The sequence below is a fragment of the Brevundimonas sp. RM1 genome (assembly GCF_052907225.1).
The window spans coordinates 1-55975 of record NZ_JBRERY010000006.1 but is presented as its reverse complement, the minus strand read 5'-3'; the positions used below and the strand labels follow the sequence as shown (position 1 = coordinate 55975).

Here is a 55975-nt window from a genome sequence, read left to right as displayed (position 1 = left end):
GGGCGCTCTGGTGCTGAGGGACGGCGTTTCAGCCGTGCGCATCTTGCATGGCTCTGGACAGGAGCGGGGCCTCCGCGCCGGAACCGAGAACGTGCCAGGGATTGCCGGCTTCGGCGTCGCCGCCGACTGCGCCGCGCGTGATCTGGACGCCGCCATGGCTCATGTCGCCTGGCGCGACGCGGCCGAGGCCAAGGTCAAGGCGGCGGGTGCGACCGTCATCGGCGGCGCGGTCGAGCGCCTGCCCAACACCCTGTTCATGGCGGTTGAGGGCTGGGACAGCCCGCAGCAGCTGATCACCCTCGATCTGGTCGGGGTCATGGTCTCGGCCGGTTCGGCCTGTTCGTCGGGCAAGGTCAAGCCATCCAAGGCGATCAGCGCCATGGGGCTGCATCATCTGGCGACCGGGGGCGTGCGCGTCTCCGGGGGCTGGGGCACGACCGAGGCTGACTGGGCCCGGTTCGCCGATGCCTGGGTCATGGCCTGGGACAAGCACAAGGCACGCTTGCAAGAGCGCGCAAAGGAAATCGCGTAACTTATGGCTATCGTTCAGGAAACAATCGATACGGTCGCGGAGCTGGAGCGATACAAGTACGGCTTCACCACTGACGTCGAGCAAGAGTTCGCCCCCAAGGGCCTGAACCCCGACATCATCCGCTTCATCTCCGACAAGAAGGGCGAGCCGGAGTGGATGCTAGAATGGCGTCTGGCCGCCTATGAGCGCTGGCTGGCGATGGAAGAGCCGACCTGGGCGGCGGTGAAGTACGAGCCTGTCGACTATCAGGATCTCTACTACTACGCCGCGCCGGTGAAGAAGGAGGGGCCGAAGTCTCTGGACGAGGTCGATCCCGAACTGCTGGAAGTTTACGCCAAGCTAGGCATCCCGCTGAAGGAGCAGGAAGTCCTGGCCGGCGTCCAGGGCGCGCCCAAGGTCGCGGTCGACGCCGTGTTCGACAGCGTCTCGGTCGTCACCACCTTCAAGGAGGAACTGGCCAAGGTGGGTGTGATTTTCATGCCGATTTCCGAGGCCTTGCGTGAATATCCTGATCTGGTGCGTCAGTACCTCGGCACCGTCGTGCCGGTCAGCGACAACTATTTTGCGGCCCTGAACAGTGCGGTCTTTTCCGACGGCAGCTTCGTCTACATCCCGCCGGGCGTGCGCTGCCCGATGGAGCTGTCGACCTATTTCCGCATCAACGCCAGCCAGACGGGCCAGTTCGAGCGCACCCTGATCATCGCCGACAAGGGCAGCTACGTCTCCTATCTGGAAGGCTGCACCGCGCCGATGCGCGACGAGAACCAGTTGCACGCGGCGGTCGTGGAGATCGTCGCACTGGATGACGCCGAGGTGAAATACTCGACCGTTCAGAACTGGTATCCCGGCGACGCCGAGGGCAAGGGCGGCATCTACAACTTCGTTACCAAGCGCGCCGACTGCCGTGGCGATCGCTCCAAGGTCAGCTGGACGCAGGTTGAAACGGGCTCGGCCGTCACCTGGAAGTACCCGTCCTGTATCCTGAAGGGTGCGGAAAGCTCGGGCGAATTCTACTCCATCGCCATCACCAACGGCCATCAACAGGCCGACACCGGCACTAAGATGCTGCACCTGGGCAAGAACAGCCGCAGCCGCATTATCGCCAAGACGGTCTCGGCGGGTAAATCGGACTCGACCTATCGCGGCCTGGTGTCGATCCACCCGAAGGCGACCGGCGTGCGCAACTTCACCCAGTGCGACAGCCTGCTGATCGGCAAGGAGTGCGGCGCCCACACCATTCCCTATATCGAGGTCCGCAACGGCTCGGCCCAGCTTGAGCACGAAGCGACCACGACCCGCCTGTCCGAGGACCAGCTCTTCTACGCCCAGCAGCGCGGTTTGTCGGAAGAGGAGGCCGTGGCCCTGCTGGTCAACGGCTTCGTCCGCGACGTCCTGCAGGAACTGCCGATGGAGTTCGCCGTCGAGGCCCAGAAGCTGGTGGCGATCAGCCTCGAAGGCTCGGTCGGCTGAGTGAGTTGAAGAAGAAAAACAATGCTTAAGATCAATAACCTCCACGTCTCCGTCGCCGACAAGCCGATCCTCAAGGGTCTGACGCTGGACGTGCCTGCGGGCGAAGTTCATGCAGTCATGGGGCCGAACGGGGCGGGCAAGTCGACGCTGGGCTACAGCCTGTCGGGCCGTCCCGGTTATGAGGTGACGGATGGTTCCGCCTCGTGGAACGGCGTGGATCTGCTGGACATCGAACCGGCCGAGCGCGCGGCGGCGGGTCTGTTCCTGTCGTTCCAGTATCCGATCGAGATTCCCGGCGTTCCGGCTATGACCTTCATCCGCACGGCGCTGAACGCCCAGAAGCGCGCGCGCGGCGAGGAAGAGGTTTCGGCCCCGGCCTTCCTGAAGCTGGTCAAGGCGGCGTCGCAGTCGCTGAAGATGGACTTCGACATGCTGAAGCGGCCGCTGAACGTCGGCTTCTCCGGCGGTGAGAAGAAGCGGATGGAGATCCTGCAGATGGCCCTGCTGGAGCCGTCGCTGCTGATCCTCGACGAGACGGACTCCGGCCTCGACATCGACGCCCTACGCATCGTCGCCGACGGCGTGAACGCCATGCGCAGCCAAGAACGGTCGATGCTGGTGATCACCCACTATCAGCGCCTGCTGGACTACATCAAACCGGACCGCGTGCACGTTCTGGCGGGCGGCCGCATCGTCGCCTCGGGCGGGCCGGAACTGGCGCATGAGTTGGAGGCGGAAGGCTACGACAAGTTCCTGCCGGAGGCGGCATGAAGGCGCTGGCCCGGCTGGACCTCACTGACGCGGCGACCTTCCCTTCGCGGCGGGTTGAGGAATGGAAATACAGTGATCTGAAGCGCTTTCTTCGTGAAGCGCCTGAACCGTCCGGCACCGCCGTCGTGGGCGCCCCGGGGCCGTTCTATGATCTGGGCGGCGACGCCGTCGTCTTCGCCAACGGCCGCCCGGTCGGGGTGAAGGATTACATCGCCTCGGGCGAGCAGACGCTGCGCCTGCGCTTCATTTCGGATGCGACCAGCACGGGCCATACGGCGGCGGCGCGCATCGTCGCCCGTCCCGGCGCGCGCCTGCTGCTGTTGGAGACGCATGAGGGCAAGGGCTCGGCCTATGTCGCCCACAACAAGGTCGAGATCGACGTCGCCGCCGACGCCGAAGTCATCCGGATCGTCCTGACCGACGAGCCCGCCGACGCCATTTCTGTGGCCGAGGCCGAGGTGCGGCTGGAGGCGGGCGGGCGCTATCGTCAGACCATCGTCGCCACCGGCGCCAAACTGCAACGTCTTGAGACCCGCCTGCGCCACGGAGCGGAAGGCGCTGACGCGCGCATGGACGGCCTCTATCTGCTGAACGGCGCGCGCCATTCGGATCAGACCTCGGTGATCGACCACGTCGCGGCCAACGGCACGACCAGCCAACTGATCAAGGGCGTGGTCCGCGACGAGGCGCGCGGCGTTTTCCAGGGCAAGATCCTGGTTCAGAAGGGCGCCGACGACACTGACGCCCGGATGGGCCACCACGGCCTGATCGCTTCGGATCGCGGCGAGATCGACGTGAAGCCCGAGCTGATCATCTACGCCGACGAGGTGCAGTGCGCCCACGGCGCGACCGTCGGGACGCTGGACGAAAGCGCCCTGTTCTACATGCAGCAGCGCGGCATTTCGGCCGATGAGGCCCGCGCCCTGTTGACCCATGCCTTCCTGATCGAGGTCGTCGACCGGATCGAGCACGAAGGCGCCAGAGAGGTGGTGCGGGAATGGCTGACGGCTCGCCTGTGACCAACGCTTCCGTGACGGGGTTCGACCCCTATGCCGCACGCGCGCAGTTCCCGATCCTGTCGCGACAGGTGAATGGAAAGCCGCTGATCTATCTGGACACCGCCGCCTCGGCGCAGAAGCCGCGCGCCGTCATCGACGCCCTGGTCGCGTCGATGACGGGCAGCTACGCCAACGTCCACCGGGGTCTGCACACCCTGTCGAACGAGGCGACGGAGGCCTATGAGCGTGCGCGCGAGATCGTGGCTCGCTTTTTGAATGCGCCCTCGGCCGACAATATCGTCTGGACCAAGGGCGGGACCGAAGCGATCAATCTGGTCGCCAACGGCGTCGGCCTGTCGATCCAGCCGGGCGATGAGATCATCGTCACCGAGATGGAGCACCACTCCAACATCGTGCCGTGGCACTTCCTGCGCGAACGGCGCGGGGCGGTGCTGAAATGGGCGCCGATCAAGGACGACGGTTCGCTGGACATGGAAGCCTTCGCCGCCCTGCTGGGGCCGAAGACGAAGCTGGTCGCCGTCACCCACATGTCGAACGTGCTGGGCACCATCAATCCGGTCGCCGAGATCACCCGTCTTGCCCATGCGGTCGGGGCGCGGGTGCTGGTCGACGGCTGCCAGGGCGCGGTCCACGCGGCGCCGGACGTTCAGGCCATCGGCTGCGACTACTATGTCCTGACGGGGCACAAGCTTTTCGCGCCCACGGGCATCGGCGTCCTTTGCGGCTCGACTGAGGCGCTGGAGGCACTGCCACCGTATCAGGGCGGCGGTGAGATGATCGTCACGGTCGAGAAGGAAGGCGTGACCTACGCCAAGCCGCCGCACCGTTTCGAAGCGGGCACGCCGCCGATCCTGGAAGCCATCGGCATGGGCGCGGCGGTCGAGTGGCTGTCGCAATATGATCCGGCGGCGATTCAGGCGCATGAAATGGCCCTGTATCACCATGCCGTCGAGCGCCTGCGGGGGCACAACTGGCTGCGGATTCTGGGCGAGGCGGAAGGGAAGGGCGCGATCCTGACCTTCACCGTCGAGGGCGCGCACGCCCATGACGTGGCCCAGATCATGGACCGTTACGGCGTCGCCGTGCGGGCCGGGCTGCACTGCGCCGAGCCTCTGGCGAAAAGACTGGGCGTCAGCGCAAGCGCACGCGCCTCCTTCGCCCTATATAACACCATGGAGGATACAGACGCCTTCGTGGACGCGCTGATCAAGGCGCGGAACTTCTTCGTGTGACGAGTATGGACGCCAAGACCGACAACGCGATCAGCGACAGCGACGCCTTCGCCGCCAGCTGGGACGAGCCGCAAAAGAGCGCCTTGTCCCAGGCTGAGCTGGACAAGCTGACGGACGACCTGATCGAGGCGCTGAAGACGGTGTACGACCCGGAAATCCCGGTCGACATCTATGAACTGGGCCTGATCTACAAGGTCGACGTGTCTGACGACCGCGACGTGCTGGTCGAGATGACGCTGACGGCGCCGGGTTGCCCCGTGGCGGGCGAGATGCCTGGCTGGGTCGAGACGGCGGTGGCCAAGGTCGAGGGCGTGCGCAGCGCCAAGGCCAACCTGGTGTTCGATCCGCCGTGGGACTCCTCCAAGATGAGCGATGAGGCCAAGCTGGCCCTGAACATGTTCTGAGGAGGCCCTGATGACCGAACTTCAGACTGCAACGACCCGGCCCCGGCGGCCCCGGCCCAAGGCGGTGACCCTGACGGACGCCGCCGCCGCGCGCGTGCGCGAAATCATGGACAACGCCGAGAAGGATTACGTCGGCCTCCGCGTCGGCGTGAAGAACAGCGGCTGCGCCGGGCAGGAATACACCTTCGCCTATGCGAAAGAAGCCCTGCCGCTGGACGAGGTGGTCGAGGACAAGGGCGTCACCATCCTGATCGAGCCCAAGGCCGTCCTGTTCCTGATCGGCACCGAAATCGACTATGAGGTGACGAAGCTGGCCTCGAAATTCGTCTTCCGCAATCCGAACGAGACGGACGCCTGCGGTTGCGGCGAGAGCGTCACCATCATCCCCGCCGCTGCTCTGGACGCCGACTGACATGATCCGATTGGAGGGGGTGACCCGGCGCTATCGCAGCGCGGCGGGCGACCGCACGGCGCTGGACGCCGTCGATCTGCATGTCGCGCGCGGCGAGGTGTTCGGCGTGGTGGGCCGTTCGGGGGCGGGCAAGTCTACCCTGATCCGCGCCATCAACCGGCTGGAGACGCCTGATGCGGGCAAGGTCTTCGTTGATGGGCAGGAAATTACCGCCCTGTACGCCGCCGAACTGCGCGCCGCGCGGCGCGGCATCGGCATGATCTTCCAGCACTTCAATCTGCTGAACGCCAAGACGATTGAGGACAACGTCGCCTTCCCCTTGCGGCTGGAAGGGCGGCCTGAGGCTGAGGTGAAGGCGCGCGTGAGGGAGCTTCTGGCCCAGCTGGGATTGGCCGATCATGCCAAGAAGCATCCGTCCCAGTTGTCGGGCGGCCAGAAGCAGCGCGTCGGCATCGCCCGCGCCCTGGCCTGCGGACCCAGCGTCCTGCTGTGCGACGAAGCGACCAGCGCCCTCGACCCCGAGACGACCGAAGACATCCTGACCCTTCTGGACGGGCTGAACCGCGACCTCGGTCTGACCATCGTGCTGATCACCCACCAGATGGAGGTGGTGCGCCGCGTCTGCGACCGGGTGGCGGTGCTGAAGGACGGCCGGATCGTGGAGCAGGGCGCGACGGCCGACGTCTTCCTGCACCCCCAACATGCCGTGACCCGCGCCATGCTGGCCGAGGGCGAGGAGACGGTCGACGCCTCGGTCGCGCCCGCCGGGGCGCGCATGGCCCGTCTGACCTTCCGCGGACCCTCGACCTATGAGCCGGAACTGAGCCGCGTCGCACGCACGGCGGGCGTGGATTACTCAATCCTGTCGGGCCGGATCAGCCGCATCCGGGGCGAGCCCTATGGCCAGATGACGGTCGCCTTCACCGGCGGCGACGCCGAGGCGGCTCTGGCGCAACTGGCCGCGCGCGGCGTCGTGGTGGAGGCGGTCTGATGTTCGCCAATGTGGACTGGGCCGATATCGGCAAGGCGACGATCGACACCCTGCTGATGCTAGGAGGGTCGATGGTGCTGACGGTGATCTTGGGCGTGCCGCTGGGCGTGCTGCTGTATCTGTCGGGCAAGGGGCGGCTGGCGGCCAATCCGGTGCTGAACGCCTTGCTGTCCTTTGTGGTCAATGTGCTGCGTTCGGTGCCCTTCATCATCCTGCTGATCGTCATGCTGCCGGTGACGGTGCTGCTGGTCGGCACCTCGCTGGGCGTGGCGGGCGCCATTCCGCCGCTGGTCGTCGGGGCCGCGCCCTTCTATGCGCGTCTGGTCGAGACGGCCCTGCGCGAGGTAGACAAGGGCGTGGTCGAGGCGACCCAGGCCATGGGCGGCTCGACCCTCCAGATCGTGACGCGGGCTCTGTTGCCCGAGGCCATGCCGGGCATCATCGCCGGCGCGACCGTCACCGCCATCGCCCTGGTCAGCTACACCGCCATGGCGGGCGTGGTGGGGGCGGGCGGTCTGGGCGACCTGGCCATCCGCTTCGGCTATCAGCGGTTCCAGACCGACGTCATGGCCGTGACCGTAGTTCTGCTGCTGATCCTCGTACAAATTCTGCAGATGATCGGCGACCGTCTGGTCGCTAAGGTCTCGCACCGCTGATTTTACGAAAGCCTGCCCTATGATCCGCCGTTCGCTGCTGCTGTCCGCCGCCGCTGTCCTGACGCTCGCCGCCTGCAGCCAGGGCGCGGACAAGAAGGCGGGGGCCGAGGGCGCGCCCCTGCTGGTCGGCGCCACCGCCGTGCCGCATGCCGAAATCCTCGAGCAGGTGAAGCCGATCCTGGCCGCCGAAGGCGTGCCGATCGAGATCAAGGTCTTCAACGACTACGTTCAGCCGAACGTGCAACTGGCTGAAAAGCGGCTGGATGTGAACTATTTCCAGACCAAGCCCTATCTGGACGAGTTCAACACGGCGCGCGGCACGAACCTGATCACCGTGGCAGGCATCCACGTCGAGCCGCTGGGCCTGTATTCGCGCAAGCACAAGGCGCTGGCCGATCTGCCGAACGGCGCCCAGGTGGTTCTGCCCAACGATGCGTCGAACACCGGTCGCGCCCTGCTGCTGCTGCAGGCGGCGGGCCTGATCACCTTGGCGGATCCGCAAAACCCGCTGCAAACGGTGCGCGACATCGCGACCAATCCCAAGGGGCTGAAGTTCCAGGAGGTCGAGGCCGCGACCATCCCGCGGATCCTGCCCCAGGTGGACGGCGCGGTGATCAACACCAACTACGCCCTCGACGCCGGGCTGAAGCCCAAGACCGACGCGCTTCAACTGGAAGGCGCCGACAGCCCCTATGTGAACTATCTGGTCGCCCGCCCGGACAATCAGAACGACCCGCGCATCCAGGCCCTGGCCAAGGCCCTGCGCGGTCAGGCGATCAAGGACTTCATCGCTTCGAAGTATGAAGGCGCTGTGATCCCAGCGGCCTAGGCTGCGGCGTTGACCGCCTCGGCCGCTGCGGCGGCCTTGGCGGCCTCGTCCGGGGTGGAGACCAGAACGGCGGGCGTGACCGGCTGACCCGTCGCCTCGGCGATCAGTTCCGCCGTCTTGCCTTCCACGGCCGCCTCCAGTCGTTCCAGGAACTCGGCCTTGGGCAATCCGGTCGGGATCGGTTCGAGGAATTCCAGCGTCGCCGTGCCGGGGTTCTTCCGGTACTCTTCCAGCGGCCAGAATAGGCCCAGGTTGGTCGCCAGCGGCACGACCGGCATGTCGAAGTCGCGATACATGTGCCAGACGCCCGAGCGGTAACGGTACTTCTCGCCGACCTTGGCCAGATTCCCTTCCGGATAGATCAGGATCTTGCGCCCCTCGCGATTGGCGTCGGCGGCGCGTTCCTTGAGCGCGGCGCGGGCGGCGTGACCGCCACAGTTGTTGACGACGATGGCGCCCAGCTTCCTCAGCACGGTTCCCAACAGGGGGAACTTCTCCAGATGGTCGCCGGTGACGAAGGCCACGTCGTCGAACTGATCATAGGTGGCGAAGCCGTCGCCCCAGCTCTGGTGCTTCGAGGCGATGATGAAGGCGCCGGTCGGGATTCGTTCCTTGCCGCGCGTCTCGATGCGGATGCCCGCGAACAGGCTCATGGCCTGCACCATACGCCGGACATAGCGGCGGATGATCCAGCTTGTGGCCTTGCGGCCCGGCGCCAGGGCCGCAAAGGCGGCGGCCAGGCCGTAGGTGATGGAAAGCGCCCAATAGGCGATGTTGAACAGCAGGCTTCGCATCTGGCGACTATGCCAGCCTGCCGTTCAGAGGCGAGCGTAAAGTGAAGCCTGTCAGATCAACGCACTGGTTGACCCGCACGGATACGGGCGATGACGGCTTCCAGTTGCGCCTGAGGCATGCCGCCGGGGATCAGGTTGCCGTTGATGATGAAGGCGGGGGTTCCGCTCAGGGCCAATGCCGAGGCTTCGCGCGTATTGCGCAGGATCACCGCGTCGATCTCTTCGCGATGCGTGGCCAGGTCACGATCCAGCTGGTTCATGTCGACCCCGGCCGCGCGTGCGAGGCTGCGCGCCTGCTGATCGGTCTCGATACGCCCCTTGGCGCCCATGAAGGCCTTGTGCACCTCATGATACTTGCCCTGGTAGTTGGCGGCCATCGCCAGGCGGGCCACGTTCTCGGACACGGCGCCGAAGATGGGCCATTCCTTGTAGAGGATGCGCACCTTGGGATCGGCCTTCATCAGGCCTTCCAACTCTGGGATCATCATTTTGCAGTAGGGGCAGTTGTAGTCCATGAAGCCGATGATGATGATGTCTGCGTTCTCGGCGCCGATGAACGGCGTCGCCGGATCGCGCAGCAGGTCGCTGAAGCCGACTTCCGCCACCATGGGCAGATCCTGAGCGCCCGACGCCCCAGCCGCCGCGACGGTCGCCGGAGCGTTGCCGGCGTCGGCCGGACCGCACGCGGCCAGGGTCAGGGCGACGGCGAGCTTCATTGCGAGGGCGGGGTTCTTCATCGGGTCAGGCTTTCCTGCTTCGTTCGACGCGCGGATGCACGATCAGGTCGGGGAGGGACCGCGCCAGAGCGACGGTTGATGCTTCTTGGTCGAGGCGTCCGCTTAAGTCACGCTTAAGGCGGCGGGCGGCGCCTTGTTCAGGCGGGCGATTTCGGCGGCGACCTGTTCGGGCGCTATCTCGCCCATGTGCGCTTTCGCCAGCGTGCCGTCCGCATGAAGGAAGAGCGTTACCGGAATGCCGACCGTGCGATAGTGACGCGGCAGGGCCATGCCGGTGTCGAACAGGACGTGGCGTAGGGATAGGCCCTCGCGCGCCAGGTATTCGCCGACCGTCTCCCGGCTCTCGCCCTGATTGATGAACAGGAAACGGATGTCGGGGTGAGAGCGCTCGGCCTGCGCCAGGGCCGGCATCTCTCGGCGGCACGGCGGGCACCAGGTCGCCCAGATGTTGATGACGCTGGGTTGATTGACGGACTGGGCCAGATCGATCGGCGGGCCTTCCAGCTGGACCAGAGTCAGTTCGGCGGGAGGCAAGGGCTCGGTCGCCGAGGCCAGTTGATGCGTCGTGACCCAGACCAGCGCGGCCGCCGCCACAGGGGCGATGGCCCAGGCGCGTTCCTGCCGGGTCTTCAGAATCAGGAAGGTGGCCAGCGCGACGAAGGGCAGAACCCACAACCAGGTGAATCCGCCCTGCCACACGGCGAAGGCGCGCAGGGGGTCGCCGCTGAAATACGCCCAGTTGGCGACGACATGGGCCAGTCGGGCGACGGCGACCCCACCGATGGCGACGACCGTGCTCCACAGGTTGAAGCGGCCGCTGATCCGGCTGACCAGGATGCTGGAGCCGATCATGAAGACGACGACGCCGGCGATGATGGCGAAACGCTCGCCGGACAGGACCAGGGGGCCGAGCGACAGGCTGTTCATTCGGCCGCCCCCGCTCGTTCCAGCGAGGTCAGGACGGCGCGGGCCGAGGCCTCGCCGATCAGGCGGCTTTCGGCGGCTTCCTTCGAGGTTCTGGACAGGAAGATCATGGTCGGCGGCCCGACGACGCCATAGCGGTCGAGCAGATCGCGCACTTCCGGCGTGCTCTGGGTCACATCGACCTTGATCAGGTCGACAGCGCCGAGTTCGGCGAGGACTTCATCGTTCTGGAAAACCTCGCGCTCCATGACGCGGCAACTGACGCACCATTCCGCGGTGAAATAGACCAGAGCGGGGCGAGATTTGGCGGAGGCCTGGGCGACAGCGGTCTCAAGCGCAGCATTGTCGGCAACCACGACCGCCGGAACGGCTGTGAGAGAAGAGGCGCTGTCTGCCGCGAGCGCGGGGCGAGCCAGCGGGGCCAGGGGCCGCCAGGGACTGACGGCGTCGAGGCTGACGCCTATCAACAGCAGTACGCCCCAGACGGCGGCGATCAGGCCAGCCGCGCGAGCGACGCTGTTTAGGGCGCCCGACGCCGCCGGGCGGAACAGGCCCAGGGCGGCGGCGGCCGCGAAGCATAGGGCCGCGCCCAGAGATAGGGTCGCGACTGGCGGCAGGATGCGGCTGGCCAGCCACCAGGCCATGCCCAGGAAGATGAAGCCGAAAACGATCTTCACGCGGTTCATCCACGCTCCAGCCTTGGGCAGGAAGCGCGCGCCCGCGGCTCCGAAGACGATCAGCGGCACGCCCTTGCCCAGCCCCAGGAAGAACAGGGCGGCGGCGCCGAGAAGCACATCCCCAGTCTGGGCGATATAGAGCAGGGCTCCAGCCAAAGGAGCGGTGACGCAGGGGCCGGCGATAAGCGCCGACAGGAAACCCAGCCCAGACGCCGAGACCACGGAACGCCGTCCCGTCCCGGTGTCGCGCGACAGGCGGCTGGTCCAGGCTGAGGGCAGTTGAAGCTCGAAGGCGCCGAACATGGAAACTGCGAGGACTGTGAAAACGACGGCCAGGCCGCCTACGGCCCAGGGCGATTGCAACACCATCTGCAGGTTCTGACCCGACCAGGCGGCGGCGACGCCCAGCAGGCCGAAAGCCACAGCCAGACCCAGGACATAGGCGACCGACAGCAGCAGGCCGCGTCGCGTGCCTTGCCCGTCCACGCCCCGTCCGATGACGCCCGCCAGGATGGGGTACATGGGAAAGACGCAGGGCGTGAACGCCAGCAACACGCCGAATCCGAAAAAGGCCAGCAGCACCCAGACCGTTCCTCCCTGGCGCGACAGCCGGTCAACGAAGCCCTGATCCTGTTGCAACTGGATGGCGGCTGCGGGGAGAACGACATCCGGCTCAGATGAATCGATGAGCACAGGTTCCGCCTCGGCGCTTTCGGCGGCGTCGGACGTCGGAGCCGCCGGTGTCTTCTGCAAGGCGAGTACGGCTGCGGTCTGGGCCGTTCCGGCTTCTGCCTCGCGCGAGGCGATGCGGGCGCTCGGCAGGGCGGGGACGTCAACCGTTCGCGTGGTCGGCGGATAACAGATCGAGTTTTCCAGACACCCCTGATAGGTGATGTTGATCGACGCGGGATCGTTTGCGCGCTTCAGCGCGTCCGCCGACAGAACCGCGCGCCCAGCATCGCGCCAGATGTCGACGACGCCGAATCCGGGGTCGTCCTTCTTTTCTCCGGCTCGAAGGCGAAGGGGAAGCGCAGTCTTGCCGTCCGGCGCCGTGGCGGCCGTATGGTCCTTGTAGAGGTAGTGCCCTGGCGCGATCTTCCAGGCGAAGACTAGGTCGCCGTCGGCTTCACGCGAAATCTGAAGGGTGAACGCCTCTTCTGGGGAAAGCAGCGGCTGGCCGAAGCCCTGCCCCAGCCCTTGGGCCAGGCTCGGCGCTGGAGCCGACAGCATGAGGACGGCCAGGGCCGCGAGGAGGCGTGCGAGAATGATCTTCATACCTGTTTGGGTCGGAGAATGAGCTTAAGTCAGGCTTAAGCCGAGGTTCGCATCAATAGCCAATGAGATTGCTCACTGTAGAAGACGATCCGGTTCTGGCGGACGGATTGCGTGTCGGCCTTGGGGCCTGCGGCTGGACCGTCGAGCCGGTCGCTAGGGTCGAAGAAGCCCTGGCTGCGCTCGAAAGCTCGACCTTTGACGCGGTCGTGCTGGATCTGGGCCTGCCGGATGGCGACGGCCTGGAGATCCTGCGCTTCGTACGGCGCCGAGACATGGACGTCGGCGTGGTGATCCTTTCAGCGCGCGACGATAGCCGCGATCGCATCGCGGGGCTGGACGCCGGGGCCGACGACTATGTGGGCAAGCCGTTCGATCTGGATGAACTGGCGGCGCGCCTAAGGGCGGTCCGTCGCCGTCTGTTGGGGCGTTCGCAACCGGCGCTGTCGCACGAGGGGGTGACGCTGGACCCGAAGTCGCGTCTGGCCTGGCGGGGCGAGGGCGACCTGCACCTGTCGCGGCGCGAGTTCGCCATCCTTGAAGCCCTGATGGAGCGCCCGTCGCAGGTGCTGTCGCGCAGCCAGTTGGAGGAACGCCTCTACGGTTGGCAGGAGGATATCGGCTCCAACGCCGTCGAGGTCCACATCCATTACCTGCGCGCCAAGCTGGGCGCCGACTTCATCCGCACGGTGCGCGGTCTGGGGTACAAGCTCCAATGATGTCCATCCGAACGCGGCTGTTCGCCATTCTGGCGCTGGTGACCGCCTTGGTCTGGGGCGGGGCGGTCATCTGGGTCGAAGTTCAGACACGCAATGAGGTGCAGCGCGTGCTGGACCGACGTCTGATGGAGTCGGCCCGGATGGTGTCGTCCATGATGCAGCCGGGCAGTCTGTCGCCTGTCGTCAATGAAGAAGAGGGCGGCCGTCTGGCGGCGTATGACCAGCAACTGGCCTGCCAGATATGGTCGATGCAGGGCGAGTTGATCGCACGGTCGCGAAGCGCGCCATCCGCCATGTTGGCCAGCGGCGCGGATGGATTCTCCGAACGCGTCATCAATGGCGAGCGTTGGCGCGTCTACACCGTCCATGTGCCCGAAGGCGGCTATCGTGTCATGGTCGGCGACAATCTCGCGGTCCGTGAACATCTGGTGGGCAGCGTCGTCACCGGCCTGCTGGGGCCGGCTGTTCTGGGCCTGCTGGCGCTTGGCGTTCTGATCTGGTGGTCGGTGGGGGCAGGCCTGCGGCCCATTCAGCAGATGACCCAGGCGCTCGCTAGTCGCCGAGCGGACGACCTGACGCCGGTTGATGTGGCGCCGGGCGGCAAGGACTTGCAGCCTTTCGTCTCGGCGCTGAACGACCTGATCGCCCGCGTCAGCGAAGCGCGTCGCCGAGAGACCGAGTTCACCGCCGCCGCAGCTCATGAACTGCGGACGCCGCTGGCGGGCCTGCGGGTTCAAGCGCAGATCGCGGCCAATGCGACGGATGAGGGCGTGCGCAAACACGCGCTGGAGCAGATACAGACCTCGGTCGACCGCACTGCGCGCCTTGTGACGGGGCTTCTGGCGTTGGCGCGTGAAGACGAGGCGGCTATCGAAGCCGACGATAGGCGCTGGATCGACCTGCGCGCCCTGTTCGCCAATGACGCGGATGCGCGTTTGGAAGTCCTAGATCAGGCCTTCCGGGTTTACGTTCAGCCGGATCGTTTCGAGACGGCGGCCGCCAATCTGCTGGCCAATGCTCAAGCCATGGCCAGCAGCCGTATCCGTGTCGCGGTCGAAGGTCAGGAGAACGACGCCATTCTGGTGGTCGAGGACGACGGTCCCGGCGTTTCAACGGCCGATCTGGAGCGTCTGGGCCGCCGCTTCTTCCGCACCTCCGATGCGCCGGTCGGCGGCAGCGGCCTGGGCCTGTCCATCGTCCTGTCGACGATGAAGGCGCATGGCGGGGCTGTGCGCTTTACGCCCTCGGCGCTGGGCGGCTTGCGGGTCGAACTGCACGGCCTGCCGATCCGGCCGGCCTGATCGAAGGCTCAGGCGGGCATTTCGATGGCGGCCACAGCCTGCGCCGCCAGGCCTTCATTGCGTCCGACGAAGCCCATTTCCTCGCTGGTCGTCGCCTTCACGCTCACGGCGTCCAGCGGCAGCTTCAGCAGGTCCGCCAGCCGCTCGCGCATGGCCAGCCGGTGCGGCTTCACCTTGGGCTGCTCGCAGATCAGGGTCACATCGACATTGATGATGCGCCCGCCGCGCAGGGCCACACGCTCCGCGGCGTAGACCAGAAAGCGATCAGACGAGGCGCCCTTCCACTTGGGATCGCTGGGCGGGAAGTGGTCGCCGATGTCGCCGTCGGCGATGGCGCCCAGAATGGCGTCCGTCAGGGCGTGCAGACCCGCATCGGCGTCGGAGTGGCCGATCAGGGTCCGATCGTGCGGAATCTCAACCCCGCACAGCCAGACGGAGGCGCCCGGCCCCCAGCGGTGGACGTCATAGCCCTGGCCTATGCGGGTGACGGTGCGGGCGGCGGACAGGGCCTCGGCCATGGCGAAATCCTCTGGATAGGTCAGTTTCATCAGGCGCGGATCGCCCGGGATCAGTCGGACGCGGCCGCCCGCGCGCTCGACCACGGAGGCTTCATCGGTGGCGGCTTCATCGGCGGGCCAGACGGCATAGGCGTCGCGGATGGTCTTGATGCGGAAGGCCTGCGGGGTCTGCGCGCGCCACAGGTTCTCGCGATCTACGGCGCCGACGACCATGTCCTGATCGCCTCGGCGCAGGCTGTCCGCGACAGGCAGGGCGGGCAGGGCCCCGTCGGCGCTTTCCAAACCGACCAGCAGGCCCGCGATCACCTCAGGGCTCAAAAAGGGACGGGCGGCGTCGTGGATCAACACCGGCTCTTCATCGGCGCCAGTCAGGGCTGACAGGCCTGCGCAGACGGATTTGGCCCGCGTGTCGCCGCCCGTGACGGCCCGCCACCCAGTCAGGCCCGCAAGGGCGGATTGAAGTTCCGATGCAGCGTCAGCGGCGATCACGATGACGACTTCGCGCGCGCCCGCCTCCAGCAAGGCCTGGACCGGCCAGCGCACGACGGGCTTGCCGGCGACGATGCGCCACTGTTTGCCGCCGCCCGCTCTAGAGCCTGAACCGGCGGCCACGACGATCGCTGAGAATCCCATGCCGGTCTTCTAGGCGTCCCGGTTCCGCTTGACGAGAGGGGCCTTCTTCGGCGCTAAGGAGCCTCATGACGACCGGGTTGCAGATTGGCGATGTGAAGATCGCAGGGCGGGTGCTGATGGCGCCCATGACCGGGATCACGGACCTGCCGTTCCGTGTGCTGGCGTCAAAGCTCGGCGCCGCCTATGTGGCGACGGAGATGGTGGCCGCGGCCGAACTGGCGCGGGCCCGTCCCGACGTTGTGCGTCGCGCCGCCGTGGGCGGGGGCCTGCCCCTGACCGTGATTCAGCTGGTCGGCGGCGATCCGGTCGCCATGGCCGAAGGCGCGCGCATGGCCGAGGCGGCGGGCGCCGACCTCATCGACCTGAATTTCGGCTGTCCGGCCAAGGAAGTCACCGGCGCCGCCTGCGGCTCGGCCCTGATGCGCACGCCGGATCAAGCCGCGCGGATCATGGCGGCGGTCGTCGGCGCCGTCAGCCGCCCGGTCAGCGTCAAGATGCGGCTGGGCTGGGACGAGAACAGCCACAACGCCGCCGATCTGGCGCGCCGGGCCGAGACTCTGGGCGTCGCCGCCGTCACGGTGCACGGCCGCACGCGCAAGCAGTTCTACACCGGCGTCGCCGACTGGGACGCCGTGGCCGAGGTCAAGCAGGCGGTCGCCATCCCGGTCATCGTCAACGGCGACATCATCACGGCCGAACAGGCGCGTGAGGCGTTGGAGCGTTCGGGCGCCGACGCCCTGATGCTGGGACGCGGGGTCTATGGACGGCCTTGGTTGGCGGCGCATCTGGAGCGCGCTCTGATTGACGGGACACAGCTTCAGGAGCCGTATCGCGAAGAGCGTCTGGCCATCGTCATCGAGCATCTGCGGGCGTCCGCCGCCTTCTATGGCCTGCCGCTGGGGCTGAAAATGTTCCGCAAACACCTGGGCTGGTACATCGAACAGGCGCCCTGGCCTGCCGATCCGGCGGAGCGTCGCGCCGCCAAGGCCCGCCTATGTCGCCTGGAGACCCCCGAAGAGGTCGAGACTGCCCTGACCGACTTATGGCTAGGCGTGACGCATTTGAGCAACTTCGATGTTGAAAACAGGACACAGGTGTTCGAAGCTGTGGCCTGATGTCGGACGCGCCCGTTTACACGGTTGAGCCACAGACCCCAGAACGCTCGTTCTGGGGCCGTCTCGCCGATGGTCGCGCCCGGGCCCTGTTCGGAACCGCCTACGCCATCGCCTTTCTGATCACCGCCGCCGCCATCTGGCTGGTGGCGATCGCGCCGGGCGCTACGGCGGGCGGCGATGCGCGCACGGCGGCCAGCCAGGTCGTGCTGTTCATTCTTCTGGCCAATCTGATCCTGATCGCGGGCCTGGCGGCGGTGATCGGCGGACGAGTGCTGCGCCTGACGCGCAATCGGAATGATCCGGGCGCGCGCCTGCACCTGCGCTTCGTCACGCTTTTCTCGCTCGTCTCCGTCGTGCCGGCCGTGCTGATCGCCCTGGTGTTCGGCCTGCTGGTCAACCGAGGAGTGGATCAGTGGTTCAGCACCAATGTCCGTTCGGCGGTCGAGAACGGCGCCGAGATCGGCCGCGCCTATGTCGCCGACGTAGGCGCCGGGCTGGAGGTCGATCTGGAGACGATGGCGACTGAACTGGGCGGAGTACGCGACCTGTTCGACAATCGGATCCAGTTCTCGCGCGCCCTGTCTCAGATCGGCGATTTCTTCGGCTATCCGGCGCTCTACATTCTGGATGACGAGGGGCGCGTTCTCGCCAGCGGCGAACAGCCGGGCGCGCCGCCCTATGTCGCGCCGCCGCGTGAGGCTTTCGAAACCGTGGCCGGCGGCGAGGTGGCCCCGACGACGGTGACGGAAAACCCCGACATGGTTCGGGCGCTATATCCCTTGCCGGATTACGGCCACGCCTATCTCTATGTCGTGAGACCGCTGGCGCCGGGCCTGATCCAGCGCATGCGCAACGGCGAGGAATCCATCACCGCCTATCGCGCCGCCGAGGAAAGCCGTGCGCGCATCCAGGCGGCCTTTGCGCTTAGCTATCTGGAGACGGCCCTGCTGGTGCTAGTGGGCGCGGTCTGGTTGGCCATGTCGGCGGCCAGTTCGATCTCGGCGCCGATCGGGCGCCTGGTGAAGGCGGCGGACCAGGTGGCTGGGGGCGATCTGGACGCGCGGGTCGACAACGCCGGAGCGCCGTCCGAAATCATCGTCCTGTCCGAGGCCTTCAATCGGATGACCGAGGACATCAAGACCCAGCAGGCTGCGTTGAAGACCGCCTCGGACGAGGCGCAGGGCCGCAGTTTGTTCATCGAAACCGTTCTGTCAGGCGTTAGCGCGGGCGTGATCGGTCTGGACCGGATGCGTCGCATCTCGGCAATCAACGACAGCGCCAGTCAGTTGCTGGGTCTCGACCCCGAACAGGTGCAGGGCCTTCGTCTGGCCGATGTGGCGCCGGAACTGGGCGAACTGTCCGAGCGTGGCGAGGCCCATATCGAAGAAGACATCGACGTCAGCCGCGACGGCGAGGCCCTGCGTTTGCGGGTCCGCATCGAGGGCGGGCAGGGCGGCGAGATGGTGCTGACCTTCGACGACATCACCCGTCTGGTCACGGCTCAGCGCAACGCTGCCTGGCGCGACGTGGCGCGCCGCATCGCCCATGAGATCAAGAACCCTCTGACGCCGATCCAGTTGTCGGCCGAACGCCTGCGTCGTCGCTATCGCGAACGCGTGGGCGATGACGTCGAGGTGTTCGATCGCTGCACGGAGACCATCATTCGTCAGGTAGGCGACATCGGTCGAATGGTGGACGAGTTCTCTTCCTTCGCCCGTATGCCCGCCCCACGCTTCTCGATGGAGAACCCGGCTGAAATGCTGCGCGAGGCGGTGTTCGCCCAGCGTGTGGCCGTGCCTGATATCGGGGTGGATCTGGTGGAGCCGCTGCCCAGCGTGGTACTGCAATGCGACGGCCGCATGGTGGGCCAGGCCCTGGCCAATATCCTGAAGAATGCGGGCGAGGCCGTCGGCGCCAAGCGGGCGCGCGATCCCGTCGCTGAAGAGGCGCTGGGCATCATCGCCAGGCTCGACATTGAGGATGAGCGCGCCGTCTTCACCATAGAGGACGACGGCGTCGGCCTGCCCGCCAAGGATCGCGACCGGCTGACTGAGCCCTATGTCACCACGCGTGAGAAGGGCACAGGCCTGGGCTTGGCCATCGTCAAGCGCATCTGCGAGGACCACGGCGGCGAGTTGCGGCTGGCTGACGCAGAAACACTATCGGGCGCGCGCGTATGCCTGATCTTCCCACTGACCCAGAACCATAAGTCCGCTCATCGCGCTTCCGGCGCGGCGAGCGTGGCGAGTTAAGCGAGGCGTCATGCGTAATACTGGTGCTGATATTCTGGTCGTTGACGACGAAGCGGACATCCGCGAACTGGTCTCGGGCCTGCTTGAGGACGAAGGCCATTCGGTCCGCACGGCGGCCAATTCGGACGAGGCGCTGGCCGCCATCCGGGCGCGCAAGCCCTCCCTGGCGGTGCTCGACATCTGGATGCAGGGCGGCGGCCTGGACGGGTTGGAACTGCTCGATGTCGTGCGCGAGCTGGATCAAGACCTGCCGGTCGTCATGATCTCGGGGCACGGCAACATCGAAACCGCCGTCAGCGCCCTGAAGCGCGGCGCCTATGACTTCATCGAAAAGCCGTTCAAGTCCGACCGGCTGGTCGTGGTGGTGGAGCGCGCCCTGGAGGCGGCCGCCCTGAAGCGTGAAAACCGGCGCCTGCGCGCCCAGACGCTGACGCCCAGCGGATTGATCGGCAAGTCCGTCGCCGCTCAGACTCTGCGCAGCACCATTTCCAAGGTCGCGCCGGCCAACAGCCGCATCCTGATCTCAGGCCCGCCGGGTTCCGGCAAGGAACTGGCGGCGCGCCAAATTCATGAGGCGAGCCCGCGCGCTAAAGCCGAGTTCGTCGCCATTTCCGCCGCCGGGATGGCGCCCGAACGCCTGGATGTCGAACTGTTCGGGGAGGAAGGCGTCGATGGTCGGCCGCGCAAGATCGGCGTTTTCGAGCAAGCTCATAACGGCACCCTGTTCCTGGATGACGTCGCTGACATGCCGCGCGAAAGTCAGAGTCGCATCCTGCGCGTCCTGGTCGAGCAACGCTTCCGTCGGGTCGGCGGCGAACAGGACGTTCAGGTCGATGTGCGGGTCATCAGCTCGACCTCGCGCGATCTGCGCATCGAGATCGGCGAGGGGCGCTTCCGCGAAGATCTCTTCCACCGCCTGAACGTGGTGCCGATCCGGGTGCCGCCGCTGTCGGAGCGTCGCGAGGATATCGCCGAGTTGGTAGAGTATTTCGTGGAGAGTCTTTCGGCCTCACAAGGGTTGCCGCATCGGCGGATCGCCGACGACGCCCTGGCTGTGCTTCAGGTCCATCCCTGGCCGGGCAATGTGCGCCAGTTGCGCAACAACATCGAACGCCTGCTGATCCTGGCGACCGGCGGTCCGGATGAGCCGATCACGGCGGACATGTTGCCGCAGGAGGTGGCGTCGTCCGCCAGCCCGACATCCTTGGGCGCCGACCGCATCATCGCCCTGCCGTTGCGTGAGGCGCGCGAAGTGTTCGAGCGGGAGTATCTGTCGGCTCAGATCATGCGATTCGGCGGAAATATCTCGCGTACGGCCGCCTTCATCGGCATGGAAAGATCTGCGTTGCATCGCAAGCTTAAGTCGCTGGGCGTGTCGCCCGCACGCGGCGGAGACGAAGAAGGAGAGGGCGCCTGATGTCCAGGGTCGCCTATGTAAACGGCATCTATCAGCCGCACGGTCAGGCCGTGGTCCATATCGAGGATCGCGGGTTTCAGTTTGCCGACGGCGTCTATGAGGTCTGGTCGGTCTTCGACGGCAAGCTGGCTGACTATCAGGGCCATCTGAGCCGCTTGGCCCGCAGCCTGACTGAACTGCGGATCGACATTCCCATGTCGGCCGAGGCTCTGGGCATCGTGCTGCGTGAGACGATCCGCCGGAACCGGGTGCGCAACGGCATCGTCTACATCCAGATCACGCGTGGCACCGCGCCGCGCGACCACGCCTTCCCCAAGGACGTGGCGCCCAGCGTCATCATCACCGCCAAGTCGATCGACCTGAAGAAAGGCGAGGCTCTGGCCGCCAAGGGCGCAGCCGGCGTCACGCATCCGGACATGCGCTGGGGCCGTTGCGACATCAAAACTGTGGGTTTGCTGCCCAACGCCCTGGCCAAGCAGGCGGCGCGCGATCGCGGCGCCTATGAGGCCATCCTGTTCGATGAAATGGGCATGGTGACCGAGGGCTCCTCGACCAACGCCTGGATCATCGATGAGAACGGCAAGCTGCGGACCCGCGACACCCAGGCTAACATCCTGCGAGGCATCACCCGCGCGGCGATCATGAAGCTGGTCGAGGCCGAGGGGATTGAGCTGGAAGAGCGCGCCTTCAGCGTCGAGGAGGCCAAGCGCGCGCGCGAGGTCTTCGTCACGGCGGCCAGTTCCTTCGTCATGCCGATCGTTTCGCTGGACGGAACCCGCATCGGCGACGGCAAACCCGGCCCGGTGGCGACCCGCCTGCGCGAGATTTATCTGGAACAGGCGCGCCGCGAAGCCATTTAAGGCGTTGCCGCATCGGCGGGGGCGTGGCTAAGGTCGCGGATGCGAGCGACGCGCCCGCGTTGCGGCCATTCCGCCGCCGATTAAAAAGACCAAGAACAGGATCAACCTGCCATGTCGCAAGACAAACGACAGAACCTCCAGGACACCTTCCTGAACAGCGTCCGCAAGACGAAGACCCCGCTGACCATCTTCCTGGTGAACGGCGTCAAGCTTCAGGGCATCGTCACCTGGTTCGACAACTTCTGTGTGCTGCTGCGTCGCGATGGCCAATCGCAGCTGGTCTACAAGCACGCCATCTCGACCATCATGCCGTCCGCGCCCGTGCAGCTGTACGAGCCCGACGCCGAAGAAGACTGATTGACCTCCAAACTCATTGACCACGCCGTCCCGCTGATCCGGGCCGTCGTCATTCACCCCGACCGACGCGGCGACAATGCGCGCCACGCGACCGAACGCCTGGAAGAAGCCGTGGGCCTGGCCCAGGCGCTGGACCTCGACGTGCGGGCGCAGGAGATCGTGCGCTTGCGCTCGGTCACGCCCGCCACCCTGATCGGTCGAGGCAAGCTGGAAGAAATTTCAGCGTTGATCCTGGCTGCCGACGCCGAAGCGGTCGTCGTCGACGATCAGCTGACGCCGGTGCAGCAGCGCAACCTGGAACGTTTCTGGGACATCAAGGTCATCGACCGCACCGGTCTGATCCTGGAGATCTTCGGCCGCCGCGCGCGCACCCGCGAAGGGCGTCTGCAGGTCGAGTTGGCGCGTCTGGAATACGAACGCTCTCGCCTGGTCCGCACCTGGACCCACCTGGAGCGCCAGCGCGGCGGCACGGGCGGCACGGGCGGTCCCGGCGAAACCCAGATCGAGCTGGACAGGCGGATGATCGCCGACCGCATCGTTCGCCTGAAGGCCGAACTGGAAGAGGTGCGTCGTACGCGCGGCCTGCACCGCAAGGCGCGCAAACAGGTTCCATTCCCGTCGGTCGCCCTGGTCGGCTACACCAATGCGGGCAAGTCGACGCTGTTCAACCGGCTGACCGGGGCCGAGGTGATGGCCAAGGATCTGCTGTTCGCCACCCTGGACACTACGCAGCGCACCATCCGTCTGCCGCAGGGACGTCCCGCCATCATCGCCGACACCGTGGGCTTCGTCTCGGACCTGCCGCACGAACTGGTCGAGAGCTTCCGCGCCACGCTTGAAGAGGTCGGCGAGGCTGATCTGATCCTGCACGTGCGCGACATCGCCTCGCCCGACAGCGCCGCCCAGGCCAAGGACGTCGAGGCGGTGCTGGAGCAGATTCCGACGCCCGAGGGCAAGACGCGCCGCATCCTCGAAGTCTGGAACAAGATCGACCTGCTGGAGCCCGAAACCCGCGAAGCCGTGGTCGGCCAGGCCGAACGCCTGGCGCGCGAGGGACAGGCCGTGGCCGTCTCCGCTTGGACCGGCGAGGGGATCGAGACCCTGCGTGAGATCATCGCGGGCCTGATCGACGATGATCCAGAGACTCACCTGACGGTCGAGCCGCATCGCGGCGACCTGCTGGCCTGGCTCTACGCCAACGGCCGGGTGACGGGGCGCGAGACGGACGATGAGGGCCGGGTCCACCTGACGGTCCGCCTGCATCCCGCCGCGCTGGGGCGGCTTGAACGGCTGTATCCGGACGCGATCGACTGATCCTGTCATGCATCTGATCGAGACCATCCTCTTCCTGCTGCTGGCCGTGGTGCTGTCGGGATGGGTGGCTCGCATCACGCGCATCGCCCTGCCTCTGGTGCAGATCGCCCTGGGGGCGGGGGTGGTGCTGATCACGGGGCAGTCGGTCGACCTGAAGCCGGATGTCTTCTTCCTGTTGTTCCTGCCGCCGCTGCTGTTCGTGGACGGTTGGCGCATCCCCAAGGAAGCCCTGTTTCGGGACAAGGTGGTGATCCTGGAACTGGCGCTGGGGCTGGTGGTCTTCACCGTGGTCGGCCTGGGCTTCCTGATCCACTGGATGATCCCGGCCATGCCGTTGGCCGTGGCCTTCGCCTTGGCGGCGATCCTGTCGCCTACGGACCCGATCGCGGTGCAGGCCATCGCCGGGCGCGCGCCGATCCCCAAGCGGCTGATGCACATCCTGGAAGGCGAGTCGCTGTTGAACGATGCGACGGGCCTGACCTGTATGCGGATCGCTGTTATTGCGGCGACGACCGGCGCCTTTTCCCTGAGCAGCGCTTTCGGAACCTTCGCCTGGCTGGCGCTGGCGGGCGTGGCGGTGGGCATCGCCGTCACCCTGGCCATCGGCCTGGTGAAGGCCTTCATCAGCCGCCGCTGGGGCGAGGACGTCGGCGGCCAGATCCTGATCAGTCTGCTGATGCCCTTCGCGGCCTATCTGGCGGCCGAAGCCATCCACGCCTCGGGCATTCTGGCGGCGGTGGCCGCCGGCGTGACCATGAGCTTCACCGAGCGCCAGGGTTCAGCGCTAGCCGCCACGCGTATCCGCCGCGCCGTGGTCTGGGATACGGTGCAGTTCGTCGCCAACGGCCTGATCTTCGTCATCCTGGGCGAGCAGATGCCGTCCATCATGGCCCGCGCGGCCGAGGTGATCCGCTCCACCCAGCACAGCGAGGTCTGGTGGCTGGCTGTCTATGTCTTCGCCATCGTCGCCGCTCTCGCCGTATTGCGTTTTGTCTGGGTGTGGACGTCGCTGAAGCTGACCCTGTTTCGCCGCAAGGGCCGCAGCGCGCCGCCCAAGGTCGGCCTGAGGCTGGTGGCGGTCATGTCGCTGGCCGGGGTGCGCGGCGCGATCACCCTGGCGGGCATATTGACGCTGCCCTTCTATCTGGCGGACGGCTCGGCCATGCCGGCGCGGAATCTGGCGATCTTCCTTGCGGCGGGAGTGATCATCGTCTCCCTGGTCCTGGCGACAGTCGCCTTGCCGCGTCTGCTGAAGGGCGTGCAGCTTCCGCCCGAGGACGATCATCAAGCCGAAGAAAGCCGGTCCCGCGTCGCCGCCGCCTGGGCCGCCATTCGCGCTATTGAGGACGCCCAGCACGCCATGGCCGAGGGCAAACTCGACCCTGACTTCTACGCCGAGACGGCGACGCGGGTGATGGAAGTCTATCGCCACCGCATCGACATGCGGGCCAACATGGAGGCTGACGCCGTTGTCCAGGCCCGCCGCGCCGATGAGATCGAACGCCGTCTCCGTCTGATCGGTCTTGTCGCTGAACGTGAAGAACTGGTGCGCCTGGGTCGCCAGCGGCTGATCGATGAAGAGACAGCGCGCAAGCTGATCCGCGAGATCGACCTGCAGGAACTGCGCTACGTCTGAAGAACTGGAGTAGCCGCTTCTATCGCTCGCCGCTTGGATTCCTCAAGCCGGTTGAGAGCCTCGATAGTTTCCTCGGAAAGAGGTGTTTCGCAACGCCTCACGACGTGCGCAATTGCTGATCCAAAGTCCAGGCAGGCAACCAGCCCTCGAAGGACCTCATGCGCGTCTGCCGAATGCAACCCAATGAAAGTGACTTCGGTCTGGTTGTCTTGGTCATTGACGCGGGCATTCAGAAACACTGCACGAGGATTTGGATGCCCACCGAACGAGATAGATTGCTCATAAGCTTCGTAGACAAAATCGGCGCTTCCATCGTGTTCAGCATTAAGCGTTTTAGCGACATCCTTGACTGCGCTACCGAATTTTTGTCGGCACAGCTTAAGGTGATCGGCGCTCTGATCGCGGTCCTGCCATATTGCTTCAAGATCCTGATTGTTCCAGGCGAGATGTGCATAGCAAGCTGATTCGAGTGCCGTGCGCAGGACGGAAAAAATCGCGCTTGAGTGTCCGCTAAGAGCCACTCGGACACCTGCGAGGAAGAGCATGTAGGAGTTCATGGCTAGAAGAACAGGAATGGGTCTGTTCTTTGGCAGCCGTGCCCAGCCGTCCTGTGCTAGGAAATCCGTCAGCTCTGAAAGGCAGTCGACAAGAGGGCCTGATTTTTCTAAGAGTTCTTGGGTAGTCTCATCGGCACTTTTTAGATACGTGCGAAGTTCATTGGCCGCCGTGGTCATGCTTTCTCCACCGCCTTGGCTGCGTCCCAGAGGGCGTCCATTTCGGCCAGGTTTGACTGTTCCGGGGTGCGGCCGTCTTTGGCCAGTTCAGCCTCTATGAATTCGAATCGGCGCACGAATTTGGTGTTGGCGGCGCGCAGGGCGTCTTCCGGTTCGACCTCCAGCTTGCGGGCCAGATTGGCGACGACGAACAGCAGGTCGCCCAGCTCCTCGCGGGCCTTCTCCTTGTCGCCGGCGGCGATCTCGACGCGCAGTTCCTCGACCTCTTCGGCCAGCTTGTCGAAGACCTCGTCGGTCGAGGGCCAGTCGAAGCCGACGCGGCCTGCGCGCTTGGTCAGCTTGGCGGCGCGGGTCAGCGCGGGCAGGCCGACGGGCACGTCGTCCAGCACGCCATGCTGTTCCTTGGCCTTGCGCTCGGCGGCCTTGATATCCTCCCAGCGGTCCTTCTGGGCCGGGCCGCTGGCCTTGGCGGCCTCGTCGCCGAAAACGTGCGGGTGGCGGCGAACCAGCTTGTCCGCCATGGCCTCGGCCACATCCTCCAGCCGGAAATGCCCCGCCTCTTCAGCCATGCGCGAGTGGAAGACCACCTGGAACAGCAGGTCGCCCAGTTCGACCCTCAGCTCGTCCATGTCGCCGCGCTCGATAGCGTCGGCGACCTCATAGGCCTCCTCGATCGTATAGGGAGCGATCGTCTGGAAGGTCTGCTCCACGTCCCAGGGACAGCCGCCGTTCGGATCGCGCAGGCGAACCATGATGTCCTTCAGGCGGTCGACGGGATGGGTCATTCAGGCGTGTCCGGCGTCTCTTTGCGCCAGGGCGGCGCGGATTTCGTCATGCCGCTGCGGCGTCAGGGGATAGCCCTTCAGCACCCAGGCGGTGGCCGCCAATAGCAGGCCCGGTACGGCGATGAACAGGATCTGCAGGACCAGCAGCGAGAACTCGCTGTTCCTCTCCGGCCCCGGCAGGGCCCTGAACCCCACCAGCGGCAGGATGGCGTAGGGGATCAGGGCGAAGACGTGACCCATCTTGGTCGTGGCCGACAGGATGGAGAACATCATGCCGGTGCGGTCCACGCCCGTCTCCAGCCGCACTTCGTCGCCGGCGTCCGCCATCATGGCGCGCAACAGGAACAAGCCCGCCGCATAGGGCAGGCCGGCGATGAACATGGCGACCGCCGTCAGGGCGAAGTTGCCGCCGGGAACCAGGGTCGCGCCGACGTAGAAAACGGCGAAGATCAGGCTGGCCACGGCCAGGGCGCGGTCCTTGCCGATCTTGGTCGCCAGCCAGGCCCAGATGGGCGCCCCGACCAGGCCGGCCATGAAGTAGATCAGCATGAACAGCGACGCCTGGGTGTGGTCGTAGCCCTTGATCTGACCGAAGAAGAAGAACAGCAACGACCCGGTGATGCCCGGCGCGATGCCCAGCAACAGGTCGGCGATCAGCAGCTTGCGCACCGTCTTCATCTTGAACAGGGCCAGGTAGGCGCTCGGCCCGCCGTGCGGTGCGGCGCCCGCGTTGACCGGCTCGGGCACGGCGACCATGGCCAGGCCGATGGTCAGCGGCAGGGCGATGATGATGGCCCAGCCCATGATGCGAACGCCGTCGACGTAGTTTCCCAGGCCCGTCTTCACCACGATGGTCGGCAGGATCAGGATCAGGATCACGCCGATGATGTTGAACACCTGCCACCAGCCGTAGACGCGACTGCGCTGGTCGTACTGCGGCGCCAGCACGGCGGCCCAGCCCAACTGGCCCAGGGTTCCCATCGAAAATCCGAGGTAGAGCACCAGCAGCCAGGCGAACAGATAGACCGGCCCGGCGCCCGGCTGGACCGTCACGAACATCATCAGCGCCGCCAGCATCAGGATCGGCGTCGCCACCGCCATCCACGGGCGGTAGCGGCCCAGACGCGTGCGCGTCTTGTCCATGCCCCAGCCGATGAAGGGGTCGAACACGATGTCGATCAGCCGCACGGCCATGAAGACGGCGGCCACCATGCCCATCTCCATGCCGACATGGGTGGCGTAGAATTCCGGCAGAGTCACCGGCAGGGCCACGCCGAAGGCCGCCAGCGGCAGGCACGGGCCTGAGAAGGCGGCTAGGATGGCGTTGGACCGGCGCGGCGCGTCGGGCGCGGCGATGGCGGACGAAGGCGCGGCGGTTGCGGTCATGCGGTCACGGCCCGATCACGGCGCGAGTCGGCCGCAACCGTCACCATGCAGGTTTTCGACGCAGGCGCGAAGACCGCGCGGGGGCTTGCGGCGACTCTCATCCTGGGGCCTGCTGCGGCCATGTGGAAAGCGTCCGCTTCTCTCTTCGCCGCCCTGACCGTCGCCGCCTTAGCCGGGCAGGCGCGCGCCGAGGCGCCCGAACCGATTCCGACGGCGCAAATCTGCGACCGGACGCCCGGCGCATGGGACGATACGGCCGAGGCGAACGCCATATCGCTCTATGCCTTGGAGTGGACGCCGTTCGGGCCTTCGGAACTGGGTTGGGAAGCCTATGTGCCGCTGATGCAGCAAGAGGTCGGCTCGCCCTGCGATCCGACGTCAGCGGGTTTCGCCGAGGCCCTGGCGACGTTTCAGGCGCGCTATGGCCTGGCCGCCAGCGGACGGTTCGACCAAGCGACTTTCCAGGTGTTGCGCGGGCTGTGGCAAGAGCGACGGCCCTTCGTCATGGCGCGGGTGAGGGGCGAATGCCCCGATCCGCCGCCTGTCGGCGACCTGGCCTATCTGACGACAGGCGAGGAGCACGCCGAGCGCCTGACGCGCCTGCTGCGTCGCGACGTGCTGGACGCCTATCGCGCCATGGCGGCGGCGGCGCGCGCCGAGGTTCCCGAGATCGCTGCAGAACCGGAGCTGTTGCGCGTCTTCTCCTCCTTCCGCGACCCTGAGGCTGATGCAGCGCGATGCGCCCGCGACGGCAATTGTGACGGCATACGTCGCGCCGCCTGCTCGCCGCACCGCACCGGCACGGCCGTCGACCTGTATGTCGGCCACTTGCAGGGCATGGGGGTCGATTCCACCGACGCCCACAGCCGTCGCCACATGAGCCAGACCCCGACCTATCGCTGGCTGGTCAAGAACGCCGGGCGGTTCGGCTTCGTGCCCTACGTCTATGAACCCTGGCACTGGGAGTGGGTCGGTCGATGATCCGGCCCTTGGCTCACGGCGAAGCGGCGCTGGCGCGCGAGGTGTTCGGACGCGACCTACGGTTGGACGACATCCGCTTCCTGGGTTCGCCCTGGCCGTTCGTCCGCGCCTTCGTGCCGGGGCGTTGGTTCGGGCGCGACTGGATCGTCTGGCCCAAGGCGAGCCTGGCGCCGGATTTGTCACAGGCGCCGCTGCGAACTCAGGCCGTCTTCGTTCATGAGCTGGTTCACGTCTGGCAGGCCCAGAACGGCGTCAACCTGCTGACCGGAAAGCTGAAAGCGGGTGACGGGCCGGGCGCCTACGCCTATCCGGTGGATGAGCGCTGCGAGTGGATCGGTCTGAACATCGAACAGCAGGCCATGGTGGTTGAGCACCGCTTTCTGCAGTCGAGGGGCGCGCGGGTTCCGGCCGATCCGGCCTTCTATCAGCGCATCTGTCCGATCGGCATGGCGGATTTTTGAAACGAGGCTCTTGTAGAGCCGCATGCGAACCTTAAATCAGGCACTAACTCAGTTGCTATATGGGCGTCATATTTCACTCTCCCTGGACCCGTAACGCCCAAGAAGCTGCACGGTTAATATCATGCGCCAGCCAGCACTCTTTTTTGGTCACGGCTCCCCCATGAACGCCTTGGGCGGTCCCTTCGCGGACGCCTGGCGCGCGCTGGGAGAGGAGATCGGCAAGCCGAAAGGCGTCGTCATGGTCTCGGCTCACTGGGAGACACGCGGGCTGGGCGTGACGGCGCAGACGCGACCGGAAACCATCCATGATTTCGGTGGCTTTCCACCTGAACTTCACGCCATGCAGTATCCTGCGCCCGGCTCGCCCGCTCTGGCGGACCGGGTGGCGGAGCTGACCGGCGCGGTTCAGACGACGCAGTGGGGACTGGATCACGGAACCTGGTCCGTGCTGGCTCATGTCTGGCCGGACGCTGACGTGCCCGTGGTGCAGTTGTCGCTGGATCGCACCATCGACGTCCGCGCGCATTATGAACTGGCCAAGCGCCTGCGTCCCTTGCGTGAGGAGGGCGTGATCGTCGCCGGTTCGGGCGACTTCGTGCACAATCTGCGGACGTGGAAGCGGGCGGGCGGCGAGCCCTATGACTGGGCCGTCGACTTCAACGAGGCGGTCAAGCGCGCCTTCACGGCGGGCGACCATGACGCCCTGATCGACTGGGTGCATCTGGCCGAGCAGGCGCAGCTCAGCGTGCCGACGGACGAACATTATCTGCCGCTGCTCTATGTGGCCGCCCAGCAGGCGCCGGGCGAGCCCTTGAGCTTCTTCAACGACGTGATCGAGGGCGGCTCGATCTCGATGACGGGCGTCCGGATCGGCTGACCGGACGCCGCGCTACCTATCTTAACGGCGGCCGCCGCGCAGAGCGTTGTCCAGCGACCACGGCCCCGGTCCGGCGAAGACCAGATACAGGAAGACGAAGCAGTAGAGGGCCGCCAGCTCCCCGCCGTTGTTGATGGGGTAGGGGCTCTGCGGCGCGTGGGCCATCCAATAGGCTGCGGCGGTGAAGCCCGACAGGATGAAGGCGGTCGGGCGACTGAACAGGCCCAGCACCAGCAGGACACCGCCGACCAGTTCGATCGGCCCGGACCAGCCCGCCAGCGTCGACAGGTCGACCACGCCGCCGCGCCCGCCTGGCGGGAAGCCCAGGATCTTCTGCGCGCCGTGCTGGAGCAGCAGCAGGCCGGAGACAATTCTCAGAATGCTGAGAAAATGCGGCTCCCAATTGGCCAGGGATGTCGAACGTCGGGCCATGAAGTCTCCTCGGCCGTAGCGCCCCGCAAGCGGGACCGAACAGCCGAGGGTATGACACTGGCGCCGAACGGCAAGCGCCTTGTCACGCGCGCTTCAGTTCATCCTCAACCATCTTCTGGATGGTCACATAATCGGTCTTGCCGGTGCCCAGGACCGGGATGGTGTCGACCTTGATGATCTTCTTCGGCACGGCCAGCTCCGGCGCGCCGTTATCGCGGGCCCATTCCGTCAGACGGGCGCTTTCGGCGCCTGCGACGTCTGTAACCAACACCAGGCGTTCGCCCTTCTTGCTGTCGGGCACGGCGACCACGGCGTGGTGGCCGGTCGGCCAGACGCCGCCGGCCATGCCCTCGACTGCTGTCAGGGACACCATCTCGCCGCCGATCTTGGCGAAGCGTTTCACCCGACCCAGGATGGTGATGTAGCCCTCGGCGTCGATGTCGACGATGTCGCCGGTGTCGTGCCAGCCGTCAGCCAGTGGCTCCAGATTGTCGGGGTCGTTCGGCGAGATGTAGCCTTCCATCACGTTCGGCCCACGCAGGTAAAGGCGACCGCCGACCTCGATGCCCTCGACCGGCTCGATCCGGTATTCCATGCCCGGCAGGATCTGGCCCACCGTGCCCGGCCGATTGCGGTCAGGATGGTTCACCGCCACCACGGGCGCCGCCTCGGTGGCGCCGTAACCTTCCAGCAGTTCGACGCCGCCGAACTTGGTGTTGAACATCTGGCGCGTTTCGTCGCGGACCTTTTCCGCACCCGCCACGGCGAACTGCAGGGTGGCGAAGTCGCCGGGTTCAGCCACGCGGGCGTATTGGTTCAGGAAGGTGTCGGTCGCGAACAAGATCGACGCCTTCACCTGGGGCAGCAGGTCGGTGATCTGCTTGGCGTGCAGCGGCGAGGGATATTCAAACGCCTTCAGCCCCTGCAGCAGCGGCAGGATGACCCCGCCCGTCAGGCCGAAACAGTGGAAGGTCGGCAGCGGGTTGAACATGACCCAGTCAGGGTCTAGCTCGATGTGGGCGGCCACCTGGCGGGCATTGGCGACCAGGTTCTTCTGGCTCAGCACCACGCCCTTGGGCGCGCCGAAGCTGCCTGAGGTGAACAGGACCACGCCCGCCGAATCCGGGTCGGTCTTCACGCGGAACCGCTTGGGCGCCATGCCGGCGCTGAGGCCGAACAACTTGTCGGCCAAGCCGATGGTTTTGCGGATGTCGTCCAGCCAGACGATCTCGGAAACCTCGCCCAGGGTCTCCATCAGGTCGTCCAGCTTGGCCTGGGTGACGAAGCGCTTGGCCGACAGGATCTTCTTCACGCCCGCCGTTTTCAGCGCCGCCGTCAGATTGGCCTCGCCCGAGGTGAAGTTCAGCATGACCGGCACGCGCCCGAAAGCGTGCAGGGCGAAGAAGGTCACGACCACGCCCGCGCTGGACGGCAGCAGCACGCCGACGCGTTCGCCCGGCTGAGTCAGTTTGGCGATCTTGCGGCCCAGCACGAAGACGGCGCGGATCAGGCCGGTATAGGTCAGGGGGTGGCGATCCTGGTCCTCCAGAATCTCCTTGTCGCCGTAGCGGGCGCGCGCATCGACCAGCGCGTCGAACAGAGTCTCGTCGTAGACCTTTTGGTCCAGGGCTGCCCGCAGCAAGCACGTCCTCCTTCGGAGAGCTCTGAGGGGGCTCTCTCGGTTACAAGAGGCCGGAACCTAGTGACGTAAGGTCGCCTTGAAAAGATGCGTAACGCCGCGTGATGGCGTTCTGTTCTCGGACTGAAACCGTCTGTGCCTTGCCTTTGTACATCGGAAGGCCGACATAGCCTCAAGAATTGGGCCGCCTTCATAAACAGGAGCCAGACCGCCGGCGATGGTCACGCTGATCGACACCCTGCAGAAGAAGCCGTCCGAGCTTCGTCACCCGGAAAAGCAGAACCGCCCGGAATCGGCGGTGCTGAAGAAGCCTGACTGGCTGCGCGTGAAGGCGCCCGGCTCGGGCCAGTACAACGCGACCAAGGACATCGTGCGCTCCAAGGGGCTGCACACCGTCTGTGAAGAGGCCGCCTGCCCGAACATCGGCGAGTGCTGGAGCCAGAAGCACGCCACCCTGATGATCATGGGCGACACCTGCACGCGGGCCTGCGCCTTCTGCAACGTGAAGACCGGCTTGCCGCAGCCGCTGGACCCGGAAGAGCCGGCCAAGGTCGGTCTGGCCGTGGCCCAGATGGAGCTGAACCACGTCGTCATCACCTCGGTGGACCGCGACGACGTGTCCGACGGCGGCGCCGCCCATTTCGCCGAAGTGGTGCGCCAGATCCGCATTCAGGCGCCCAAAACCACGATCGAAATCCTGACGCCCGACTTCCTGCGCAAGGACGGCGCGGCCGAGGTGATGATCGACGCGACGCCCGACGTCTTCAATCACAACCTCGAGACGGTTCCGCGCCTCTATCTGAAGATCCGCCCCGGCGCCCGCTATTTCCACTCCCTGCGCCTGCTGCAGATGGTCAAGGAGCGCGACCCGAACCAGTTCACCAAGTCCGGCATCATGGTCGGCCTGGGCGAGACCAAGGAAGAGGTCATGCAGGTGATGGACGACATGCGCTCCGCCGGCGTCGACTTCATCACCATCGGCCAGTACCTGCAGCCGACGCGCAAGCACGCGGCCATCGACCGCTTCGTCACGCCCGAAGAGTTCAAGGCCTATGAGGCGATCGCGCGGGCCAAGGGCTTCCTGATGGTGTCGTCCTCGCCGTTGACGCGCTCGTCGCACCACGCGGGTGACGATTTCGCTCGGCTGCGGGCGGCGCGCGAGGCCCAATTGTCGTCCCGGAACGGCCGCTGATCCTTTGGCCGTCCATCGCGTAACGCGCATCCTGCCCTATGCGCCGGAACAACTCGCCGCGCTGGTGGCGGACGTGCGCGCCTATCCCGACTTCGTGCCGTGGATCACGTCCATGCGCGTCTGGAACGTGCGGGACGAGGCACCGGGCGTGCACCTGCTGGACGCCGAGGCGGGGGTCGGCTTCGCCTTCCTGACCGAGAAGTTCTCGACATGGGTGCGTCACGACGTTCATGCGCCCAAGGTCGAGGTCGGCCTGATCCGCGGTCCGTTCAAGCATCTGAAGAACCGTTGGGAGTTCCATCCGCATCCGCAGGGAACGCGCCTAGAATTCTCCATCGACTTCGCCTTCAAGTCGCGCATGCTGGACATGATGCTTAAGGCGAACTTCGACCGGGCGGTCGATAAGCTGATCCAGTGTTTCGAGAGCCGAGCCAAGGCTCTCTACGGTAAGAGGTAGGACCATGGGCGCGCCTTTCGACTTCGATGCGACGGTCGTGGGCGCGGGGGCTGTGGGGCTGGCTTGCGGCCGGGCGCTGTCGCGACGCGGCCTGACGGTGCTGGTGCTGGAGAAGGAGCCGCACATCGGCCAGGGGGTCTCCTCGCGCAATTCCGAGGTGATCCACGGCGGGCTCTACTATCCGACCGGCTCCCTGAAGGCGAAGTTCTGCGTCGAGGGAAGGCGCGCCCTCTATGACTTCCTGGAAAGCCGCAAGGTCGATCATTGGAAATGCGGCAAGCTGGTCGTGGCGACCGAGGAAGCAGAGGTCGAACGCATCGAGGCCATCTTCCAGCAGGCCACGACCAACGGTGTTGAACGGCTCGAGCATCTGACCGGCGCCCAGGCGCGAGCGCTGGAGCCGGAGTTGAACGCTCACGCCGCCATTCTGTCGCCCGAGAGCGGGGTGTTCGACAGCCACGGCTATATGCTGGCCCTTCAGGGCGAGATCGAGGACGCGGGCGGCGCAGTCGTCATCTCGGCGCCGTTCGAGGGGGCGGAACGCCTGCCAGGCGGAGGATTCTCCATCCGTGTGGGCGGGGAGGGGGCGATGACCCTGACCAGCCGCCTGCTGGTCACGGCGCCCGGCCTGTCGGCGCAAGAGGTCGCGGCGCGAATCGAGGGCTACCCGACGGCAGACATTCCCGCGCGCCATCTAGGCAAGGGAATCTATTTCCGCCTGACAGGACCGGCGCCGTTCGACCGCCTGATCTATCCGCCGCCGATTCCCGGCGCGCTGGGCACCCACTACCGCAAGGATCTGGGCGGGCAGGGCGTGTTCGGCCCCGACCTGGCCTATGTCGAGACCGAGGACTATTCGGTCGATCCGGCCAAGGCGGAAGAGTTCGCCCGCTATATCCGCCGTTTCTGGCCCGGCGTAACGGTCGAGCGGCTGACGCCCGACTATGCCGGCATCCGGCCCAAGCTGCACGGGCCGGGCGAACCGCAGCCTGACTTCCAGCTTCATGGCGTGGCGAATCACGGAATGGAGGGGCTGATGGCGCTGTTCGGCATCGAAAGTCCCGGCCTAACGAGTTCGCTGGCTATCGGCGAGGCCGTGGCGCAAAGCCTGACGGTCGGGGTTTGACGCCTGTTCCGTCAGTCTGCGTCGAGACCCTTGAAATCGGTTGCGTCTTCATGCATAAGCCCGCCCTCGCGTGGCGGCTCTTATCGGGGGGCCGCCGCTGTTGTTTTCGCGTCTTCACCGGCGCACCGACTTAGAGATTGAGACGGACATGGCCGTTCCGAAGCGCAAAGTATCCCCCTCGCGTCGCAACATGCGTCGTGCTCATGACGCCCTGGGCGCCAACACCTATGTCGAAGACAAGGACACCGGCGAACTGCGTCGTCCGCACCATATCGACCTGAAGACCGGCATGTACAAAGGCCGTCAGGTTCTGACCCAGCAGGAAGACTAAGTCTTCCTCTGGCGATTCGGCTTCGGTCGGGCGCAAAAAATTCAGCGGCGCGCGAGTTTCTCGCGCGCCGTTTTCGCATATGCCGCCCCAGCTTCGCCTGTGGCGATTTCAGCGGGTCTGGTCTAAACCGACCCCACCTTTTCCAACTCAGTCAGAGCGCAGAGTTTCATGACCGATATCGTCGACATCGTCGCCCGCCAGATTCTCGACAGCCGGGGCAATCCGACGGTCGAAGTGGACGTGATCCTGGAAGACGGCAGCTTCGGCCGCGCGGCGGTGCCGTCGGGGGCCTCGACCGGCGCGCACGAAGCCGTCGAACTGCGTGATGGCGACAAGGACATGTGGGGCGGCAAGGGCGTCGAGAAGGCAGTCGACGCCGTCAACGGCGAAATCTTCGACGCCCTGTCCGGCATGGACGCCGAGGATCAGCGCCGCATCGACGAGGCCCTGATCGAACTGGACGGCACCGAGAACAAGTCGCGCCTGGGCGCCAACGCCATGCTGGGCGTCTCGCTGGCCGTGGCCAAGGCCAGCGCCATCTCGGCCGGTCTGCCGCTGCACCGCTACATTGGCGGCGTCTCGGCCCGCATCCTGCCGACGCCGATGATGAACATCATCAACGGCGGCGCCCACGCCGACAACCCGATCGACATCCAGGAATTCATGATCATGCCGACGGGCGCCGAGAACTTCTCGGAAGCCCTGCGCATGGGCGCTGAAATCTTCCACGCCCTGAAGAAGGCGCTGAAAGACGCCGGTCACAACACCAACGTCGGCGACGAGGGCGGCTTCGCCCCGAATTTGGCCTCGGCTGACGAAGCCCTGACCTTCATCACCAAGGCGGGCCAGGCGGCCGGCTATCTGGCGGGCGAGGACTTCCACCTGGCGCTGGACGTCGCCTCGACCGAATTCTTCAAGAACGGCAAATATGAGCTGACCGGCGAGGGCAAGTCCTTCGACGCCGAGGGCATGGTCAACTACCTGGCCGATCTGGTCGAACGCTTCCCGATCGTCTCGATCGAGGACGGCTGCGCAGAGGACGACTTCGACGGCTGGAAGCTGCTGACGGACCGTCTGGGCGACCGCGTTCAACTGGTCGGCGACGACCTGTTCGTGACCAACCCTCGCCGTCTGGCCGCAGGCATCGGCGAAGGTCTGGCCAACTCCATTCTGATCAAGGTCAACCAGATCGGCACCCTGTCCGAGACCCTGGACGCCGTCGATATGGCGCACCGCGCGGGCTACACCGCCGTGATGTCGCACCGTTCGGGCGAGACCGAAGATTCGACCATCGCCGACCTGGCCGTGGCGACCAACTGCGGTCAGATCAAGACCGGCTCGCTGGCTCGTTCGGACCGCACGGCCAAGTACAACCAGCTGCTGCGCATCGAAGAGATGCTGGGCGATCAGGCCGCCTATTTCGGCGACGGCATGCTGCTGAAATAAGCCGCATCACGAAGATGTGCTGGACGCCGCCTCCGAACCTCGGGGGCGGCGTTCGCAATTACGGCCAAGCTACAGTTCGTTAGGCATTTTCGGTCACTGATAGGTCACCGTGTTTATGCGCGCTCAGAAGGAGCGTCCGCCGTGCCCGAGCAGATGAAGCCCTATTTGCCGACCGTCCTGCTGTTGCTGCTGATCGCCTATCTGGGCGTACAGGCCCTGACGGGTGAACGCGGCCTGCTAAGCGGCGGTGAACGCGACGCTTTGCTGGCGCAGCGCCAGACCCAGCTGATGCGCCTGGCCGAGCAGCGTCAGGATCTGGAAGTCCGCGTTCGCTATCTGCGCACCGAGAGCCTGTCGAAGGATCTGCTGGAAGAACGGGCGAGGGCGGTGATCGGCTTCGCCGACCCGCGTGACTATGTGGTCCGCCTGAACGGCCCGGCCGGCCACAACCCTGACGCGACGCGCGCCTCCTGAACTATTGTTACAGCCCGGTCGGCTGCTTTGCGTTTCGGGAACGAAGGCTGCTAAAGCCCCTTTCCGTAACGATAAGAGTCCCTGATACAGGGGTGTAAGCCGGGAGATGCCGGATGGCGAAAGCCGCCGCTCAGAAAAACTCGCCCAGCGCGGGCGACAAGATTCCGAACACGCCTCAGGCTTCCAAGGAAGACCTGCTGCGTTTCTATCGCGAGATGGTCCTCATCCGCCGCTTTGAAGAGCGTGCGGGCCAGCTGTACGGCATGGGCCTGATCGGGGGCTTCTGCCACCTGTACATCGGTCAGGAAGCCGTGGCCGTCGGCGTTCAGGAGAGCGTCAAGCAGGGCTACGACAAGATCATCACGGGCTATCGCGATCACGGCCATATGCTGGTCGCGGGCATGGACCCGAAGGAAGTCATGGCCGAGCTGACGGGCCGCATCGGCGGATCGTCCAAGGGCAAGGGCGGGTCGATGCACATGTTCGACGTGCCAACCGGCTTCTACGGCGGTCACGGCATCGTCGGCGCCCAGGTGGCGCTGGGCACGGGCCTGGCCTTCGCGGGCAAGTACCGTGGCGATGACTCGGTCAGCTTCGTATATTTCGGCGACGGCGCCTCGAACCAGGGGCAGGTCTACGAGAGCTTCAACATGGCCCAGCTGTGGAAGCTGCCGGCCATCTACATCATCGAGAACAACCAGTACGCCATGGGCACGAGCATCGAACGCTCGTCGTCCACGACCGAACTGTATCAGCGCGGCGCCAGCTTCGGCATCCCGGGCGAACAGGTCGACGGCATGGACGTCCTGGCCGTGCGTGACGCCGCCGCCCGCGCCGTGGCCCGCGCCCGCGCCGGTGAAGGCCCCTATATTCTGGAAGTGAAGACCTACCGCTATCGCGGCCACTCCATGTCCGACCCGGCCAAATACCGGACCAAGGAAGAGGTGGACGAGGTCAAGAAGACCCGCGACCCGATCGACCACCTGAAGATGCTGCTCGCCGCCGCCAAGGCGACCGAGGACGAGTTGAAGGCGATCGACAACGAAGTGAAGGCCATCGTGGCCGAAGCTGTGCAGTTCGCTCAAGAGAGCCCTGAGCCGGATGCGTCCGAGCTCTACACCGACGTCTACGTGGAGGCCTGATACGTGACGGACATTCTGATGCCGGCGCTGTCCCCCACGATGGAAGAGGGCACGCTGACCAAGTGGCACATCAAGGCAGGCGACGTCGTGTCGGCCGGCCAGGTGATCGCCGAGATCGAAACCGACAAGGCGACGATGGAAGTCGAAGCCGTCGATGAAGGCGAAGTGCTGGAAATTCTGGTGCCGGAAGGCGCTGAGAACGTGAAGGTCAACACGCCGATTGCCCGTCTGGCGGGCGAGGAGGGGGCTGCGGCTCCGGCACCCAAGGCGGACGAGGCGCCCAAGGCTGAACCCGCCAAGGTCGAAGGCGCGCCCGCCGACGCCCCGGTCAAGCCTAAGGTTGAACTGCGCGACCCGGAAATCCCCGCCGACGCCAAGCTGGTCAAGACCACCATCCGCGACGCCCTGCGCGACGCCATGGCCGAGGAAATGCGCCGCGACGAGGCTGTCTTCCTGATGGGCGAGGAAGTCGCCCAGTATCAGGGGGCCTATAAGGTCAGCCGCGACCTGCTGCAGGAATTCGGCGACCGTCGCGTGGTCGACACCCCGATTACCGAGCACGGCTTCGCCGGTCTGGGCGTCGGCGCCGCGATGGCGGGCCTGAAGCCCATCGTCGAGTTCATGACGTGGAACTTCGGCATGCAGGCCATCGACCACGTGATCAACTCGGCGGCCAAGACCCTGTACATGTCGGGCGGCCAGATCCGTTGCCCGATCGTGTTCCGCGGCCCGAACGGCGCCGCCGCCCGCGTGGCGGCCCAGCACAGCCAGGACTATTCGGCCTGGTACGCTCAAGTTCCGGGCCTGAAGGTCATCGCCCCCTATGACGCCGCCGATGCGAAGGGCCTGCTGAAGGCCGCCATCCGCGACCCGAACCCGATCGTCTTCCTCGAGCATGAGATGATGTACGGCCTCGAGTTCGACGTGCCGGACGTCGAGGACTATGTGGTGCCGATCGGCAAGGCCAAGGTTCGTCGCGAAGGCACGGACGTCACCATCACGGCGCACAGCCGTATGGTCGGCTTCGCCCTTCAGGCCGCTGAAAAGCTGGCCGAAGAAGGGGTCTCGGTCGAGGTCGTCGACCTGCGCACCCTGCGTCCGCTGGATCACGAAACCATTGTCGAAAGCGTCAAGAAGACCAACCGTCTGGTCTCTGCCGAAGAGGGCTGGGGTCCGATGGGCGTCGGCGCCGAAGTGGTGGCGCGCGTGATCGAACACGCCTTCGACTATCTGGACGCTCCGCCGCTGCGCGTGCACCAGGAAGACGTGCCGTTGCCCTACGCCGCCAATCTGGAAGCCCTGTCCCTGCCGGGCGTCGACAAGATCGTCGCCGCCGTGAAGAAGGTGATGGCATGACGGACGCCCTGGAAGCCAAGGCTCTGTCGATCCCTGAAGGGCTCGACGGCGCCGACGAACAGGTGCTGGAGTTGATTCGTGTATGGTGGAACGTCGACGGGCCGCGGATGAACATCCGCCCGGCCCTGCGCGAACCGGCGAACATGGGCGTGGTGCTGGCTGAACTGGCCTGGCATTTCTCTCATGCCTATGCCGACATGCACGGATTCGATCAGCCGACGGCCTTCAAGGCCATCCGCGACAGTTGGGACGCCGCGCACGAAAAGGCTGCAGCCAGCCAGCCGACGGAGACCGCCCAATGACCGATATCCTGATGCCCGCCCTGTCTCCGACGATGGAAGAGGGCGTCCTGGCCAAATGGCACGTCAAGGTCGGCGACACCGTCTCGGCGGGCGATGTCATCGCCGAGATCGAGACCGACAAGGCGACGATGGAAGTCGAAGCCGTCGATGAGGGCGAAGTGCTGGAGATTCTGGTGCCGGAAGGCGCCGAGGGCGTGAAGGTCAACACGCCGATCGCCCGCCTGTCCGGCGACGCCGTGGCGCCTGCGCCCAAGAAGACCGAAGCTCCGGCCGAAGCGACTAAGGCGGAAGCGCCTAAGGCTGAGGCTCCAAAGGCTGAAGCTGCGCCCGCTCCCGCCGCGCCGAAATCGGACGACGGCGGCCGCATCTTCGCCTCGCCGCTGGCGCGCCGTCTGGCCTCCCAGGCCGGTCTGGATCTGAAGACCGTCAAGGGCACCGGCCCGCACGGCCGCATCGTCAAGCGCGACGTGGAGGCCGCAGGCAAGGGCGGCGCTCAACCGGCCGCCGCCGCGACGACGGCTGCATCCGCCGCAGAGCCGCGCAAGGCCCTGTCGCTGGCGCAGATGGGCATTCCGGACGGCAGCTACGACCTGATCCCGCTGGACGGCATGAAGAAGGCCGTCGCCCGCCGCATGGTCGACAGCGTGCAGAACGTGCCGCACTTCCCGCTGTTCATCGACTGCGAGATCGACCAGCTGATGGCCGTTCGCGCCAAGGTGAACAAGATGCTGGAGCCGCAGGGCGTCAAGGTCTCGGTGAACGACTTCGTCATCAAGGCCGCCGCCCTGGCGCTGAAGATGGTGCCGGAGGCGAACGCCTCCTACACCCCCGAAGGCATCGCCATGCACCACAACGCCGACGTCTCCATGGCGGTGGCGATCGACGGTGGCCTGATCACCCCGATCATCCGCAAGGCCGAGACCAAGGGCCTGGCCCAGATCGCGACCGAGTCCAAGGACCTGGCCAAACGTGCGCGCGAGCGCAAGTTGAAGCCGGAAGAGTTCCAGGGTGGCACCTTCTCCGTGTCCAACCTGGGCATGTTCGGCATCAAGCAGTTCACCTCGATCATCAATGAGCCGCAGGGCTGCATCATGAGCGTGGGCGCCGGCGAACAACGCCCGATCGTCAAGGACGGCCAGATCGTGCCGGCCACCGTCATGACCGTGACCCTGACCTGCGATCACCGCGTGGTTGACGGCGCGACGGGCGCCCGCTTCCTGCAGGCTTTCAAGCCGCTGATCGAAGATCCCGTGGCGATGTTGGCGTAAGGGAGGAGAGGGGTCATGACCTCGGTCTATGACTTCTCCGCCCGGGCCATTGATGGCGCGGACGTGTCGCTGGACCGCTTTCGCGGTCAGGCGTTGCTGATCGTCAATACGGCGTCCAAGTGCGGCTTCACCGGTCAATACGACGGGCTGGAGAAGCTGCACCGCGACTTCGCCGACGCGCCGTTCGAAGTCCTGGGCTTTCCCTGCAACCAGTTCGGCCAACAGGAGCCGGGGAGGGCGGCGGAAATCGCCGCCTTCTGCGCCAGCAGCTTCGACGTGACCTTTCCCTTGTTCGACAAGATCGAGGTCAATGGGCCGAACCGGCACCCGCTCTATGCCTGGTTGACCAAACAGAAGCGCGGCTTCCTGGGCTCCCAGGCCATCAAGTGGAACTTCACCAAGTTCCTGACCGACCGCGAAGGCCGCGTCATCGCGCGCTATTCGCCCCAGACTGAACCCGAGGCCATCAAGGCCGACATCGAGAAGTTGATCTGATCATGGCCCAAGAATTCGATCTCGTCGTCATCGGCTCGGGCCCCGGCGGCTACGTCGCGGCCATCCGCGCCAGCCAACTGGGCCAGAAGGTCGCCATCATCGAGCGCGAGAACCTGGGCGGCATCTGCTTGAACTGGGGCTGCATCCCGACCAAGGCCCTGCTGAAGTCGGGCGAGAAGTTCGAAAGTCTGTCGCATCTGAAGGACTACGGCCTGTCCGCCTCGGGCGCGTCGTTCGACTTCGACGCCATCATCCAGCGCTCGCGCGGCGTGGCCAAGCAGTTGAATCAGGGCGTCGGCTTCCTGATGAAGAAGAACAAGATCGAGGTCATCGAAGGTTCGGCCAAGCTCGAGAAAGGCGCCGCCGCCCCGAAGGTCGTCGTGGCTCTGAAGGCCGGCGGCTCGCGCACGATCGAAGCCAAGACCGTCATGCTGGCCGTCGGCGCCCGCGCTCGCGCCCTGCCGCAGATCGGGCTTGAGGCTGACGGCGACAAGATCTGGGCGTACCGCGACGCCCTGGCGCCGAAGAAACTGCCTAAGACCTTCGTGGTGATCGGCTCGGGCGCCATCGGTATCGAATTCGCCAGCTTCTACCGCGCCCTCGGCGCTGAGGTGACGGTCGTGGAAGCCGTCGACCGCATCATGCCAGTCGAGGACGAAGAGGTCTCCAAGGCCGCCCAGAAGGGCTTCGAGAAGCGCGGGATCAAGTTCAAGCTCGGCGCCAAGGTGACGAAGGTCTCTAAGGATTCCAAGGGTGTGAAGGTCGATCTTGAGGTCAACGGCAAGACCGAAAGCCTGGAGGCTGAGGTCTGCATCTCGGCCGTCGGCATCACCGCCAACACCGACGGCATCGGTCTGGAGGCGCTGGGCGTTGAACTGGACCGCGGCCACATCAAGACCGACAGCCATTGTCAGACCAATGTGAAGGGCCTGTACGCCATCGGCGACTGCGCAGGCGCGCCCTGGCTGGCGCACAAGGCCTCGCACGAAGGCATCCACGCCGCCGAGCACATCGCCGGCTACAAGACGCCGAACGTCCATTCGCCGATCGCCGGCTGCACCTACGCCCAGCCGCAGGTCGCCTCGGTCGGTGTGACAGAGCAGGGCGCCAAGGCCGAGAAGCGCGAGGTCAAAATCGGCCGCTTCCCCTTCAAGGTGAACGGCAAGGCCATCGCGGCGGGCGAGACCGAAGGCTTCGTCAAGGTCATTTTCGACGCCAAGACCGGCGCCCTGATCGGCGCCCACATGATCGGCGCCGACGTCACCGAGATGATCCAGGGCTACGTCACCGCCATCACCATGGAAGCGACCGAGGAAGACATCCACGGCATCGTCTATCCGCACCCGACCATGTCCGAGGCCATGCACGAGGCCGCGCTCGACGCCTATGGCCGCGTGATCCACATCTAGGGCGGTTGTTAGAAAATCTGAACTGTGGCTAAGAGGAGCGCTCCTCCCCATGGTTCGGATTTTCCATGATTGTCGCGCCTGACGTCCTCGGCCTGATCGGCAACACGCCTCTGGTGCGCCTGAAACGCGCGTCTGAGGCCACGGGTTGTGAAATTCTGGGCAAGGCCGAGTTTCTGAACGTCGGCGGCTCGATCAAGGATCGCGCCGCGCTCAGCATCATCCGCGCGGCGCGCGCCTCGGGCGCGTTGAAGCCCGGCGGAACGATCGTCGAGGGCACGGCGGGCAACACCGGCATCGGCCTCGCGCTGGTCGGGGCGGCTTTGGGCCATCCGGTCGTCATCGTCATGCCGCGCACCCAGACTGAAGAGAAGAAGCGCGCCGTCCGCCTGCACGGCGCCCGTCTGATCGAGGTGGATCCTGCGCCCTTCGCCAGCCCGAACCATTTCGTCCATTTCTCGCGCCGTCTGGCCGAGGAACTGAACGACAGCGAGACGAACGGCGCCTACTACGCCGATCAGTTCGACAATCTGGCCAACCGTCAGGCCCACTATGAAGCCACCGGGCCCGAAATCTGGAAGCAGACCGACGGCCGCGTCGATGGCTTCATCTGCGCCGTGGGTTCGGGCGGGACATTGACCGGAACCACGACCTATCTGCGCGAACAGAACCCGGCGCTGAAGATCGGTCTCGCCGATGTGCCGGGCGCCTCGCTCTACAGCTGGTTCACCGAGGGCGCGCTGAAAGGCGAGGGCAGTTCGGTCGCCGAGGGCATCGGCGTCAATCGCATCACCGGCAACCTGAACGGCCTGTCGGTCGATCACGCCTATCGGATCGAGGACGCGGAATTCCTGCCCATCCTGTTCGACCTGGTGCGAGAGGAGGGGCTGTCCCTCGGCCCGTCCAGCGGGGTCAACATCGCCGGCGCCATCCGTATGGCGCGTGATCTCGGTCCCGGCCATACCATCGTGACCGTGTTGTGCGATGCGGGCCAGCGTTACGCCAGCAAGATCTACGACCAAGCCTTCCTGAACGCACGCGGCCTGCCGACGCCTGACTGGATCGGTCGATGACCCGCCGCAAGGAGATCGCCGTCGAAAGTCGGATTCCGCCGCTCAACGCCCTGAAGGCGTTCGAGGCGGCCGCACGTCGCCTGAACATCACACGCGCCGCCGAAGAGCTGTCGGTCACACCAGGCGCCATCAGCCAGCAGATCCGCATCCTAGAGGAACACGCCGGCGCGCCGCTGTTCCACCGCGAAGGCCGTCAGATCGCCCTGACCGAGCTGGGCGCTGAACTCTATCCCTTGCTGCGTGACGGTTTCGACTATCTGAAACGGGCAGGGGATCTGCTGTATCGCCCCGATCGCCGTCACGCCCTGGCGGTCAGCGTGCCGCCTTCCTTCGCCTCGAAATGGCTGGCGCCGCGCATCGCCCGTTTCACAGCCGCGCACCCTGAGATCGAGGTGTGGATGTCCGCCGACATGCGCCTCGCCGACGTCAGCGGCGGCCGGGTCGATGTGGCCGTTCGCTATGGTCGGGGCGACTATTCCGGGGTGCGATCCGAAAAGCTGCTTGACGCCGACGTAACCCCGGTTTGCGCTCCGTCGTTAACCATGGGCGGGAACGCCTTACGCCGTCCGGCGGACTTGGCGCATCATGCCTTGATCCACCTGCGTCCCAGCGAGCTGGAGGAACCGCGTCCTGACTGGGCGGCCTGGTTCAAGGCCCGTGGGCTGACGAGCATCGACGCCCAGGCAGGGCCGCGCTTTGATCAGACCGCCTTGGCTATTGAGGCGGCCGCACACGGCCAGGGCGTGGCCTTGGCGCCGTTTGCTTTCGTGGCGGGGGATCTGGCGTCCGGTCGCCTGGTGGCGCCTTTCGCCGACGGCGCGCTCAGCACGGCGCTAGCTTATTACGTTCTGATCAAGCGCAGCGGCGCGTCAACGCCCGCCAGAGCCTTCGCCGCCTGGCTCAAGGAAGAGGCGAAAGCCGCCGCAGACGCGAGCGTCGATGATCTGTGAGGCGATGCTCGATTTGTCGCCTAAGATATATTATGCGAAGGCCGACCAAGTTCGTTTCCGTTGCAACACGAGCTCAAGCCCAAGCTGCGCAGCCATTCAAACAGCGCAGCAGCTTGGGTTTGGGCGGGCTCCATTCGACACGTATGCCCTTGATCATTCCCATCTAATCCTGCTGAAGCTACTACAGCTACGGTTGGTTGTGTGTTTTTGCGTATGAGTTTGATCCCAGCATCCTTGCGCGGTCCGGTATGCACCGATGCGCTCGGACTACCTCGCTATGCTGCAACGATATGGCTTGATTTTCTCAACGCCCACCAGGCCATCGCAACGCGCGAAAAACATGCCTTAGCTATATCCCAGCTCTATCATGATGCCGAACGCCTGATCCCGCCAGTCGACCTCGATCAAGCGCTGGTTGCTGCGGATCTTAGCGCTATCCAACGCGTACTCTCGTCTGCCTTGATAGGTCATCAGTCTCGAGCGGTACCGGAGAAGCGATGGGCGCTCCAAAGGCGCTTCGTGTTCGGTGTCCTGAGCATGATTAACGGGGCCGATCCTCGAGATCTATCGAAGGACCTGCAGCGTCTTCAGCGCTCCTATTCGCAGCTACGCGCCCAGCCAAAAGCAGCGACCGCATCGCTCCAAGTAAAATCCTTGCCTGCCATTGTCTTGGAAGATGTGTTTGACATAGTGAATCCCGACAGCGAGAGAAATCCGTTTCGCACCGAGACAAATCGGTGGCGGAACTATGCCATAGCCCTAATGCTATTCCAGCTTGGCTTGCGTCGCAGTGAATTGCTTCTTCTTACACCCGATAGCCTTCAGAATGAGTTCGATTTTCGCACGGGGGAACAGGTCTTTTGGGTCAGTATTCGCCCGCCAGAGTACGAAGATCGGCGATCCAGTTCACCACAACTGAAGAACCATTGGGCAAGCCGCGACCTGCCGCTGTCGAGAGCACTTACAGCCGCGATTGACAACTATATCGTTCATTATCGCGGTGACCCGGCGCACGGGTACCTATTCTCTTCGCAGGAAGGGGCTCCGATATCCAAGCAGTCTCTCAATGAGATATTCCTGAAGATCAAACGGAGTCTTTCTGCTCAGGCGCGCAATGCCTTGGCCGCGCGAGCTAATGACCAACTCTCGCCCCACTCGCTTCGACACACAGCAGCTGTAGTCAGGTATCAACGATTTTCGGATAGCGGGATGGAGTTTGAGGAAATAGGGCGCAGGATTCGCCCCTTTATGGGGTGGGCTCCAGGTTCAGAAATGCCATTTCACTATGCTCGCGCATTCTTCGAGCCACGCTACGCAAAGATGTGGAACGAAAGTTTCGATGACACTCTGGCAGCGTTGCGAAGCGGAGTGTGGAGCTAGTGGTGCAGTATTCACTTTTTCCGCTCGATCAACAGCCCCCTCCCCTCCCTGCTTTGCCGGCCATGCCGCCCCTGGTCAGGTACAGGGATCGTTACGGCCGCAAAGATGTGACGCTTAAGCAGCCCGCTCTGAGCGAGTGGTCACTGCACATTAATGGAGGTATTAGAAACCTCAGATTGAGCTTTGATCACCCATGGATCGATCAGTTTATCCGGGCGCATTTAGCTGACAGGTTAACTGAAGGTTCGGTTGCAACCGTAATGAACTACGGTCATCGCTATATAGCTTTGCGCGATGAAGGAAAGCTTCACGCGATAGTGTTTGCGATTGCGACTTCGACCCCTAACGAGTTTCAAAAACTCTGGATCGACCAGTTCCGAGATCAACTATCTAGGCATGACGCTGTTGCGATAAGATCTGCGATACGTTTCGCGTGTGCTTGGGAAATTGGACGTTGGCATCCCGCCGATTTGGATTTTGTTCGCGCGCTTCCTGGACACGATCTAGATAAATATGCGGGCGTGCGAGACGCCTCGAGTTTTCTTCCCACCGCTTCGCAAAGCCAGATAGTAGAATTTATCGACCAAACGGTTCGTAACCTAGACAATGCGGACTCAGATCGAATTCGGGTTGCGGCCATTTTGGCCCTGTCATTCCAGTTCGGTCTTCGGCGCACTCAAATTGCATCGCTCGAGATGTCTGACTTTACTTTTCACAGCGACGACGCGTTGCATATACGTGTCGAGCTGCTGAAGCAGCGCGGTCAGAAAGTCGGTAGGTTGGTGACGCGGCGAATGCAGCCGAGTTGGGTACCGATCCTCCGGCGATGGATTGCCTGCCGTCCGGCTGATGAGGCCAAGTTCTTTGGCGTAGCACCAGAGCGAATCGGCACTTTGATCGCCGACGCATTGCTGGAAATCACAGGGACCAGCTACTCAAGCCAATCCCTTCGGCACACCAGCGCTCAACGCCTTGTCGACGCTGGGATTTCACACGAGTCTCTGAGCGATTTTCTTGGGCATACAGATACGACAGCCGCCCAAGTGTATTTTGCAGCGTCTCAGAACCAGGCCAAACTGGTGAATATGGCGTTGGGCTATTCGCCCACATATCGAGGCGTCGCTGCTGCGGCCCGTGGCGACATGATTTCGGCCGCACAGCTTCTCTCAAGGCCACTTGATCAGCAGGTTTCAGGGATGCCTCATGGCGTCCCGATTTCGGGGATCGGCGCCTGCCAAGCAGGGCAATCGTCATGCCAGAGGAACCCAGTCCTAGCTTGCTATACCTGCCACAAGTTTCTCCCTGTGGCTGAGCCCGAAGTGCACGCAACATTGCTGGTCGAAATGCGGGATGTCGTGCGCTCATTTGACCAACCACAACTTATCGATCGCGTTAGTCCGGCGATGATGCAACTCCGTGTCACGCTCGAAGCCATAGAAGAGGTCGTCGGGATGGCGAGTGCTAATGCATCACATGCCGTCTGAACTGGACTCTTTCATCCTTCGCGCGCAGCAGATTGCAATCGATCATCAGTTGGACTGGGAGGTTCCATACGATCTGGAGGACGGGCGCATCCCTCGCGAGAGCTGGTGGGACTTGCGCGCTGCGGCGAAGCATGGCGCTGGAGAGCGCGCATTCCTCTCGACATTCGGAACTCTCGGGTCGGGTGCGGCGGCGCTCCAAACGCTGTCTGGTGAGGTTATGCCTGCCGTCATGGGACGTGATTGGATCGAACTCTACAAGGCGCTTTTGCTGCACGATCTTTTCGTAAAGCGAAACAAGCCCCGCAACGGGATCTCTAACCTAGGCAACCCCTTCCGCCTTCTTGCTGGCTGCGTAGGGTCAGCATCGCCCTCGCAAATAACCTCCGATCAGGTGCGTTTGGCCTACAATGTTGGGCTCATGGCGAGCACTTCGGGGCAGTGGGCTCGCTTGTTAAAGGGGATGATATCGGGCTGGTTTGATGCTTTTCAGTTAGCCGAACGCCGACCTCTGGCCCAATATTGTTCCGCCTATCCGGATAAGGCGCTCGTTCAAGAACAGGAGGCCAAGCTCGTTCAGGTGGCGCGGCGTCAGATTGACACGAAGAGGCCTGACTCCCTTAGATCAAAACTAAGCATTCGTCATTTTGAGGACAAACTTCCTGAACAGGAAGATTTGGCGGAACTAGTTCGGATTGTGTTCAGCGAAACTCCGCGCACCACTTCAGATTTCATTCGATTCCATCAAGCAAGGTTACTTATTGTAACTGGATTTAGAGTTGGAGAGTTAATTCTCCTGCCCGAAAAAACACTCGTGAACAGGAATGACACCCCGCCCCATCCGCGCATATACGGCCCACCGGAGCCAGGGACCGGCTTGCTTCATTTTGCTGAGAAGCAGCATCAGGATGGACCGGGACAAGAATTCGTCGAAGCTCTGCATCACGCGCCGAGCCTGCTCGCTCCTATTGTGCGAGAATCTGTAGCAGCCGTCCTTCGCGCAACGGCGCCACAAAGGCTCATGTTGCAGCGCCAACACGCCGAACAACGGCTTTTTGTCGGACTGTCTAACGACGATCTTCTCCCGTGGGCTGAAGCTTATCGCCGAATGTCTGGTATTATGCAGACGTCCCAGGAGCCTATCCCAGCAGACCTGCGCTCAAAATATCGCTCCAACTATGATCCCGCAATTTTGAACGAAATGCGCGATCATCAAGACCACCACGTTCACCAGAGCGGAGAACACAAGCAGGTCCGGGAATATTTCCGTCGCATGGAAGCTGCGTTGCAAAGACCGATTCTCCGACGCAGCCGAGGAGAACTATTTAGTTTCGCTCTGAGGGAGAGGAATGACGGACGAGGTGTTTATATTCACGCAGGCGACATGGAAGTTTACGCACGCGATCATCTTCAACTTAAATTGCCAGACGAGAGGGTAGTGCAGTTCGGCGAGAAAGATCTGCGTAGCGACGCTTTCCTTTTTCTGCTCCCTGGAAAGATCATCGCGGAAGAAAAGTACGATGCGATTGTCGATATCGACCGGTATTTTTCGGTCAAAAGGGCAGACAAAGCAGACCTAGAGCTACAGTTGGGCGGGAAGAATCCGGGCCTCATATTCAAAAAGTACGGCAAGAGCGAGCAGGCTAGATCGTTCTCAGTAAACCCTCATTCGTTGCGACATTTTCAGACCACTGAAATGTTCAAGTTGGGCGTGGCTGACACCATCATTACGAAGCGCTTCAATCGCACTTCGGTGGCTCAGAGCTACACTTATGACCATCGGTCTGTATCTGAACGCCTCGAGGAGATGGAGCCGGGACAGTCACGTCTGGCGGACGAAATGTTAGGCCCGAAAGCGCGCAAGGCATTCGATCTGATACGCAGTAGAAAGATCCAGGGCCCTGTCGTTAAGCGGTTTCTGGAGCTTCAAACCATCATGGGCGATGAAGCGGCATTTGAATACCTTAATGCTGAAGCTGGATCTCTACATATTACACCTTACGGATTTTGCCTTAATAGCTTCGCTGCCAGTCCGTGTTTGAAGCATCTCGAGTGTTTCAATAGCTGCTCGCACTTGGTTCGGACCGATGCGGCAGCGGAACAGGACAACTTGCAGACGTTGAAGCGCCGATTTGAGGTGCATATCGATAGGCTGAGGCAAACTGAGAGCCGCGCCCCTCATTTTCAAACACAGATGCAGCATGCGGAATCACGGCTCGCTGGAGTGAATGCGGCGTTGGACGCAGCTCCTGGCGAGAAGGTATTCCCTAGCTCTAACAGTCGCTATTTGCCACCTGAATGAATAAGCCCCCACATCCAAAGCAGGTTGAGCTGGCCCGCATTCTCGAAGAGATGATTCTGCTCGACGAGACCATCACCTTCAACGCGGTGTCGCGTAAGGCCCAAAGTCACTTCCCCTTTGCGTCATCGCTTTCGAGGCCTTCAATGCTGAAGAATGCCGTTGAAGAAGCCCGGCGTCGGCAGAATGCGGTGAGGGTTCACGCCTCAAAGCTAAGCAAGTCTGGACCACTTGTAACCGCGGCAAGATTGAGCGCCGCCGAGGCCCGTGTCCGGGACTTGGAGGATCAGAACAAGTTGCTCATTGCCGGGCTTCGGGCATCATTGCTCGCCATCGGTCGCCTCGGGGGAGCCGCCGCATGGCAGGAGCACTTCCCTGTCTATAGCGAAGCCTTCAAGCAGCTACGCGAGTTGGGCGGAGTTCCGTCTGCCGAAGTTGCTCAACTTCCGTCGGCCATATCGTCAGATTGGGGCTGCAACAGAACCCAGGCTTCGACGCCCAAGCCGTCTGCCAAAGCGCCAATGCTGTCGATCGACAAATTGCGCTCTGATCGCTCGACAGAGCCCACATAGGTTCTGTGGAGGTTCGACGCCGCGCCCAAGTCTTCCTGGCTTAGCTGCTTGGCGCGACGCAAGCGGCGCACGTTAGCCGCTACGATATTGCGAAGCCCCTCTCCTCTCCCCTCTGACATGAGCGGGAACGTCGATGGATGATGACTTTACGTCGACAGACGTTAAGTAGCATTCCATGGTCCTCACTGATGCTCCGGGTTCTGAAGCCGACACCTCCCCAGCCTGGACGGTTCTGGTGGCCAATTCGGCCTGTGGTGAATTGTCTGCGATGGCGCGTAATGAGGGTATCTCGCTGCCCCAGTACGTTGCGGACCTAGTCTCGATGCGCGCCGCAGTCGAGCTAGTCGCACCATCCCCAACATGGTTGGCCATCCCGATCGATGTGGCCGCCATACAATTCACGCCATCGCCCGAGCTAGCTGAACGGATCGAAGCGCTCAGCCAAATCACCGGCCAGCATCATGACGTCATAGTTAGTAATCTCGCTAGCGGAGGTCCTCCCATGCCGCCGCCCCAACTACCACTAGGCTATTTGCGTACGGATCCAGGGCGCGGACGGATATTCGGTATGTATTTCGAGATTGCAGGATTCCAGTACTCGCTGATGCGCCATTTGGGGGGCGATGCGTTTCGCAATAGCCAGGCGTTGGATGCTGCATTTCTGGCGTTGGCTTCGCAGGCCGCGAGCACGGGTAAATTCATGAACGAGCCGATCTCCGAGGCCGCACGGCAGTTTGCTACCAAAGTCGTCATGATCGCCAATCGGCGGAGCGTTTCCCCTAGGGATGTAACGATGGCGGGTCGAAGCAAGGCAACGACCGGGCGCCGGGCCTCAACGGCATCCGAGACTGAAGGGGCTTCAAAAGCCGATCAGAACAGCGTTCCTAGACGCGCCGGTTCGAAACCTGCACATCAACCACGCGGAGGTGATCCTTTTGCAGCTTTCAGCGAGTGGCATGAAGATATCGACACCGAAGCATATAAGAACCTGTAATGACGCCGGTTCACGACGTTCAGCTTCACATGGCCGCGCGAATGAACGCAGCTCTTGCCTCAGAAGATCCAAGCGCCGCACTGCTGTGTTTTATCGAGGACTTAGAGGAGTTTGGGTTGCTGGGGGATGTAGCGAAAGCAGCAGGGTTGACGCCACAGAGAGTTATAGGACTCCTCTCCGGCAAGCGAAGTCCACCATTCGTTACAGTCGTTACTCTATGGAAAGCGGCTGGGCTTCGGATCACGTTCAAAGCTGCACCAACAAGAGAAGGTTGATACTTCCGTAAATAAGGTAGCCGACGCACTCGCCTGTCAGGGATTGGCGTCCTAGCATCGTTAATAACCGCTGCCAGAAATGATCTGCGGATGATTCGACCAGGGCTTAAGGCACAGCCAAGCCGTCTGGATTTGGATTTCAGCGCGGTTGAAGACTGGAACGGGCTGTGCTGGGGCCTTGCCCAGCCCGAGGTTGTTCATGCGTAGGTATCGAACAAGATAAGTCGGCTCCAAAGCGAACCTTATAACAGATTGCCATGGTTGCCTGACACCGTTAGCTACGCCCTGATGTCTCGGTCGATAATCAGATTGGCGAGAATTTTTGCGGCGCTGACCTTGGTCATCGCCGTCTTCGCCGTGATTCCGGCGACCGATGCCGCAGCCTGCGCCCCCGAGATCCCCGCTCTCGAGCAGGTGCTCGATGCTCATCCCGGCGATACGCATGACGGCCAGGGCACCGAACCTGGGGCCTGCGCACACGGCCATTGCCACCATACGGCCAGCGAGCGTCACGCCATCCCTGAAGTCGACGTGACGGCGCCGCATGCGCCTGCCCCGCGCTTGATCCCCGGCGACGACACGACCGTGTCCTTCGCCCCCAACGGCCTCAAGCGCCCTCCCAGAGCCTGATCAGAAGACTGCGCCTTCGCGCGCCCTCCTTCTGAATCAATTCTGGAAGTCCAAACATGTCTCCGACAATTCGTCGTCGGCCGCGCCTCGCGGCCGGCTGCTCGCTGGTCGTGCTCGCCGCCCTTGCGGCCGGGCCGGCCTGGGCCGAGCCTGCGCCCGCCTATGCCGAACTCCTTGCCCGCCTGGATCAGACGCCGGCCGCATCCGAAGCGGTCGCCCTGGTCGACGCCGCCGAGGCCCGTGTTCGACAGGCCCGCGTTCGGCCCAATCCCAATCTTTCCCTCACCGCCGAGAATGTCGGCGGCTCTGGTCCCTACTCTGGTTTCGGCGCGGCTGATCTCAGCCTCTCCTTCAGCCAGGATCTCGAACTGTGGGGGCGCAGGCCGGCGCGAGTGAACGTCGCCCGGGCCGAAGCAGGATCAGCGGCTCTTCGTCGCGACCTGACCCTCATTGACGCCGGCGGCCGACTGGCCCTGACCTACGCCGAGGCCGAAGCGGCCCAGCGCCGGACCCAACTGGCCGAGGAAGGTCTTTCCCTGGCCCTGGCGGACGCGCGCGCCGCCCTGGCCCTTGTCGAGGAAGGACGCGAGCCTCTCCTGCGCGGGGTCCAGGCCGAGAGCGAAGCCGCCGCCGCCCGGGCCCGCCTGGACGAAGCCCAGGCCGAACGCCAGGCCGCCCTCGCCCGACTGACTGCTGTCGCCATGCTGCCCGCTCCGGCCACCTCGATCGAGGCCAGCCTGCTCGACGCCGCAGTCAGCGTCCAACCGACTCCGGTCGACAGCGCCCCGACGGTTCGGGTGGCGGAATCGGAGGCCACGGCCGCCGAGCGCCGCATCGAGGTCGAGCGCATCAACGGCCGACCAGACGTCACCGCCAGCGTCGGCGTGACCCGGTACGGCCTGGAGGACGAGACCGCCTTGACCGTCGGCCTCAGCCTACCCCTGCCCCTGTTTAACAGGAACCGCGGCAATATTGATGCGGCCCGAGCCGAGTTCCGCGCCGCCGAGGCCCGCGTCCTCCAGGCGCGGCAGGACGCCAATGCAGACCGGTCGGCCGCGACGGCCCGCCTCGCCTCTTCCGGGAGCCGTGTCTCGGCGGCCGACGCAGGGGTGAAGGCGGCCGAAGAAGCCTACCGCCTGTCGCGGCTCGGCGCAGACGCCGGACGCATCTCCCAGCTCGAATTGCGCGTCAGCCGCACCGCCCTGATCAACGCCCGCTCCGCCGCCGTCGACGCTCGCCTCTCGCGCGTCCGCGCCGAAATCGATTTGGCGCGCCTGGAAGGCCGCGCCCCGTTCCAAGGAAACTCCTGATGCGCCTCAAGACATCCAACAAGACCCTGTTGATCGGCGGCGTCGCCGCCCTGGTCCTTCTGGGCGGCGGCGGGCTCTATATGACCCTGCAGAAGCCGACGGCGACGCAGGCGGAAAAAGCCGCTCCGCCGAAGGCCGCGGACCAGGCCGAGGGCGAAGCGGGCCACGCCAACGAAGGCGAGACCCCGGAAGGCGTGGTCGAGCTCAGCGCCGAACAGCTCAAGGCGGCCGGCATCTCCGTCGTGGCGGTGTCCCGCGGCGGCGGCGGCGAGACGCGCCTGTCCGGCCGGGTCGAGGCCATGACGGACGCGCGCGCCGCGGTCGGCGCCGTGGTCGGCGGCACCGTCGAGCGGGTGCTGGTGGCGCCCGGTCAGGCGGTCCGCGCGGGCCAGCCCCTGGCCAGCCTCGTCAGCGGCGAAGGCGCCGCCCTGCGCGCCGATATCGACGCCGCCTCGGCGGCGGCGACGGCGGCCCGCCAGGCCTTCCAGCGCAACCGCAACCTGGCCGACCAGGGCGTTGTCGCCCGTCAGGAGGTCGAGGCCTCCCAGGCCCAGGCCGCCAGCGCCGAGGCCATGGCCCGCGCCGCGCGGGCGCGGGCGACGGCCGCCGGCTCGCCCAACGCCTCGGGCCGGATGAGCGTGGTCAGCCCCATCTCGGGCGTCGTCACCAACGTCCAGGTGGGCCCGGGCGGCTTCGTGGCCCAGGGCGGTGTGGTCGCCGAGGTGACCAATCCGGCCCGCGTCGAACTCGTCTTCAACGCCCCGCCGCAACTGGCGGCCCAGGTCCGTGTCGGCTCACACATGCGCGTCACCGGCCCACAGGGCGAGTTCGACGCCCTGGTGGTCGGGGTCGCGGCCGACGCCGGCTTGCAGGACAGCGGCGCGACCGTGATCCGCGCCCGTCCGGACGGCGGCGGCCTGCCGCCGGCGGGTTCGCCCGTCACCGGCGCCGTGGTCACCGGAAATCCTGCCGGCGGCGCCCTGACCGTGCCGTCCGAAGCGGTGCAGACAGTCGACGGCGCCACCGTGGTCTTCGTCCAGAATGATCACGGCTTCCGCGCACAGCCCGTCCTCGCGGGCCGTCAGGCCGGGGGCTCCACCGAGATCCTGCGCGGCCTGACCGGAGCCGAACGCGTCGCCTCGACCAACGCCTTCCTGCTCAAGGCCGAACTGGCCAAGGGCGAAGCCGAGCACGGCCACTAGGGGGAGCGACAATGTTCAAAGCCATTATCGAGGCGTCCGTCCGCTTCCGCTGGTTCATCGTCCTCGCCACGACGCTGGTCGCGGCCTGGGGCCTGTTCCAGCTGACTAAGCTGCCGATTGACGCCGTGCCCGACATCACCAACCGCCAGGTGCAGATCAACACCGTGGCCCCGGCCCTGGCCCCCGAACAGATGGAGCGCCAGGTCACCTATCCGCTGGAAACGGCCATGGCCGGCATTCCCGGCCTGCAATCAACCCGCTCCCTGACCCGCAACGGTTTCAGCCAGGTGACGGTCATCTTCACCGACCAGACCGACATCTATTTCGCCCGCCAGCAGGTGGCCGAACGGATGGCCCAAGCCCGCGAAAACCTGCCCGAGGGCGTCGAACCCGGTCTGGCCCCGATCACTACGGGTTTGGGCGAGGTCCTGATGTGGACGGTCGACTTCAAGCCTTTCGACGCCAAAAAGGCGCGGGTCGGCCAGCCCGGCTGGCAGCCCGACGGGGCCTATCTGACGCCCGACGGCGAGCGGCTGGCGACCCCCCAGGCGAGGGCGACCTATCTTCGCACCGTGCAGGACTGGATCATCGCGCCGCGCATGCGCACGGCCAAGGGCCTGGCGGGCGTGGACGTCAACGGCGGGTATGTGAAGGAATACGCTGTCCGTCCTGACCCC

General features: G+C 64.7%; 55 protein-coding genes (1 of these 55 cut by a window edge). 44 read left to right on the top strand and 11 right to left on the bottom strand.

Annotated elements, in window-relative coordinates:
* The 10 genes in view from ACU5AP_RS08005 to ACU5AP_RS07960 are tightly spaced (at most 21 nt apart) and all read left to right on the top strand, a layout consistent with a single transcriptional unit that may run on beyond the window.
* Positions 1 to 532, top strand: partial view of a cysteine desulfurase family protein gene (locus ACU5AP_RS08005; protein ID WP_446681042.1) — the 3' end only. It extends 605 nt beyond the left edge of the window; the window shows 532 of its 1137 coding nt (coding positions 606–1137); its start codon lies beyond the left edge, outside the window; its stop codon occupies positions 530 to 532.
* Between the two features lie 3 nt (positions 533 to 535).
* Positions 536 to 2002 carry a Fe-S cluster assembly protein SufB gene (gene sufB, locus ACU5AP_RS08000; RefSeq protein WP_446681041.1) on the top strand — a complete coding sequence of 489 codons (1467 nt, stop codon included), beginning with the start codon at positions 536 to 538 and terminating at the stop codon, positions 2000 to 2002.
* A gap of 21 nt (positions 2003 to 2023) precedes the next feature.
* Positions 2024 to 2773 (top strand): Fe-S cluster assembly ATPase SufC, encoded by a 750-nt coding sequence (sufC, locus tag ACU5AP_RS07995; protein ID WP_046653971.1) that lies wholly within the window; start codon positions 2024 to 2026, stop codon positions 2771 to 2773.
* Positions 2770 to 3792 carry a Fe-S cluster assembly protein SufD gene (sufD, locus tag ACU5AP_RS07990; RefSeq protein WP_446681040.1) on the top strand — a complete coding sequence of 341 codons (1023 nt, stop codon included), beginning with the start codon at positions 2770 to 2772 and terminating at the stop codon, positions 3790 to 3792. The genes sufC and sufD overlap by 4 nt, the downstream gene beginning before the upstream one ends.
* Positions 3771 to 5024: an aminotransferase class V-fold PLP-dependent enzyme gene (locus ACU5AP_RS07985; RefSeq protein ID WP_128720040.1), complete on the top strand. Its 1254-nt coding sequence runs from the start codon at positions 3771 to 3773 to the stop codon at positions 5022 to 5024. Before sufD ends, ACU5AP_RS07985 begins: the two co-directional genes overlap by 22 nt.
* Before the next feature lie 5 nt (positions 5025 to 5029).
* Positions 5030 to 5428, top strand: coding sequence for an SUF system Fe-S cluster assembly protein (locus ACU5AP_RS07980; RefSeq protein WP_088411695.1), 399 nt, complete (start codon positions 5030 to 5032; stop codon positions 5426 to 5428).
* A gap of 10 nt (positions 5429 to 5438) precedes the next feature.
* Positions 5439 to 5840 (top strand): HesB/IscA family protein, encoded by a 402-nt coding sequence (locus ACU5AP_RS07975; protein WP_128720041.1) that lies wholly within the window; start codon positions 5439 to 5441, stop codon positions 5838 to 5840.
* A gap of 1 nt (position 5841) precedes the next feature.
* Complete coding sequence (locus tag ACU5AP_RS07970; RefSeq protein ID WP_191001898.1) at positions 5842 to 6831, top strand: methionine ABC transporter ATP-binding protein; 990 nt, start codon at positions 5842 to 5844, stop codon at positions 6829 to 6831.
* Positions 6831 to 7487, top strand: a complete 657-nt coding sequence (locus ACU5AP_RS07965; RefSeq protein WP_088411696.1) for a methionine ABC transporter permease — start codon at positions 6831 to 6833, stop codon at positions 7485 to 7487. The genes ACU5AP_RS07970 and ACU5AP_RS07965 overlap by 1 nt, the downstream gene beginning before the upstream one ends.
* Before the next feature lie 19 nt (positions 7488 to 7506).
* Positions 7507 to 8316 carry a MetQ/NlpA family ABC transporter substrate-binding protein gene (locus ACU5AP_RS07960; RefSeq protein WP_128720043.1) on the top strand — a complete coding sequence of 270 codons (810 nt, stop codon included), beginning with the start codon at positions 7507 to 7509 and terminating at the stop codon, positions 8314 to 8316.
* Here the strand turns inward: ACU5AP_RS07960 and ACU5AP_RS07955 are convergent.
* The 4 genes from ACU5AP_RS07955 to dsbD form a co-directional block, all read right to left on the bottom strand.
* A complete protein-coding gene (locus tag ACU5AP_RS07955) occupies positions 8313 to 9110 on the bottom strand; it encodes a lysophospholipid acyltransferase family protein (protein WP_088411700.1) in 798 nt (265 codons plus the stop codon). The genes ACU5AP_RS07960 and ACU5AP_RS07955 overlap by 4 nt on opposite strands.
* Before the next feature lie 56 nt (positions 9111 to 9166).
* Positions 9167 to 9826: a DsbA family protein gene (locus tag ACU5AP_RS07950; protein WP_223850718.1), complete on the bottom strand. Its 660-nt coding sequence runs from the start codon at positions 9824 to 9826 to the stop codon at positions 9167 to 9169.
* Positions 9827 to 9949: 123 nt separating this feature from the next.
* Complete coding sequence (locus tag ACU5AP_RS07945) at positions 9950 to 10774, bottom strand: TlpA disulfide reductase family protein (RefSeq protein ID WP_128720045.1); 825 nt, start codon at positions 10772 to 10774, stop codon at positions 9950 to 9952.
* On the bottom strand, positions 10771 to 12723 hold the full coding sequence (gene dsbD / locus ACU5AP_RS07940) for a protein-disulfide reductase DsbD (protein ID WP_446681039.1): 1953 nt from the start codon (positions 12721 to 12723) through the stop codon (positions 10771 to 10773). Before dsbD ends, ACU5AP_RS07945 begins: the two co-directional genes overlap by 4 nt.
* A 62-nt stretch (positions 12724 to 12785) precedes the next feature.
* Between dsbD and ACU5AP_RS07935 the strand changes: the two genes are divergently transcribed.
* Both ACU5AP_RS07935 and ACU5AP_RS07930 read left to right on the top strand, forming a co-directional pair.
* Positions 12786 to 13439, top strand: a complete 654-nt coding sequence (locus ACU5AP_RS07935) for a response regulator (RefSeq protein ID WP_446681038.1) — start codon at positions 12786 to 12788, stop codon at positions 13437 to 13439.
* Complete coding sequence (locus ACU5AP_RS07930) at positions 13436 to 14740, top strand: ATP-binding protein (protein WP_446681037.1); 1305 nt, start codon at positions 13436 to 13438, stop codon at positions 14738 to 14740. The genes ACU5AP_RS07935 and ACU5AP_RS07930 overlap by 4 nt, the downstream gene beginning before the upstream one ends.
* A gap of 8 nt (positions 14741 to 14748) precedes the next feature.
* Here the strand turns inward: ACU5AP_RS07930 and ACU5AP_RS07925 are convergent, their stop codons facing one another.
* Positions 14749 to 15891, bottom strand: a complete 1143-nt coding sequence (locus ACU5AP_RS07925; protein ID WP_446681036.1) for a bifunctional 2-C-methyl-D-erythritol 4-phosphate cytidylyltransferase/2-C-methyl-D-erythritol 2,4-cyclodiphosphate synthase — start codon at positions 15889 to 15891, stop codon at positions 14749 to 14751.
* A gap of 65 nt (positions 15892 to 15956) precedes the next feature.
* On the opposite strand from ACU5AP_RS07925, the gene dusB reads away from it, so the two are divergent.
* The 7 genes from dusB to ACU5AP_RS07890 all read left to right on the top strand — a co-directional run bounded on the left by dusB (position 15957) and on the right by ACU5AP_RS07890 (position 24842).
* Positions 15957 to 17006, top strand: coding sequence for a tRNA dihydrouridine synthase DusB (gene dusB, locus ACU5AP_RS07920; protein WP_446681035.1), 1050 nt, complete (start codon positions 15957 to 15959; stop codon positions 17004 to 17006).
* A complete protein-coding gene (locus ACU5AP_RS07915) occupies positions 17006 to 19258 on the top strand; it encodes an ATP-binding protein (RefSeq protein WP_446681034.1) in 2253 nt (750 codons plus the stop codon). The genes dusB and ACU5AP_RS07915 overlap by 1 nt, the downstream gene beginning before the upstream one ends.
* A gap of 10 nt (positions 19259 to 19268) precedes the next feature.
* Positions 19269 to 20675, top strand: coding sequence for a nitrogen assimilation response regulator NtrX (gene ntrX, locus ACU5AP_RS07910; RefSeq protein WP_003164859.1), 1407 nt, complete (start codon positions 19269 to 19271; stop codon positions 20673 to 20675).
* Complete coding sequence (locus ACU5AP_RS07905) at positions 20675 to 21535, top strand: D-amino-acid transaminase (protein ID WP_128720051.1); 861 nt, start codon at positions 20675 to 20677, stop codon at positions 21533 to 21535. Before ntrX ends, ACU5AP_RS07905 begins: the two co-directional genes overlap by 1 nt.
* Positions 21536 to 21646: 111 nt before the next feature.
* Positions 21647 to 21892 (top strand): RNA chaperone Hfq, encoded by a 246-nt coding sequence (gene hfq, locus ACU5AP_RS07900; protein WP_003164861.1) that lies wholly within the window; start codon positions 21647 to 21649, stop codon positions 21890 to 21892.
* Positions 21893 to 23206: a GTPase HflX gene (gene hflX / locus ACU5AP_RS07895; RefSeq protein ID WP_128720052.1), complete on the top strand. Its 1314-nt coding sequence runs from the start codon at positions 21893 to 21895 to the stop codon at positions 23204 to 23206.
* 7 nt (positions 23207 to 23213) lie between these two features.
* Positions 23214 to 24842, top strand: a complete 1629-nt coding sequence (locus ACU5AP_RS07890; protein WP_278449213.1) for a Na+/H+ antiporter — start codon at positions 23214 to 23216, stop codon at positions 24840 to 24842.
* Here ACU5AP_RS07890 and ACU5AP_RS07885 read toward each other — a convergent pair.
* From ACU5AP_RS07885 to ACU5AP_RS07875, 3 genes are read right to left on the bottom strand one after another with little or no spacing between them, the layout of a single operon-like run.
* A complete protein-coding gene (locus ACU5AP_RS07885) occupies positions 24833 to 25576 on the bottom strand; it encodes a hypothetical protein (RefSeq protein ID WP_446681033.1) in 744 nt (247 codons plus the stop codon). The two genes, ACU5AP_RS07890 and ACU5AP_RS07885, sit on opposite strands and share 10 nt — an antisense overlap.
* The gene (mazG, locus tag ACU5AP_RS07880; protein WP_446681032.1) at positions 25573 to 26361 is read right to left on the bottom strand and encodes a nucleoside triphosphate pyrophosphohydrolase; all 789 of its coding nucleotides are present in this window, start codon (positions 26359 to 26361) and stop codon (positions 25573 to 25575) included. The genes ACU5AP_RS07885 and mazG overlap by 4 nt, the downstream gene beginning before the upstream one ends.
* On the bottom strand, positions 26362 to 27747 hold the full coding sequence (locus ACU5AP_RS07875) for an MFS transporter (RefSeq protein WP_446681031.1): 1386 nt from the start codon (positions 27745 to 27747) through the stop codon (positions 26362 to 26364).
* Between the two features lie 120 nt (positions 27748 to 27867).
* Here ACU5AP_RS07875 and ACU5AP_RS07870 point away from each other — a divergent pair, with 120 nt between their 5' ends.
* From ACU5AP_RS07870 to ygiD, 3 genes are all read left to right on the top strand, one after another.
* Entirely contained in the window at positions 27868 to 28728 is an 861-nt protein-coding gene (locus ACU5AP_RS07870) for a D-alanyl-D-alanine carboxypeptidase family protein (RefSeq protein WP_446681030.1), read from the top strand.
* A complete protein-coding gene (locus ACU5AP_RS07865; RefSeq protein ID WP_446681029.1) occupies positions 28725 to 29189 on the top strand; it encodes a hypothetical protein in 465 nt (154 codons plus the stop codon). The genes ACU5AP_RS07870 and ACU5AP_RS07865 overlap by 4 nt, the downstream gene beginning before the upstream one ends.
* 121 nt (positions 29190 to 29310) lie before the next feature.
* Entirely contained in the window at positions 29311 to 30066 is a 756-nt protein-coding gene (ygiD, locus tag ACU5AP_RS07860) for a 4,5-DOPA-extradiol-dioxygenase (RefSeq protein WP_446681028.1), read from the top strand.
* A gap of 21 nt (positions 30067 to 30087) precedes the next feature.
* Here the strand turns inward: ygiD and ACU5AP_RS07855 are convergent, their stop codons facing one another.
* Entirely contained in the window at positions 30088 to 30498 is a 411-nt protein-coding gene (locus ACU5AP_RS07855; RefSeq protein WP_128720059.1) for a DoxX family protein, read from the bottom strand.
* 82 nt (positions 30499 to 30580) lie between these two features.
* Complete coding sequence (locus tag ACU5AP_RS07850; RefSeq protein ID WP_373863221.1) at positions 30581 to 32137, bottom strand: AMP-binding protein; 1557 nt, start codon at positions 32135 to 32137, stop codon at positions 30581 to 30583.
* 217 nt (positions 32138 to 32354) lie between these two features.
* Between ACU5AP_RS07850 and lipA the strand changes: the two genes are divergently transcribed.
* From lipA to ACU5AP_RS07765, 17 genes are all read left to right on the top strand, one after another.
* Complete coding sequence (gene lipA / locus ACU5AP_RS07845) at positions 32355 to 33329, top strand: lipoyl synthase (protein WP_003164870.1); 975 nt, start codon at positions 32355 to 32357, stop codon at positions 33327 to 33329.
* 4 nt (positions 33330 to 33333) lie between these two features.
* Positions 33334 to 33786 (top strand): type II toxin-antitoxin system RatA family toxin, encoded by a 453-nt coding sequence (locus ACU5AP_RS07840; RefSeq protein WP_128720061.1) that lies wholly within the window; start codon positions 33334 to 33336, stop codon positions 33784 to 33786.
* 4 nt (positions 33787 to 33790) lie between these two features.
* Positions 33791 to 34912, top strand: coding sequence for an NAD(P)/FAD-dependent oxidoreductase (locus ACU5AP_RS07835; RefSeq protein WP_128720062.1), 1122 nt, complete (start codon positions 33791 to 33793; stop codon positions 34910 to 34912).
* Positions 34913 to 35060: 148 nt separating this feature from the next.
* The gene (gene rpmF / locus ACU5AP_RS07830; protein ID WP_040345353.1) at positions 35061 to 35243 is read left to right on the top strand and encodes a 50S ribosomal protein L32; all 183 of its coding nucleotides are present in this window, start codon (positions 35061 to 35063) and stop codon (positions 35241 to 35243) included.
* A 168-nt stretch (positions 35244 to 35411) separates the two neighbouring features.
* Entirely contained in the window at positions 35412 to 36689 is a 1278-nt protein-coding gene (gene eno, locus ACU5AP_RS07825; RefSeq protein ID WP_003164875.1) for a phosphopyruvate hydratase, read from the top strand.
* 153 nt (positions 36690 to 36842) lie between these two features.
* A complete protein-coding gene (locus ACU5AP_RS07820) occupies positions 36843 to 37163 on the top strand; it encodes an FtsB family cell division protein (RefSeq protein ID WP_076222450.1) in 321 nt (106 codons plus the stop codon).
* Positions 37164 to 37276: 113 nt separating this feature from the next.
* Positions 37277 to 38305 carry a pyruvate dehydrogenase (acetyl-transferring) E1 component subunit alpha gene (gene pdhA / locus ACU5AP_RS07815; protein ID WP_003164877.1) on the top strand — a complete coding sequence of 343 codons (1029 nt, stop codon included), beginning with the start codon at positions 37277 to 37279 and terminating at the stop codon, positions 38303 to 38305.
* 3 nt (positions 38306 to 38308) lie between these two features.
* The gene (locus ACU5AP_RS07810; protein WP_128720063.1) at positions 38309 to 39661 is read left to right on the top strand and encodes a pyruvate dehydrogenase complex E1 component subunit beta; all 1353 of its coding nucleotides are present in this window, start codon (positions 38309 to 38311) and stop codon (positions 39659 to 39661) included.
* The gene (locus ACU5AP_RS07805; protein WP_088411740.1) at positions 39658 to 39963 is read left to right on the top strand and encodes a DUF5076 domain-containing protein; all 306 of its coding nucleotides are present in this window, start codon (positions 39658 to 39660) and stop codon (positions 39961 to 39963) included. Before ACU5AP_RS07810 ends, ACU5AP_RS07805 begins: the two co-directional genes overlap by 4 nt.
* Positions 39960 to 41231, top strand: coding sequence for a pyruvate dehydrogenase complex dihydrolipoamide acetyltransferase (locus ACU5AP_RS07800; protein WP_128720064.1), 1272 nt, complete (start codon positions 39960 to 39962; stop codon positions 41229 to 41231). The genes ACU5AP_RS07805 and ACU5AP_RS07800 overlap by 4 nt, the downstream gene beginning before the upstream one ends.
* 15 nt (positions 41232 to 41246) lie before the next feature.
* The gene (locus ACU5AP_RS07795) at positions 41247 to 41726 is read left to right on the top strand and encodes a glutathione peroxidase (RefSeq protein WP_003164879.1); all 480 of its coding nucleotides are present in this window, start codon (positions 41247 to 41249) and stop codon (positions 41724 to 41726) included.
* Between the two features lie 2 nt (positions 41727 to 41728).
* Entirely contained in the window at positions 41729 to 43135 is a 1407-nt protein-coding gene (gene lpdA, locus ACU5AP_RS07790; protein WP_128720065.1) for a dihydrolipoyl dehydrogenase, read from the top strand.
* Positions 43136 to 43200: 65 nt separating this feature from the next.
* Positions 43201 to 44205, top strand: a complete 1005-nt coding sequence (locus ACU5AP_RS07785) for a cysteine synthase A (RefSeq protein WP_128720066.1) — start codon at positions 43201 to 43203, stop codon at positions 44203 to 44205.
* Positions 44202 to 45155, top strand: coding sequence for a transcriptional regulator GcvA (gcvA, locus tag ACU5AP_RS07780; protein ID WP_128720067.1), 954 nt, complete (start codon positions 44202 to 44204; stop codon positions 45153 to 45155). The genes ACU5AP_RS07785 and gcvA overlap by 4 nt, the downstream gene beginning before the upstream one ends.
* A 213-nt stretch (positions 45156 to 45368) precedes the next feature.
* A complete protein-coding gene (locus ACU5AP_RS07775; RefSeq protein WP_412877626.1) occupies positions 45369 to 46535 on the top strand; it encodes a tyrosine-type recombinase/integrase in 1167 nt (388 codons plus the stop codon).
* Positions 46536 to 46537: 2 nt separating this feature from the next.
* Positions 46538 to 48019, top strand: a complete 1482-nt coding sequence (locus tag ACU5AP_RS07770) for a tyrosine-type recombinase/integrase (RefSeq protein ID WP_412877627.1) — start codon at positions 46538 to 46540, stop codon at positions 48017 to 48019.
* The gene (locus tag ACU5AP_RS07765; RefSeq protein WP_446681027.1) at positions 48009 to 50318 is read left to right on the top strand and encodes a hypothetical protein; all 2310 of its coding nucleotides are present in this window, start codon (positions 48009 to 48011) and stop codon (positions 50316 to 50318) included. Before ACU5AP_RS07770 ends, ACU5AP_RS07765 begins: the two co-directional genes overlap by 11 nt.
* A gap of 436 nt (positions 50319 to 50754) precedes the next feature.
* On the opposite strand, the gene ACU5AP_RS07760 is transcribed toward ACU5AP_RS07765, so the two are convergent.
* Entirely contained in the window at positions 50755 to 51006 is a 252-nt protein-coding gene (locus ACU5AP_RS07760; protein ID WP_312164770.1) for a helix-turn-helix domain-containing protein, read from the bottom strand.
* A gap of 56 nt (positions 51007 to 51062) precedes the next feature.
* Between ACU5AP_RS07760 and ACU5AP_RS07755 the strand changes: the two genes are divergently transcribed.
* The 5 genes from ACU5AP_RS07755 to ACU5AP_RS07735 form a co-directional block, all read left to right on the top strand.
* Positions 51063 to 51881 carry a hypothetical protein gene (locus tag ACU5AP_RS07755; RefSeq protein ID WP_312164773.1) on the top strand — a complete coding sequence of 273 codons (819 nt, stop codon included), beginning with the start codon at positions 51063 to 51065 and terminating at the stop codon, positions 51879 to 51881.
* Positions 51882 to 52492: 611 nt separating this feature from the next.
* A complete protein-coding gene (locus ACU5AP_RS07750; protein WP_312164776.1) occupies positions 52493 to 52786 on the top strand; it encodes a hypothetical protein in 294 nt (97 codons plus the stop codon).
* 56 nt (positions 52787 to 52842) lie between these two features.
* The gene (locus tag ACU5AP_RS07745; protein ID WP_312164780.1) at positions 52843 to 54096 is read left to right on the top strand and encodes a TolC family protein; all 1254 of its coding nucleotides are present in this window, start codon (positions 52843 to 52845) and stop codon (positions 54094 to 54096) included.
* Positions 54096 to 55298, top strand: coding sequence for an efflux RND transporter periplasmic adaptor subunit (locus ACU5AP_RS07740; protein ID WP_312164783.1), 1203 nt, complete (start codon positions 54096 to 54098; stop codon positions 55296 to 55298). Before ACU5AP_RS07745 ends, ACU5AP_RS07740 begins: the two co-directional genes overlap by 1 nt.
* Before the next feature lie 11 nt (positions 55299 to 55309).
* On the top strand, positions 55310 to 55975 hold a 666-nt coding region (locus ACU5AP_RS07735; protein WP_446681026.1), incomplete at its 3' end, for an efflux RND transporter permease subunit.

What these genes read in the sequence shown, in the direction of transcription:
- ACU5AP_RS07950 (WP_223850718.1), bottom strand. Translation starts at nt 9,826, where the DNA reads ATGAAGCTCGCCGTCGCCCTGACCCTGGCCGCGTGCGGTCCGGCCGAC.
- rpmF (WP_040345353.1), top strand. Translation starts at nt 35,061, where the DNA reads ATGGCCGTTCCGAAGCGCAAAGTATCCCCCTCGCGTCGCAACATGCGT.
- ACU5AP_RS07740 (WP_312164783.1), top strand. Translation starts at nt 54,096, where the DNA reads ATGCGCCTCAAGACATCCAACAAGACCCTGTTGATCGGCGGCGTCGCC.
- gcvA (WP_128720067.1), top strand. Translation starts at nt 44,202, where the DNA reads ATGACCCGCCGCAAGGAGATCGCCGTCGAAAGTCGGATTCCGCCGCTC.
- ACU5AP_RS07905 (WP_128720051.1), top strand. Translation starts at nt 20,675, where the DNA reads ATGTCCAGGGTCGCCTATGTAAACGGCATCTATCAGCCGCACGGTCAG.
- ACU5AP_RS07755 (WP_312164773.1), top strand. Translation starts at nt 51,063, where the DNA reads ATGGTCCTCACTGATGCTCCGGGTTCTGAAGCCGACACCTCCCCAGCC.
- ACU5AP_RS07935 (WP_446681038.1), top strand. Translation starts at nt 12,786, where the DNA reads ATGAGATTGCTCACTGTAGAAGACGATCCGGTTCTGGCGGACGGATTG.
- ACU5AP_RS07930 (WP_446681037.1), top strand. Translation starts at nt 13,436, where the DNA reads ATGATGTCCATCCGAACGCGGCTGTTCGCCATTCTGGCGCTGGTGACC.
- ACU5AP_RS07970 (WP_191001898.1), top strand. Translation starts at nt 5,842, where the DNA reads ATGATCCGATTGGAGGGGGTGACCCGGCGCTATCGCAGCGCGGCGGGC.
- ACU5AP_RS07890 (WP_278449213.1), top strand. Translation starts at nt 23,214, where the DNA reads ATGCATCTGATCGAGACCATCCTCTTCCTGCTGCTGGCCGTGGTGCTG.
- ACU5AP_RS07785 (WP_128720066.1), top strand. Translation starts at nt 43,201, where the DNA reads ATGATTGTCGCGCCTGACGTCCTCGGCCTGATCGGCAACACGCCTCTG.
- ACU5AP_RS07800 (WP_128720064.1), top strand. Translation starts at nt 39,960, where the DNA reads ATGACCGATATCCTGATGCCCGCCCTGTCTCCGACGATGGAAGAGGGC.
- ntrX (WP_003164859.1), top strand. Translation starts at nt 19,269, where the DNA reads ATGCGTAATACTGGTGCTGATATTCTGGTCGTTGACGACGAAGCGGAC.
- sufB (WP_446681041.1), top strand. Translation starts at nt 536, where the DNA reads ATGGCTATCGTTCAGGAAACAATCGATACGGTCGCGGAGCTGGAGCGA.
- ACU5AP_RS07875 (WP_446681031.1), bottom strand. Translation starts at nt 27,747, where the DNA reads ATGACCGCAACCGCCGCGCCTTCGTCCGCCATCGCCGCGCCCGACGCG.
- ACU5AP_RS07765 (WP_446681027.1), top strand. Translation starts at nt 48,009, where the DNA reads ATGCCGTCTGAACTGGACTCTTTCATCCTTCGCGCGCAGCAGATTGCA.
- sufD (WP_446681040.1), top strand. Translation starts at nt 2,770, where the DNA reads ATGAAGGCGCTGGCCCGGCTGGACCTCACTGACGCGGCGACCTTCCCT.
- ACU5AP_RS07865 (WP_446681029.1), top strand. Translation starts at nt 28,725, where the DNA reads ATGATCCGGCCCTTGGCTCACGGCGAAGCGGCGCTGGCGCGCGAGGTG.
- ACU5AP_RS07975 (WP_128720041.1), top strand. Translation starts at nt 5,439, where the DNA reads ATGACCGAACTTCAGACTGCAACGACCCGGCCCCGGCGGCCCCGGCCC.
- ACU5AP_RS07775 (WP_412877626.1), top strand. Translation starts at nt 45,369, where the DNA reads ATGAGTTTGATCCCAGCATCCTTGCGCGGTCCGGTATGCACCGATGCG.
- ACU5AP_RS07985 (WP_128720040.1), top strand. Translation starts at nt 3,771, where the DNA reads ATGGCTGACGGCTCGCCTGTGACCAACGCTTCCGTGACGGGGTTCGAC.
- lipA (WP_003164870.1), top strand. Translation starts at nt 32,355, where the DNA reads ATGGTCACGCTGATCGACACCCTGCAGAAGAAGCCGTCCGAGCTTCGT.
- ACU5AP_RS07870 (WP_446681030.1), top strand. Translation starts at nt 27,868, where the DNA reads ATGTGGAAAGCGTCCGCTTCTCTCTTCGCCGCCCTGACCGTCGCCGCC.
- dsbD (WP_446681039.1), bottom strand. Translation starts at nt 12,723, where the DNA reads ATGAAGATCATTCTCGCACGCCTCCTCGCGGCCCTGGCCGTCCTCATG.
- lpdA (WP_128720065.1), top strand. Translation starts at nt 41,729, where the DNA reads ATGGCCCAAGAATTCGATCTCGTCGTCATCGGCTCGGGCCCCGGCGGC.
- ACU5AP_RS07805 (WP_088411740.1), top strand. Translation starts at nt 39,658, where the DNA reads ATGACGGACGCCCTGGAAGCCAAGGCTCTGTCGATCCCTGAAGGGCTC.
- hfq (WP_003164861.1), top strand. Translation starts at nt 21,647, where the DNA reads ATGTCGCAAGACAAACGACAGAACCTCCAGGACACCTTCCTGAACAGC.
- ACU5AP_RS07835 (WP_128720062.1), top strand. Translation starts at nt 33,791, where the DNA reads ATGGGCGCGCCTTTCGACTTCGATGCGACGGTCGTGGGCGCGGGGGCT.
- ACU5AP_RS07965 (WP_088411696.1), top strand. Translation starts at nt 6,831, where the DNA reads ATGTTCGCCAATGTGGACTGGGCCGATATCGGCAAGGCGACGATCGAC.
- ACU5AP_RS07885 (WP_446681033.1), bottom strand. Translation starts at nt 25,576, where the DNA reads ATGACCACGGCGGCCAATGAACTTCGCACGTATCTAAAAAGTGCCGAT.
- mazG (WP_446681032.1), bottom strand. Translation starts at nt 26,361, where the DNA reads ATGACCCATCCCGTCGACCGCCTGAAGGACATCATGGTTCGCCTGCGC.
- ACU5AP_RS07925 (WP_446681036.1), bottom strand. Translation starts at nt 15,891, where the DNA reads ATGGGATTCTCAGCGATCGTCGTGGCCGCCGGTTCAGGCTCTAGAGCG.
- ACU5AP_RS07820 (WP_076222450.1), top strand. Translation starts at nt 36,843, where the DNA reads ATGAAGCCCTATTTGCCGACCGTCCTGCTGTTGCTGCTGATCGCCTAT.
- ACU5AP_RS07915 (WP_446681034.1), top strand. Translation starts at nt 17,006, where the DNA reads ATGTCGGACGCGCCCGTTTACACGGTTGAGCCACAGACCCCAGAACGC.
- ACU5AP_RS07760 (WP_312164770.1), bottom strand. Translation starts at nt 51,006, where the DNA reads ATGTCAGAGGGGAGAGGAGAGGGGCTTCGCAATATCGTAGCGGCTAAC.
- ACU5AP_RS07960 (WP_128720043.1), top strand. Translation starts at nt 7,507, where the DNA reads ATGATCCGCCGTTCGCTGCTGCTGTCCGCCGCCGCTGTCCTGACGCTC.
- ACU5AP_RS07945 (WP_128720045.1), bottom strand. Translation starts at nt 10,774, where the DNA reads ATGAACAGCCTGTCGCTCGGCCCCCTGGTCCTGTCCGGCGAGCGTTTC.
- dusB (WP_446681035.1), top strand. Translation starts at nt 15,957, where the DNA reads ATGACGACCGGGTTGCAGATTGGCGATGTGAAGATCGCAGGGCGGGTG.
- pdhA (WP_003164877.1), top strand. Translation starts at nt 37,277, where the DNA reads ATGGCGAAAGCCGCCGCTCAGAAAAACTCGCCCAGCGCGGGCGACAAG.
- ACU5AP_RS07745 (WP_312164780.1), top strand. Translation starts at nt 52,843, where the DNA reads ATGTCTCCGACAATTCGTCGTCGGCCGCGCCTCGCGGCCGGCTGCTCG.
- ACU5AP_RS07795 (WP_003164879.1), top strand. Translation starts at nt 41,247, where the DNA reads ATGACCTCGGTCTATGACTTCTCCGCCCGGGCCATTGATGGCGCGGAC.
- sufC (WP_046653971.1), top strand. Translation starts at nt 2,024, where the DNA reads ATGCTTAAGATCAATAACCTCCACGTCTCCGTCGCCGACAAGCCGATC.
- eno (WP_003164875.1), top strand. Translation starts at nt 35,412, where the DNA reads ATGACCGATATCGTCGACATCGTCGCCCGCCAGATTCTCGACAGCCGG.
- ACU5AP_RS07980 (WP_088411695.1), top strand. Translation starts at nt 5,030, where the DNA reads ATGGACGCCAAGACCGACAACGCGATCAGCGACAGCGACGCCTTCGCC.
- ACU5AP_RS07855 (WP_128720059.1), bottom strand. Translation starts at nt 30,498, where the DNA reads ATGGCCCGACGTTCGACATCCCTGGCCAATTGGGAGCCGCATTTTCTC.
- ACU5AP_RS07955 (WP_088411700.1), bottom strand. Translation starts at nt 9,110, where the DNA reads ATGCGAAGCCTGCTGTTCAACATCGCCTATTGGGCGCTTTCCATCACC.
- ygiD (WP_446681028.1), top strand. Translation starts at nt 29,311, where the DNA reads ATGCGCCAGCCAGCACTCTTTTTTGGTCACGGCTCCCCCATGAACGCC.